Raw genomic sequence first — 55,874 nt, 5'->3', positions numbered from 1 at the left:
GACCGCGTCGATGGAGCGCCCGTCGGCGGCCCGCGACCCGCCGATGTCGCGCAGCCGCTCCACGTCCTCGGGCGGCAGCCGGTCGGCCCCGGCCGCCCACAGATCCAGGGACCGGGTGACCAGCCACGAGACGATCGCCCGCACCTCGGCCAACTGGGATCCGTGCAGGGCGCGGTAGGCGGGCACCTCCGCGTGCACCTCGGCGACGATCCGCTCCACCAGGGCGACCCGGTCGCGCACCAGCTCGGCGCCCACCCGGGCCCGCTGCTCGTGTCCCACGGCCCCTCCTCCCGCACCGGCCCGGGAAGCCTACCGCCGCCCGGTCGGAGGAACCGTAAAAAGCCGCGCCCGACCGGCGCAGCCTGGGCCCGCACACCGGTGCCGCGTGGCAGTATGCGACGTGCGGTCCGGGGGGAGGGCCGTGTGCCCGCGGGGGCGGGCAGGAGCGTTCGGTGCCTACGGGGGATGAGGGCGATGACGGTTCCGTCGGTGACGCTGAACAACGGGATGCGCCTGCCGCAGCTGGGCCTCGGGGTCTGGCAGGTGCCGCCGGAGGAAGTGGCGGAGGCGGTCTCCGCAGCCGTGGACGCGGGCTACCGCAGCATCGACACGGCGGCCTCCTACGGCAACGAGAAGGAGGTCGGCGAGGCGCTGCGCCGCTCCGGGCTGAACCGCGGCGACGTCTTCATCACCACCAAGCTCGCCAACCCCGACCACGGATACGACACGACCCTGCGCGCCTTCGACGCCAGCCTGCGGCGCCTGGGGGTGGAGGCGGTGGACCTGTACCTCATCCACTGGCCGCTGCCGGACCAGGACCGGTACGTGTCCACCTGGAAGGCTCTGGAGCGCATCTACGCCGAGGGCCGGGCCCGAGCCATCGGCGTCTCCAACTTCCACGTCCCGCAGCTGGAGCGGATCATGGAGGAGGGCGGGATCATCCCCATGGTCAACCAGGTGGAGCTGCACCCGATGCTCGCCCAGAAGGAGCTGCGCCGCTTCCACGCCGCGCACGGCATCGTCACCGAGGCCTGGAGCCCGCTGGGACACGGCAGACTCCTGGACCACCCGACCGTCGTCGACATCGCCCAGGAGACCGGCCGCACACCGGCGCAGGTCCTGCTGCGCTGGAACGTCCGGCTCGGCAACATGGTGATTCCCAAGTCGGTGACGCCCGCGCGCATCCGCGCCAACTTCGAGATCTTCGACTTCGAGCTCTCCGACGGCCAGACCGAGCGCCTGGACGCACTCAACTCCGGCACCAGGTTCGGTCCCGATCCCGAGGAGTTCCGGGGCTAGACCGCGTCTTTCGGATGCTCTCGTCGCATCGGCGGAGCCGGTCCCCGGCGGCCGTGCGGACCGAGGCGATCCGGAAGACACGGCCCGGGGCGGATGCCCGACGGACCGCCCCAGAGGTCAGTCGCGCAGCTCCCGGCGCTTGCGGGAGGCGGCCAGGACCGCCTCGGAGCCGTGGCGGCGCAGGCGCAGGACGTACACGGCGCCGCCCACGAACATGGCGACGACCAGCGTGAGCACCGCGACGAGGGCCAGCAGGGACAGCAGGGAAGAGATCGACATGGGCCCATCGTAGCGCCGGGCCCCGGCAAGGGCACTGCGGCGGCACGGTGTGTGCGGGACGGCGGCGGTCGCCCCGCCCCTCAGAGGTAGCCCAGGCGGGACAGCTCCACGCCCGCGGTCTCCAGGACGTCGCTGTGCTGGTTCCGGGCGAGGCGGTCGCGCCACGAACCCACCCGCCACGACCTGGTCGTCATCAGCTCGGACGCCGACACCCTCGCACCCGTGAACTCGCGCAGCCGCGCCGCGGTCTCCACCTCACCGCCGTAGACGTCCTCGTAGCGCAGGGTCAGCAGCTGCTCGCTGCCGATGGAGCGGCGCAGTGCCGCCGACATGCGCACCGCGCCCCGCCAGCGCATCGCGCACCGGGTCGCCTCCGAACCCTTGCGGAAGGCCTCCAGGTCGGTCTCGTCCTCCAGGCCGAAGAAGTGGTTGGGCAGCTCGCCGTCGGCCTTCACCAGGCCCGGTCTGAGCAGGGCCAGCACCCGCTCGTCCTCCAGCATCTCCGCCACGACGTCGCGCCCGTCGCGGATCACCTGGACGAACAGGGCATCGGGGAAGGCCGTGTGCAGTACGGTCGCCGAGTACAGCAGGTCCGGGCTGGCGTCGCCGTAGCGGTGCGCCTGGGCGCTGTGCTCGCACGGCTCGCCCGAGGCCCTCGCCGGCACCCGGGCCCCGGGGCCGGGGCAGCGGGGGCAGGTGAGCGGCGTGAGCTGCCAGGCCTCGGCGAAGGCGTCCCGGAGGAGGTTGGCCGTTCCGGCGGCCCTCTCCTGGGCGAGGGAAGGGCGCCTGGCCACGGCGTACACGGTGTCGAGCACACCTGAGGAACCCGCGGCCAGGTGGAAGCCGGGCGCGCGGGACAGGGCCCGGGCGATCTCGGGGACTCCTGAGTGCGGGGCGCCCAGGAGGAACACCGGGCGCCGGACCTTGGTCCCGTTGACCACGAGAATGTAGGACGGCTGCTTCATGATTGTGTCGATTTTCGCACCCTCTGACCATCTCATGTGCATCGGTCGGGCATGAGCAGCCACTCCGCGCACAGAACCCGGGCCCGGAGGGGGAGCGGAGAAGAACCTTTCGCAGGCGGCCCCACGCGTTCACGGATTCGCTGATGTGCTCGACCCTAAAGGCGGTGGCGCCGCGGAGGCATCTCCCTCGCCGGGAAGCGGGGGCGGGGCCGCCGTACGGGGACACGGCCGACGGCGGACCGGAGCACGCGCCTTCCCGGCCGCTGCAAGAATGGGGGGCATGGCCTCGACGAGCACAGAATCCGCGCCGCTCTCGGACCCGGAAGGGTTCGAACGGGCTGCCGAGCTGCTGGAATCCGCCGAACGCATCACGGTCCTCACGGGAGCGGGCGTCTCCACGGACTCGGGCATCCCCGATTTCCGCGGCCCCCAGGGGCTGTGGACCAGCGACCCCAACGCCCAGGCGCTGTCGGACATCGACACCTACATGGGCGACATCAACGTCCGCCGCGAGGTGTGGCTCCAGCGCCGTGTCCACCAGGTGTGGCGCGCCGAGCCCAACGAGGCCCACCGGGCGCTGGCCCGGCTGGAGGGGACCGGCCGCCTGCGGGCGCTCATCACCCAGAACATCGACGGCCTGCACCAGCTCGGCGGTCTGCCCGCGGACCGCGTCATCGAGGTGCACGGCACGATGCTGCGGGTGATGTGCATGGCGTGCGGACTGCGCACCCCCAGCGCGACCGTCCTGGCCCGGCTGGACGAGGAGTCCGACCCGCGCTGCGTGGAGTGCGGCGGCATCCAGAAATCGGACACCATCTCCTTCGGCCAGCGGCTCGACCCCGAGGTCGTCGAGGAGGCGTCCCGGGCGGCCAGGGAGTGCGACGTGTTCCTGGCCGTGGGGACGTCGCTCACCGTGCACCCGGTGGCCGGGTTGTGCGACGTGGCGATGATGGGCCGAGCGTCCCTGGTGATCGTCAACGCCGAACCCACCCCCTACGACGACTACGCCGGAGCGGTCGTCCACGACTCCATCGGCAGGGTCGTCCCGGCCCTCGTCGAGCGGGTGGTCCGAGCCGCCGCTCCCTGACGGCCGGCCGGGCGCGCCGGCGGACCCTTCCGGTCACCGCTCCGGTCACCGCTCCGGTCACAGGTCGAGCCGGTGGTGGGGGAAGCGGCTCCGGTCCTCCTCCCCCGTGCCGCCGCTGGTCCACTCGCCGATGTCGGGAAGGCCGTCCCAGTGCGTGCCGGCGGTGCCCGCACCGTCCGCTGCCGCCACCAGCTCCCGCACCCGCCGGAGCTCCCGGCCGTCGACGTAGGGCTCCAGCATGCGCAGCACCGGTTCGACCGCATCGGGGGAGAGCCTGGGGCCGTGGACGACCTCGCGCACGCGGGCGAGGTAGCCGTCCACGAGCTCGGCGGTGCGCACCCGCACGTCCTGACCGGTCCGGCCATCGGTGAATTCGAGGGCCGCCCGGCCGAGCGCGTACAGCTCCAGGCGCCCCAGGGCGGAGGTGCCGAGCAGCCTGCGGTAGGCGTCGAGCCTGCGCGGGCCGTCCGCGCCGATCCCGACACCCAGCAGCAGCACCTCGTGCAGCTCGGACCAGGACCCGCCCGTCTCCGGGTCGCCGTACCAGGTGCCCAGGTCGGCGGAGACGTCCCGCAGGTAGGGCAGCAGCCCCAGGCAGAAGCGCGCGGCCGTGCCGTTGACCCGCATCGCCGCCGACCTGAGCAGGCGGGAGGTGGCCAGTTCGAAGGGCACGGTGACCCCGTAGGGGTCGGTCACGTGGGGAACGGCGTCCGTGTTCGCCCGGAGCTCGAACCCCACGCACTCGCCGACGTCCACGGGCGATCCGTCCTCCAGGCCGATGACGGTGACCACCCCCGTGTCCGCCCAGCCGTCCAGGTGGCGCACCCGCAGCGCGGACAGGATGCTGAACCACTCGGGCCCGGTCAGGGTGCGCCACAGCGTGGTCGTCTTCTGGAGGGCCTGGTGGGGCTCCTCCTCGCCGGGGTAGAGCTCGCGCACGTCGATCGGCTCCCGGCGCACGAGAGCCAGCAGGAGCACCAGGTTGCTCGTGTAGTTGGCCTCCCGGTGGACCGTCCGCAGGCGCTCGGGCTCGTACTCGGAGAAGGACCGCCCCGAGGCCGGGAAGGGCGCCGCGCGGAACAGCTCCACGAGGAGCTCCGCGTACTCGTCGCGCAGCCCCGGGTCCTCGGTGCAGCGCCGCTCCAGGATCTGGCCGAGGAACTCGGGGATCTTCTGGCGCCCGGCGAGGCAGGCGAAGGAGGTCAGGGCGTACAGGTACCCGTCGTCGACGCGCCGGGCCGCGCCGCGGCCGCGGCGGGTACGGGGGGCCGCTCTGCGGGCCGCGACCTCCTCCAGCGCCGCGGCCACGGCCCTGGCCACCAGGTACTCCCCGAAGGTGGCGTGCAGGAACTCGAACACGCTGGAACTGCCGCTGCCCGTCCGCGCCCGGGACTCGTGGACGAAGAAGAACCGGCCGAGCACCTGGTGGGCCGGATCGATCCGGCCGTGCAGGTCCGCGCCGTCGGCGCGCACGGCGGCCTCCGGCATGAGAACCGCCAGGTCCTGTTCCAGTTCGGCCGCGCTCACGTGCTGCCTGCGCCGGGTGAACATGGCCAGCGCCGCCGCCTCCAGACGGCGCATCTCCTCCTCCACCGCCTCGTCGAAGTCCTCCCGGGACAGGCCGGAGCGGTGCTTGTTCACCTCCCGCTCGGCGAACATCGCCAGCAGGCGCTCGTACAGCTCCACATGGGTGAGGGACTCCCAGGCGCGGCGCAGCGCGTTGTCGGCCGCGTCGTAGATGAGGAGCATGAGCAGCAGGAGCGGCTGCTCGGCCAGGTCGGGGTAGCGCAGGAGCACGTCGACGGTCAGAGGTGCGGTTCCCGAGGCGGCGAAGGCGGCGGCGTTGGCCTTGTTCCACACCTGGAGCAGCTGCCAGACCTGCCGCTCGTCGAAGGGCTCCAACCGGACCACGGTCGTGCCCTCGGGGAACCGGGTCCGGTCGGCCACCACGGTGCGGCTGGTGACGACCACCGCCACGGGCCGTCCCATCGCCTCCTGCTGGTGCTGGAACTCCTGCACCCGCTCCAGGTAGTCGGACCGGTCCACGCCCGTGGCCTGCAGGAGCTCGTCGAAGCCGTCGAGGATGACGACCGGAAGCGCTCCGTCGGCGGAGTCGGCCAGCTCCCGCCAGGACACCCGGTCGTGCAGGACCGCGGCCAGCCCCTCCTCGATCTGCAGGTGGATGGGCGCGTTGGGGGCGGCCGCGCGCAGCTCCACCCGGATCGGCACGAAATCGGCCGGGGGCAGCTGCGCGGCGAGCATCTCGGTGAGCTTGGACTTGCCGGCCCCGGGGTGGCCGAGGATGACGGTGGGGGCCTCCGTCGTGCGGGGGTGGACCAGGTAGCCGGCGAGGAACGGCTGCAGGTCCTCGACCAGGGGCTGCCTCTCCCACCACTGCTCCACCGAGGGGGCGTCGCCGGAGTGCTCGACGACCGCCACACGTCCGCGCGGAGGGATGTAGGCGTCGGCCAGGGACGGCAGGGACAGCCTGGGCGGGACGTCGGCCGAGCGCAGCACGGGCTGGCGCAGGACCGCCTGGTAGGCGGCGGCGAGCTCCTGGCGGCGCCGTTCCACGGTCCGCCCGGACCCGATCTCCTCCAGGCGGCGGTACAGGCCCGACAGCCCGGTGCCGACGGCCTCGCGCGTGCCCCGGTGCTCCTCGAGGTGCGCCCACATCCCGAACTCGGGCACCTCGGCGGCGAGCCTGAGGTAGTTCTCCTCGTAGCGCCGCCGGGAGAGCGACGGGAACGGGCCCTGGTCCAGCCGCCTGAGGAAGGGGTGGCCCGGATCGGTGATGCCGTGGGCCTCGGCCGCCGCGAGGCCGGGCACCAGGCGGCAGAAGGCCTGGAGCATGCGGAGGAGATCCGCGTCGGGTGCGGACCCGGGGGAGGCGGGCCCGGACGCGGGCGGTACCCCGCGGGATCCGCTGTCCAGCACCCGGCCGAACACGGAGAGCTGCTCCTCGGAGGTGATCTCCAGGTCCTTCAGGGGGAAGGGCGCCCCCGCCTCCTCCCAGCACTCCTCCAGCGCCTCGAAGAAGGAGACCACCACCAGGATCTTGTGCGCCGCCTCGATGCGCTCGGTCCGGGACAGGCGGCTGTGCCCCTTGAGCTTGTCCCGCACCCCCTCGATGGCCTCACGGCCCTTGCTCACCAGCAACCCCCGCAGCCCGAACAGGTCCGGTACCCCCAGGAGGTCCAGGCTGCCCTCCGTCAACCGCTCGGCCAGATTCGCCGACTCGGGGTCGCTGCCGCCGAGGAGCTTCAGGGCGTCCGCGTAGGAGAGCTGCCGTGCCATGGGGGCCTTCCTGGTGGGAGAGTGGGGGGGAGCCCGGACGGACCCGGAGCCGGCAGGCGGCCGGGCCCGCAGGTCAGGGGACGGGGGAGATCAGGGCAGCTGCCAGTTCACCGGATCGGCGCCCTGCTCCTCCAGCAGGGCGTTGGTGCGGCTGAACGGCCTGGACCCGAAGAAGCCGTTGCGCGCCGACAGCGGGCTCGGGTGGGCCGACTCCACGCACGGAACACCCGGCATCATCGGGCGCAGGTTGCGCGCGTCGCGGCCCCACAGGATCGCCACCAGCGGCTTGCCGCGGCCGGCCAGGGCCCGGATGGCCTGCTCGGTGACGGCCTCCCAGCCCTTGCCCCGGTGGGACCCGGCCTTGCCGGGGTGCACCGTCAGCACCCTGTTGAGGAGCAGGACGCCCTGCTCGGTCCACGGGGTCAGGTCGCCGTTGGAGGGCATCGGCGTGCCGATGTCGTCCTGCATCTCCTTGAAGATGTTGCGCAGGCTTCCCGGCAGCCGCATGTCCGGGGCGACGGAGAAGCTCAGGCCCACCGCGTTTCCGGGGGTGGGGTAGGGGTCCTGGCCGACGACGAGCACGCGCACGTCCTCGAACGGCTGCTTGAACGCGCGCAGGACGTTCTCCCCGGCGGGCAGGTAGGGGCGTCCCTCGGCGACCTCCTTGCGGAGGAAGTCGCCCATCGCGGCGATCTGCGGAGCGACGGGTTCCAGGGCCTTGGCCCAGCCGCTCTCCATGATCTCGTTGAGGTCCTTGGTCATGGCCAGAACCCTAGCGTCCGGCAACGACATCCACGTCCTGTTCGGGCTTTCCGCCGTGTTTGCTCCCGGCGGCCCCCGACCCTTTCCGCCTGAGTGCGGACGGGCGTCCGTTACTCGGCGCGCCAGGCGCCCTGGCGCGTGGCGAGGTTGAGGGCGGTGGTCACCAGCGGCACGTGGCTGAAGGCCTGCGGGAAGTTGCCCACCTGCCGCCCCGCCCCGGGGTCCCACTCCTCGGCGAGCAGTCCCAGGTCGTTGCGCAGGGACAGCAGCCGCTCGAACAGCTCGCGCGCCTCCTCCTGGCGGCCGATGGACAGCAGGGCGTTGGCCATCCAGAAGCTGCACGCCAGGAAGGCGCCCTCGTCCCCCGGCAGCTTGTCGGCCGAGCTCTCCATGTCGGTGCGGTAGCGCAGTACGAACCCGTCCACCATCAGGTCCTCGCGCACCGCCTCGATGGTGCCGATGACGCGGGGGTCGTCGTAGGGCAGGAAGCCGACCTCGGGGATGAGCAGCAGGGCCGCGTCCAGTTCCTTGCTGCCGTAGTACTGGGTGAAGGTGTTGCGCTGGGGGTCGTAGCCGTACTCGCACACCTCGGCGTGGATGGTGTCGCGCAGGGCCCGCCAGCGCTCCACGGGACCTTCCTTGCCGAACTCCTCGATGCTGCGCACCGCGCGGTCGGCGGCCACCCACGCCATCACCTTGGAGTGCACGAAGTGCTGCCGCGGGCCGCGCACCTCCCACAGACCCTCGTCCGGCTCGTCCCAGCACCATTCGAGGTAGTTGACCAGGGAGCGCTGCAACCCCCACAGGTGCTCGCCGCCCCGGATGCCCTGTCGGCGGGCCAGGTGCAGCACGTCCATGACCTCGCCGTACACGTCCAGCTGGTACTGGCCCACGGCGGCGTTGCCGATGCGCACCGGCCGCGAGTACTCGTACCCGGGCAGCCAGTCGGCCTCCCACTCGGTCAGCCTCCGCTCCCCGCGGATGCCGTACATGATCTGCATCAGCTGCGGCTCGCCCGCGACCGCGCGCGCCAGCCATTCGCGCCAGGCGAGGGCCTCGTCGGTGTAGCCCGAGCGGATCAGCGCCTCCAGGGTGATCGTGGCGTCGCGCAGCCAGCAGTAGCGGTAGTCCCAGTTGCGGACCCCGCCGATCTCCTCGGGCAGGGACGTGGTGGGCGCGGCGACGATTCCGCCGGTGGGGCGGTAGGTGAGAGCCTTCAGCACGATGAGGGAGCGTACGACGGCCTCCCGGTAGGGGCCCTCGTAGGTGCACCGGCCGGCCCATTCCTCCCAGAAGCGCTCGGTGCGCGAGAGCGCTTTCTCGGCGTCCAGGTGGTCGGACTCCTCCACCTGGGACGGGTGCCAGGTCATCACGAACGGCACCCGCTGGCCGGCCGTGACGGTGAAGTCGGCGTCGTGGGCGAAGTTGTGCCCCCGGAGGTGGATGGGCGTGCTGAGCCAGACCGCGTCGGGTCCGGCGATGCCGACCAGTTCGGCCCCCGTGCGGTGCATCCAGGGGACCACGTGGCCGTAGTCGAAGCGGATGCGCAGGGTGGTGGTCATCCGGACGGTGCCGGTGACCCCCTCGACGATGCGGACGATGTGGGGGGCGCCGCTGCGCGGGGGCATGAAGTCGATGAGGCGGACGGTCCCGGTGGGGGTGTCCCACTCCGACTCCAGGACCAGGGTGTGGCCCCGGTAGCGGCGCCGTGTGGCCCGGTGCTCGCCCTCCGCGGGCCGCAGGCTCCACTGGCCGTTCTGCTCGTCGCCGAGCAGCGCCGCGAAGCAGGCGGAGGAGTCGAAGTCGGGCAGGCAGGCCCAGTCGATGGAACCGTCGCGTCCGACCAGCACGGCGGTCTGCATGTCGCCGATCAACGCGTAGTCTTCAATCCTGCCGGGCACGCGGCTCACCCCGATCTCGTCGCATGAGTTCTTGCGGTCGGTGACTTCTGGATCGTCCGCCGCCTGCCTCCTACCCCCTGTACCTGCTCTACCCGCTAATGTGCCCAAGCGGCGGCAGGCCAAAAGGCGGGTGCGCGGAAGCCCTCCCGGACCGGTCCTCGCCCATACTCCCCTCTCCGGAGAGGGCGTGCCACCCGTATCTGCACGTGCATCGGTAGGTGCATGGGGATATATGCGCAATTGGGGGCCTTTGCCGGGTAGAAGTTGTGGCGCAGTGGCCGAACCCGGACAGCGCCGCTTCCAGGGCCTGTTCTTTGGATGCTCTCGCCGTATCGGCGGAGCCGATTCCTCGGCGAACGGTCGGCCAGGTGTTCCCTTGCGAGGCGGGGAGCGCGGCTCAGTCTGGCGGGCTTTGCAAGCTCTCCGGCGCTGCAAGGGGACGCCTGGCGGCCGTGCAGCCCGAGATGATCCAAAAGAACAGGGCCTAGCCCTCCGGCAGGGCAGAGGTCTCCGGAGTCTGCTCGGGCATCCGCAGCAGGGGGAGGAAGACCTGCGTGAGGGGGCCGATGGAGAGGGCGAACACCAGCGTCCCCACGCCCACGGTGCCGCCCAGGAGGAACCCCGTGGCCACGACCGCCGCCTCCAGGGAGGTCCGCGCCAGGCGCACCGACATGCCCCGGGCGGCCAGGCCGGTCATCAGACCGTCCCGCGGTCCCGGGCCCAGGCCGGCGCCGATGTAGCAGCCGGTGGCCACGGCGCACACCACGGTGCCCAGCACCAGCTGGAGCACCCGCACCGCCAAGGAGTCGCTCCCGGGCAGCAGCCACAGGAACAGGTCCACCGTGGTCCCCACGACCACCACGTTGCTCAGGGTGCCCAGGCCGGGTTTCTGCCGCAGCGGGATCCACAGCAGCATCAGCGCGGCGCCCACGAGAATGCTCCAGGTGCCGATGCTCAGACCGACCCGCAGCGACAGCCCCTGGTGGAGGACGTCCCAGGGCATCGTGCCGAGGTCGGAGTCGACCAGCAGCGCGCCGCTGAGGCCGTACAGGACCAGGCCCGTGTACAGCTGCACGAGCCTGCGCGGCCGGGGCGAAGGCAGGACAGGGGTGATCACCACCCTGCCCACGGCGGAGGAGAGGCGTTGGCCGAGACTGGCGGACACGGAGGCAGTCGCCCTTTCTGACGGTGACGGGAGGGGCCCGGTTGCGGCGGGGGGCTGTCCGCGCGAGGTGCCACCTCGTTATCGTGGACGATGCGGCACTTTCGGTGAAGTGCCAATTCTGGCAAGTGGCCCGGTTCGGTGGCCGGTTCTCCGGGCGCCCGCACGAGAGGGAGCGGTATGGCGGTGAGACGGGGCGGGAACCGGCGGACGGGGGAGAGGCCCGCCGGCGGGGCCCGGCGCATCAACGGGCGCCTCCTGGCCAGACTCATCGGCGAGGCCCCCGTCGAACGCCCCTACTACCTGGCCATCGCCCGGGCCGTCGGCGACCTGGTCCTGGACGGGCGGGTCCCCAGCAACACCCGCCTGCCCGCCGAACGCGACCTCGCCGCCGCCCTGGGGGTCAGCCGCAACACCGTCACCGCCGCCTACGCCTGGCTGCGGGACAACCGCCTCCTCGACAGCCGGCAGGGGGCCGGCAGCTGGACCGTTCTGCCCGACAGGGCCACCAGCGAGCCCTCCCCCTTCGCCCCGGGCGCCGAACGCATCGACCTCGGGGTCGCCGCGCCCCCCGCGGTGGAGGGGCTGCGCGAAGCCGCCCTGCGCGCCGCCGAGCAGCTCTCCGCGCACGTGGGAGGCCTCGGCTACCACCCCTACGGGCTGCCCGAGCTGCGCCACGCCATCGCCCGCCGCTACGTCGAGCGGGGCCTGCCCACCACCCCCGAGCAGATCTTCGTCACCAACGGCGCCCAGCAGGGCGTGTCCCTGGCCCTGGACCTGCTCGTCCAGCCCGGCGACGAGGTGCTGGTGGAGTCGCCCACCTACCCGCACGCCCTGGACGCCGCCCGCCGGACCGGGGCGCGCGTGCGCACCGTCGGAGTGACACCGCAGGGCTGGGACATGGAGTACCTCACCGACGCGTTCCGCCAGTGGAAGCCCGGCCTGGCCTATGTCGTCCCCGACTTCCACAACCCCACCGGCGCCCTCATGGACGACGACGAGCGCCGCGTGCTGGTGCGCGAGGCCCGGAGGGCGGGGACCTACCTGATCGTGGACGAGACGGCCGCCGAGCTGGCCATCGACTCCGGCGACCTGCCCGCCCCGGTGGCCGCCCACGACACCGACGGGCGGGTGCTGACCGTCGGCTCGGTGGCCAAGCTGCTCTGGGGCGGCCTGCGGGTGGGGTGGGTGCGCGCCACCCCGCCGATGGTCGCGCGGCTGATGGCCGTCCGCCAGCGCTTCGACCTGGCCGGGTCGGTGCTGGACCAGCTCACCACCACCCACCTGCTCGCCGACGTGATGCGCATCCGCGCCGAGCGCAGCCGCCAGCTGCGCCGCAACCGCGACGCCCTCCTGGCGGCCCTGCGCGAACGGCTGCCCGACTGGCGGCCCAGCGTTCCCGGCGGAGGCCTGGTCCTGTGGGCCGCCCTGCCGCATCCGGTGGCGAGCGCCCTGTCGGCCGCGGCGGTCCGCCACGGGGTGCACCCGGCCGCCGGGCCGGTCTTCGGCGTAGACGGGACCCTGGAACGCCATCTGCGGCTGGCCTACACCCGGCCGCCCGACGTGCTGGCCGACGCCGTCGACCGGCTCGCCGCCGCCTATGCCGAGACCACGGCCCATCCCGCGCCCCAGCGCGGACAGCTCTACGTCTGATCCCGGCCCGGGACGAAGCGCCGGGCGAAGCGGACCACCTCGGCGAGCACCTCGTCGCGGTCGGTCTCGTTGAAGACCTCGTGGCGGGCGCCGGGGAAGATCCGGGCGGTGAAGTCCTCGCCCTTGAGCGAGGCGATGCCCGTCCAGGTGTCCTCGACCGGCACGAGCCGGTCGTCGGAGCCGTGCACCCACAGCAGCGGGATCGCCCCCAGGCCGCCCGCCGCCAGGCCCCGTTCCATCTCGGTGAGCAGGGCCTCCACGGTGGGGCGCTTGAAGGGTCCGTGCCAGACCAGTTCGTCGGCGGTGTAGGCCTCGCCCACGGCCGGGTCGCGCGAGAGCGTGGACGGGTCGATGGGCTCCTCGGGGATCTCCTCGGCCTGCGCGATCCGCTCCAGCGCCCTCCAGCGGCCCAGGACCGGCCCCGAGAGCACCAGCGCCCGCACCTGCTCGGGGTGGGTCTGGGCGTAGCGGGCGGCGATCAGCCCGCCCATGGAGTGGCCCACGAGCACGAGCGGCAGCGTGCGGTAGGCCGTCCGCGCCTGGGTGACGAGCCGGTGCACGTCCTCCACCACGCCCGCGTAGTCGTCGACGAGCACCCGCTCGCCCGAGGAGCGGCCGTGCCCGCGGTGGTCGGCACCGTAGACCACCGCTCCCGCCGCGACCAGGTCCCGGGCCACCTGTTCGTAGCGGCCGAGGTGCTCGCCGTAGCCGTGGACCAGCACCGCCATCCACTCCGGCTCGCCTCTCTCGGGCGCCCACGCCCGTGCCGCGAGCCGCTCCGACCCGAGGGGGCCGCCCGCCAGGGACCATTCGCGTGCGATCACCGTTCGCCTCCTGTCGACGTCCTCGTCTGCGACGATTCCCGTGAGGCACCCTACGGCTTCGGGAAGCCATGTGTATACGGCGCTGCACGGGGCATCGGGGGCGTAGGGATCAGTGTGTACTGAACCACCCCATAGGGCGACAACGTTTGGTGCTGTGTAAGCAAACACAATTTCCGCCGCGATGTACGTACTTGATGCAAAAGGTGATCTTCTACGCTTAGCTACTGAAATTCCCTGAACGGGGACGTGTCGTGCCCGTTCAGGGACACGGACTGAGAGGGTGGCGCCCGTGCTGGCCGACTCCTATGGGCGAGTGGCAACCGATCTGCGTGTGTCGCTCACCGACCGCTGTAACCTCCGGTGCACCTACTGCATGCCACCCGAGGGGTTGGAGTGGTTGCCCAAGCCGGAACTGCTCACCGACGACGAACTCCTCCGACTGATCCGCATCGGAGTGACCCGCCTCGGCATCACCGAGGTCCGCTTCACCGGCGGCGAGCCCCTGCTCCGCCGCGGCCTGGTCGACATCGTCTCCCGGACCACCGCCCTGTCCCCGCGTCCGCACACCGCCCTCACCACCAACGCCATCGGGCTGGCGCGCACGGCCTCCGCGCTGGCCGAGGCCGGACTGGACCGCGTCAACGTCTCCCTGGACACCCTGCGCCCCGACGTCTTCGAGACCCTGGCCCGGCGCCGCCGCCTGGACGACGTCCTCGCCGGCCTGGCCGCCGCCGCCGACGCCGGACTCACCCCCGTCAAGGTCAACGCCGTGCTCATGCGCGGCGTCAACGACCGCGAGGCACCCGAGCTCCTGCGCCACTGCATCGCCCACGGCTACGAACTGCGCTTCATCGAACAGATGCCGCTGGACGCCCAGCACGGCTGGCGGCGCGACACCATGATCACCGCGGACGAGATCCTCCGGCTGCTGGAGGGCGAGTTCGAGCTGGTCCCCGCCGACGCCGACACGCGCGGCAGCGCACCCGCCGAACTGTTCCACGTGAGGGGGGAGGCCTTCCCCGACGGGAGCCCGGCCACGGTCGGGGTCATCGGCTCGGTCACCCGCCCCTTCTGCGGCGCCTGCGACCGGGTCAGACTCACCGCCGACGGACAGGTGCGCAACTGCCTGTTCGCCCGGGAGGAGTCGGACCTGCGCTCCCTGCTGCGGGGCGGCGCCACCGACGAGGAGATCGCCGCCGGCTGGCGGGCCGCGGTCGCCGGCAAGCGGCCCGGACACGGGATCGACGACCCCAGCTTCCTCCAGCCCGCCCGGCCCATGTCCGCCATCGGAGGCTGACCCGGGAAAAGCGTTTGACCTTCCCCCGCACGTCTGACTGGATGTCCGGGGCGCCCGCGGGCGCCCCGGACGACACAGGCCTTTTCAGAAGGGGAGGTGGCCTGCCATGCCCTACACCGAGGTTCCGGGGGATCGCGTACCCATCCGCATGTGGGCCGACCCGGACGAGGTCGAGAGCGCGGCCATGAAGCAGCTGCGCAACGTCACCCGCATGCCGTGGGTGCACGGACTCGCGGTTATGCCCGACGTCCACTACGGGAAGGGTGCCACCGTGGGCTCGGTCATCGCCATGCGCGACGCCGTGAGCCCCGCCGCCGTCGGCGTGGACATCGGCTGCGGCATGACCGCGGTGCGCACCGGGCTGACCGCCGAGCGGCTGCCCGACGACCTGGGGCGCCTGCGCTCGGCCCTGGAGGCCGCGGTCCCCGTCGGCTTCCACGCCCACGACGAGCCCGTCGACCCCGCCTCCGTCCCCGGTCTGCGCAGCACCGGCTGGGAAGGCTTCTGGGACGGCTTCGCCGACCTGGCCCCGGCCGTGCACTTCCGCCTGGAGCGGGCGCTGCGGCAGATGGGCACCCTCGGCGGCGGCAACCACTTCCTGGAGGTGTGCCTGGACGACGAGGCCGCCGTGTGGCTGGTGCTCCACTCGGGCTCGCGCAACATCGGCAAGGAGCTCGCCGACCACCACATCGAACGGGCCCGGGGGCTGGCGCACAACCAGGACCTGCCCGACCGCGACCTGGCGGTGTTCCTCGCGGGGACCCCGGAGATGGACGCCTACCGGCGCGACCTGTTCTGGGCCCAGGACTACGCCCGGCGCAACCGCGACGTCATGATGGGCCTGGCCTGCCGGGTCCTGGCCGAGCAGGTGCCCGGGACCACCTTCGAGCAGTGGATCTCCTGCCACCACAACTACGTGGCGGAGGAGACCCACGACGGGGTGGACGTGCTCGTCACCCGCAAGGGCGCCATCCGCGCGGGAAAGGGGGACTACGGCATCATCCCCGGCTCGATGGCGACCGGCACCTACATCGTGCGCGGACTGGGCAGCCCGGCCTCGTTCCACTCCGCCTCGCACGGGGCGGGGCGCCGCATGAGCCGCAGCAAGGCGCGCAAGACCTTCACCGCGGCGGACCTGGCCGAGCAGACGCGCGGCGTGGAGTGCCGCAAGGACCTCGGCGTGGTCGACGAGATCCCCGCCGCCTACAAGGACCTGGAATCGGTGATCAGCGCCCAGACCGACCTGGTCGAGGTGGTCGCGCACCTGCGCCAGGTGGTCTGCGTCAAGGGATAGTGGTCCATGCTGGGGGTGTGAGCACTCCACAGACACTGGACGCGGTGGTCCTCGCCGGAGGCGCGGCCCGCCGGATGGGCGGGGCCGACAAGCCGGGGATGGCCGTGGCGGGACGCACCATGCTGGAGAGGGTCGTCGGCGCGGTGCGCGACCACAACGGCGCCGGAAGCGAGGCCCGCGTGGTCGTGGTGGGGCCGCCCCGGCCGAGCCCCGCCGCCCTCTACGTGCGCGAGGACCCGCCGGGTTCGGGCCCGGTCCCCGCCCTGCGCGCCGGCCTGGCGCACGTGGCGGGGCCGCTCTTCGCACTGCTGGCCGCCGACATGCCCCATCTGGCCGCACGCCACCTGGAACTCCTGGCCGGAGCGGTCGGCGGGGACGCGGCCGGGGCGGTGTTCACCGACGCCTCGGGCCGGGAGCAGTGGCTGGCGGGGGTGTGGCGCACCGAAGCGGTCCGGGACGCCCTGGCCCGCTACACGGGCCGGTCCCTGTACGGGCTGCTGGGACCGCTGGGACCGCGCACCGTCGCCGCGGGCGAACGCGCCGTCGAGGACTGCGACACCCCGGGGGACCTGGAGCGGGCCCGCCGCCTGCTGGAGTGAGGTCCTGGAGACACGAAGACGGCGCCGGGTGGTTACGGGGGCAAACCACCCGGCGCCGCATGTGATGTTTCGACGGGGGCCCGAAACATCACCCGCGCCTCGACGGGGGACCGAAGCGCCTAGACCCAATGTACACCGCTGCCCCCTGGGGTACGTCAAGAGTCAATTACGACGTTGTCTCGGGACAGTCCCGTCGGGCAAAGAACCTCTGTCCCAGGTCGGAGGGGTGCGGAGGCGCCGTGAGCAGGGCGGGGAGCGGCTTCCGGGCGCCTGGGCCCGCGCCGGCCGCACCAAAAGAAGGTCAAGCGGGACCAAAGACTTTCTCTGCACAGGGCAAAGGGCGGAACTTTTTCGGCTGGTCACCGAACGGAGTTTCTTCATTTCCCTGTGTGATGCAGGGGGATTCGGGGGAGGCAGGGAACGGGGGTCGCGCCCGGCGCGACAGTGCAACCGACAACGCAGGGGGTCCCACATGTCCCACCACACCTATCGGGTCACGGAGATCGTCGGCACCTCGCCGCAGGGGATCGACCACGCCATCCGCAACGGCATCGACCGGGCCTCGGCCACGCTGCGCCAGCTGGACTGGTTCGAGGTCACGGAGATCCGCGGACACATCGAGGAGGGGGAGGTCGCGCACTTCCAGGTGGGTCTCAAACTCGGTTTCCGCCTGGACAACTGAGCGCGCGGGGCCCGGGCTCGCGCCCGGACCCGCCCGTCAGTCCTCCTGGCCCCGCTGCACGTCCACGTGCACGTGGTCCAGGTGGCGCAGGATCTCGTTGTCGGGGTCGGCCTCGTAGTGGCGCCATCCCAGCGACGGGAAGTAGGTGCTCCAGATGCGGTCGTCGAAGATGACGACGTCGATCTCGTAGTCGGGCGCGTGGGCGATCAGCCAGTGCGCCATGATCCAGCCCGCCCGCCGGTTGTCCTCGTTCACCGGCCGGTAGAAGATGTCGATCGCCCGGCCGTCGTAGTGCGCCGAGCCCTCGCCGTGGCCGGTGTCGTAGCCCCCGGGAACGTAGCCGCCCAGACTCAGGTCGGAGAAGTGCTCCTCCAGCCCGTCCTTGAGGTGCTGACCGCGCGGGGTCAGGCCCGAGGGTTCCAGGTCGGACTCCACCTCCAGATCGGGGTTCTTGACGGAGCGGCAGGTCAGCGAAGGGCCGGCGTCCTCCTCGGGGCCGTGGACCAGGACCTCCATCACCTCGTCGGGGATGTCGCCGGTGTCGGGCGCCTCGATCGGAGCGGCGTCGCCCTGCGCCTGGACCGCCGCGGCGGTGGTGGCCCGCCGGGCCTGGTCGCGCTCCAGCTGCACCTGCCCGTCCCCGGTCCACACGGAGCAGTCGGGCCCCCAGGGCGTGGAGACGGGGAGGATGTCGTTGCGGGCCGCCCAGCGGGCGCCCAGAACCGCGACGACGGCGAGGACGACGAGAATTCCGACGGCGATGATCAACCCGTTCCACCGGCTTCTCGGCAGCACGGTTCTGTGTGCCATACCCTCCGCTTTCACTCGTGCCGGGGTGTTCCGGCAGGGCTCTCACGGGGGTCAACTTCTGGAGGAGTCCGGAGATTTCCGACGTAAGGGATATTTTCGCGGGCGTGGCCGCCGTCACCAGACCGACCACAGCACGTACAGGCCGCCCAGAACCAGGGTCACCGCCCAGATGCGGTCCATGGTGACCCCGCGCCACCGCAGCGCGTGCACGCCGAAGAAGTCATGGGCGATCAGCGCGGCCGCGCCGCAGGCGGCGAGCATCGCCGCGGTGTGCACGCCGGCCGCGGCCAGGCCGGTCAGCGTCGCGTCCCACAGGCTCCAGGTCTCCCCGGCCGGCACGGGGGCCAGCTCGGGGGACGCCCCGGAGGAGACGGCGACCGGGGCCGTGTGCGCGCCGTGCCCCGCACCGTGTGCGGCACCGTGCCCCGCGCCGTGCGCGAGGTCGCCCGCGAACACGGGCATGAGCATCAGCCCGGCGCCGTGCGCCGAGGACATCACGAACGACCAGGCGGTCAGCTGCCACAGGGGCATCCGGATTCCGTCCCGGTGGAGGTGGCGCCGCGACAGCAGCAGCGCCAGCCCCGCCAGCACGACCGCGCCGCCGCCGATCACGGGGAAGAGCACCGACGCGGTGACCGACCCGGTCACGGTCACGGCGACCGCCGCGACAGCGATGCTCGCCGCGTGCCCGGCCGCGATCGCGGGAAGCGACCGTACGACCTCCCTCCGCCCGCCCTCCTGAAGTCCCCTGGCCACGGCCAGGAGCCACCCCATACCCGGGTGTACGCCGTGGAAGACGCCCAACGCGACGAGGGTGAGCAACTGCGCGGAGGTCACCGCGCCAGCGTCACACGGACCTTCGCCGCCCGGCAACGCCTCGCGTCCGTTTGACCGGCACCGGTCACGTCGTGTGCCCGGGGTTTCACGGCACGCTCCGCGGGGCACCGCGCCCCGCAGACGCGAAAGGGGCGCCGCCCGGACGGGCGGCGCCCCTTCAGCACCTCGCGGAGGCCTCGGCAGACCGGTCGGTCAGGGGCAGAGGGTGTCCAGGCTGGTGGCGTCGGAACCCACCTGGCGCCCCGGGTCGGCGGGTTCGGGCTCGGCCAGACCGGTGTACTCCTGCCATTCGGTCAGCTCCTCACCGGTGTCGTCGGTGGGCTCGACGGGCTCGGCGGACGCGCTCGGAGCGGAGTCGGGGGCAGACGGGTCGGCCGAGGGCGCCGGGGGCTCCAGGCCGACCGCCTCGGCGACCAGGGCCTTGACGGCCTCCCAGTCGGGGGCCGCCGTGTTGACCTGGGGCGGGGAGAGCTGGAGCGTGCTCATCTCCCCGCTGTCGGTGACGAGGTCGGCCAGTTCGATGAACGCGGGCACCTTCGACTGCGGGATGTCCGTGGTGAGTGTCCGCTGGGTCGCCCCGGCCAGACTCCGGTAGCTGGTGAGGACGGTGGTCGGCTCCACCTGCTCGGCCACGTACTTGATGAGGCAGCCCTGGCGGCCCATCCGCCCGTAGTCGTCGCTGTTGACGCGCGAGCGCCCGTACCAGAGGGCCTCGTGGCCGTCCAGCACCTGCCGCCCCTCTTCCAGCACCCCGCCGTGCACCCCGTAGGGGATCGGCTCCTCGATGAACACCTCGATACCGCCGATGGCGTCGATCAGGTCGCGGAAGCCCGCCATGTCGACCATCGCGTAGTAGTCGATGGCCAGGCCGATGTTGTGGCCGATGACCGCCTTGAGGGTGTCGGCGGAGGGGTCGGGCACGTGCGGGTTGACCGCCAGCTCGTCCGGCGCCTCGGCGACCGTCTGGTACACGTCGTTGAGCAGCAGGTCGAAGCCCATCGGCGCGGGGTAGAGCTCGGCCAGGGCGGACCCTTCCGGGAACTGGGCGTCCTCCAGGTTGCGGGGCAGCCCGACGAGTACGGCCTTCCCGGTCTCGGGGTCCAGACTCGCCACGATCATGGTGTCGGTACGCACCCCGTAGCGGTTGTCGGCCGAGTCCGAGCCGATCAGCAGGACGTTGACGCGCTCGGCGCCGTTCCAGGGGTCGGCGTCGTCGTGCGGGGGCAGGTCGTCGCGCTCGGGCCCGCCGAACACGCTGCTGAAGGTCTCGTAGGCGGTGTAGCCGCCGTGCAGGGCCAGGGCGGAGGGCACGCCGACCACGGTGCACAGCAGCACGACCACCGCACCGCTCAGCAGGCGCACTCCCCGGGGCGCGGTGTCCGGGCGGGTGATCACCCACGAGTGCACGACGACGGTCAGCCACAGCACCGTCACGGCGAACACCACGCCCATGGCGGTGAGCAGCCACCGGCTGCTCACCGCCATGCCGGCCACGGAGGCCAGGGCGTGGGAGCCGCCGCTGCCCAGACGCAGCATCCAGAAGGCCAGGGCGGCCACCCCCGCCAGGTACACGCCCAGGATCAGGGCCCCGGGCACCCAGCGGCGCATCCTCAGGTGGGCGATACCCGGGAGGGGGACCGAGGCCGCCGTCCACAGCAACGCCCGTCCCGCGCTCGGACGGGCGGGTCGTCCTGCCTGTCCCTCATCCTCGGCTGACACCAGTGTTTCCTCTCCAGGGGACGGTGATCCGGCCCCGAGTCCTGTGCCGTCCTCCGCCGCGGCCGTTCGGCCCGCGCCCGCTGCCGTCCGGCACCGCGGCCGCGGCAGGGCGGATGCGCGGCAGAAGCGGGACGGCAGGCTCTCGGAATCCTGTCATGTTTCGGACACCGCGCACTGCACCGTTCTCGTCCCCCACCGGGGTCCGCGTCTCCCTGGGGCATCCTGACGTCCCGTGCCATCAGTGTGGCGCTTTGCCGGGGTTGTGTGCACGGCTACTCCCTTATTAGGGATGTTCTATACGAGTCTGTTATGTGCTTTGGAATCCCCGGATGGGGGGTTGCGGAAGGCTTTCGGGCCGGTCAAAGGGGGGAATCGGCCGATTTCTTTGGCGATCTGTAGTGATACAGCTGCCGCAGCTGCGATGATCGGGCCGCAGGAGGGGGCATCGCCCGGGGGAGGGCGGTGTCATGGGAAGGAAAGGCACCACAGTGCTCGATGCGGTTGACGCGGCACTCATGCGCGCGTTGCAGGGAGACGGCAGGGCGACGTTCCAGGCCCTGGCCGACGGGGTCGGCCTCTCCCGTACGGCGGTGCGCGCCAGGGTGCGCCATCTCGTCCAGTCGGGGGCGATCCGGATCGTCGGCGTGCTGCACGCCGGGGTGGTGGGCATGGAGGTCCTCGGGTGTGTCTCGTTCCGTGTCACGGGTGCGGTGGGGCCGCTGATGGAGGCGCTGGGGGAGCGCGAGGCCGTGACCTTCGCCGCGCAGACGGCGGGCCGCTTCCCGGCGGTGGCCCAGGTCCGGGTGGCCGACGACGCCGCCCTCACCAAGGAGCTCGCCGAGCTGCGCGCGCTGCCGGGGGTGGACGGCGCGGAGGTCTTCCGGGCCAACTCCGTGTTCAAGGACGCCCACAGCAGTGTGCGCGAACTCCGTGACGTCGAGTTGGACGCGCTGGACTGGCGTCTGGTTCGCCACCTCCTGCGGGACGGCCGGGCCTCCTACGCCGACCTCGCGCGCCAGGTGGGTCTGTCGCAGGCGGCCGCGCGCTCGCGGGTGGTCCGCCTGATCGACTCGGGGGTGGTGCACGTGACGGCGGTCGTGGAGCCCTCGGCCGTGGGCGCCAACGAGCAGCTCGGCTTCGGCCTGCGCAGCCGGGGCGATGCCGAGGCGCTGGGGACGGTGCTGGCGAACATGCCCAGGGTCTCCTTCCTGGCGAGCGGGTTCGGCCGCTACGACGTGGTGGGGACCCTCACCGCGCCCGACCGCCGCCGGCTGGTGGAGGCCCTGGACACGGTGCGCTCCGTCCCGGAGGTGGGCCACGTGGAGACATGGGACCACCTGTGGGTGCGCAAGGAGCGGCGGGGAGGGGAGAAGCCGGCCGAGTGGCTGCGGGGATGAGTGCCGGGCCGGGGCCTCCGTCACCGGGGGTGCCCGGGAGAGCGCTCTCGGCTCCAAAGTGTAACCACCGGTAGCATTTTTACGTGTTTCCTCGGCGCACGCCTTGCATCGCGCTTAAGTTACCCATGAGTATGGAAGCGGCCGGCCCGAGTCGGCCGCACCGGGCGCGGGTGTGAGTGGGAGGCTGACGTGGCGCTTGCGGATACCTTGACGGCTGTGGGCACTGTGGCGCTGGCGCGGTGCGGCGCACGTCCCTTCGGCACCCACCTGTTCCCCTTGTGGCCCGGGGCCTCGTTCGCGGCCTCCGCCCTTCCCGTGCAGTGCACCCCCGGCGACAACCTCGCCCTCCACGTCGCCGTCGCCCAGGCCCCCCGGGACTGCGCCCTGGTGGTCGATGTCGCGGGCGAGTCCGAGTACGGCTACGTCGACGGGGTCCTCGCCGCCGCGGCCCGTGCCCGCGGCGTGCGCGGCATCGTCCTGGAGGGCTGTGTCCGGGACATCGGCGCCGTCGCCCGCCACCGCCTGCCCGTGTTCGGCACGGGCGTCTCGGTCAGAGAGGCCCGCCACGAGGCGGGCGGATCGGTGGGGCGCCAGATCAGCATGGCGGGGTCCGGGCCCGTCCCGCTCGCGGTGCGCAGGGGCGACTGGATCGTCGCCGACGACGACGGCGTCGTCTGCCTGCCCCGGGGCCAGGTCGGCACGATCATCTCGGAGACCGTGAGCAGCGTCTCCCGGGAACAGGAGATCATCGACGCGGTCTGCGCGGGGGAGAGCACGCTCGACCTGCTCGGCCTGGACCCGTCGCGGGTCGCCGGCTGGGAGGGCTCGGCGGAGCAGCGTGCCGGGCACGGGCGCCCCCGCTCCCTCGGCGGGTCGCGGCGCGACACCCCCGCGCGCACCGCCGAGGGGTGAGCGGAGCGCGGGTCAGACGCCGTCCTCGGTGAGGGAGAGCAGCTCGTCGATGTAGCAGGCCGCCTCGCGGACGGCGGCGGCCGGGTCCGCGGAGCGGATCGCCTCCACCAACTTCGAGTGGTCGACGCCGTCGGCGGTGAGGGAGGGGCGCTCGGCCCCCTCGCCCTGCCCGTAGGCGGTGTGTGCGATGCTCTCGTAGACGACCTGTGCGATGTCGTCGTACAGGTCGGTGAGCAGCGGGTTGTGGGTGGCGTGGACGACCGTTCGGTGGAGGGTGAAGTCCGCCTCGACGAAGGCGGCCATGTCGTTCTCGCGCCAGGCCTTCTCGCGCAGGCCCATGGCGCGGTCGATGCCGGCCATGTCCTCCTCGGTGCGCCGCATCGCGGCGAGGCGGGCGGCCTCCACCTCCAGGGCGCGGCGGACCTCCAGGTTCTCGCGCATGCGGGAGCGCTCCAGGCGGCGGCGCAGGGCGCCGCCGAGCTCGCTGGTGGCGCGGACGAAGGTGCCGGCGCCCTGGCGGATCTCCAGCAGGCCGGCGTGGGCGAGGGCGCGAACGGCCTCGCGGACCGTGTTGCGGCCCACTTCGAGCTGGTCGGAGAGCTCCGACTCGGTGGGGATGCGGTCACCGATGCCCCACTCGCCCGAATCGATCTGGGCCCTTAGCTGACTGATGACCTGGTCGACGAGACCGGTCCGGCGTGTCGAGGCGAGGGGCACGCGTAAACCTCCTGGGGGTGGGTCGCCGGATGACAGGACCAGCGCAGGTACGGAGTGTTAGGGCGGAGCTTAGACCAGTACCGAGAGGGAAGAGCCGCGGAGTGTCAATGCGTTATCCTCATGAAGTACATCGGGTCATCCTACGAATATGTGAGCGATCCTTCATGAGTACCCGATCCGCCTCCCGGACGGCCGGGGCGACGTCCCGCCCCGAGACCTCTGACCGCCTGCCGACCGCGGCCCTGCTCCTCCTCGCCGCGGGCATCGCGCTGGCGGCCCTCAACCTGCGCACCGCCATCACCAGTGTCGGCCCCGTCCTCGGCGAGGTCACCGCGGACCTGGGCATGAGCGCCGTGGGGGCGGGTGTGCTCACCACCCTTCCCGTCCTGTGCTTCGCCCTCTTCGGCGGCCTCACCCCCGTCCTGGCCCGGCGCCTGGGCCAGCACCGCCTCGTCGTGGTCGCCCTGGCGGCCCTCACCGTCGGCCTGGCGGCCCGCGCGGTGGTCTCCGAGCCCCTCGCCTTCCTCGCCCTGAGCGCACTGGCGCTCGCGGGCGGCGCGATCGGCAACGTCATCCTCCCCGGACTGGTCAAGCAGCACTTCCCCGACCGCGTCGGCCTGATGACCACCGTCTACACCACCGGCCTGGCCCTCGGCACCACGATCGCCGCCGCGGCCACGGTCCCCGTGCAGCAGGCGACGGGCGAGTGGCGGATCGCCCTGGGGGCCTACGCCCTCCTCGGCGTCGCGGCCGCCGTGCCCTGGCTCCTCGTGCTGCGCCACGAACCGGCGCCGGGCGACCCGGCGCAGGCGCTCGGCTTCCGGCAGGTGCTGCGCACCGGCATCGGCCTCCAGAGCGTCCTGTACTTCGGCACCCAGTCCTCGGTCGCCTACATCCTGTTCGGCTGGTACGCCGAGATGCTGCGCGACCAGGGGATGGGCGCCCAGGGCGCGGGCCTGGCCCTGTCCTACCTCTCCCTCCTGGGCGTGCCCGCGTCCCTGATGCTGCCCACCCTGCTCACCCGCACGCGCGACCAGCGGCCGTTCGTGGCCTTCTTCGCCCTGGCCTACCTCGGCGGCCTGGCCGGGCTGTGGTTCGCGCCCGTGGCAGGGGTGTGGCTGTGGACCACGCTCCTGGGGACCGGCATGGGCAGCTTCGTCTTCGCGCTGACCAGCTTCGCGCTGCGTACCCGCACCGCCGCGGGGACCGCGGCGCTGTCGGCCTCCAGCCAGAGTCTGGGCTATCTCGCCGGCGGTGCGGGACCGTTCCTGTTCGGGTTGCTGTACGAGCTCACCGGCGGCTGGCACGCGCCGCTGCTCCTGGTGCTGTTCCTGGTCCTGGTCAACGCCGGGGCCGGCGCGCTGCTGGGGCGGCCCCGCTACCTCGAGGACGCCGTCGCGGCGGGGCGGGGTCAGCCCGGCAGCCAGTCCAGGCGCCCGATCAGGTAGACCGAGCCGACGAAGGCCACCACGTCGATCAGGGTGTGTGCCACGACCAGCGGCACCACGCGGCCGAAGCGGTGGTAGAACCAGCCGAACACCAGGCCCATCACCAGGTTGCCGAAGAACATGCCCACACCCTGGTACAGGTGGTAGAAGGCGCGCAGGACCGAGCTCGCCAGCACCGCCTTCCACGGGGACCAGCCCAGCTGACCCAGCCGGTGCAGCAGGTACCCGATGACGACGACCTCCTCCAGGATGCCGTTCTTCGCGGCCTGGAGGACGAGCACGGGCACGTCCCACCAGTGGCCCTCCAAGGCGCTGGGCGCGATGGTGACGGTCAGGCCCAGGTGCCAGGAGACCACGTACACGGCCAGTCCGCCGGCACCGATCAGGGCGGCCAGCAGTGCTCCGGTGGCCGCGTCGAAGCGGGGGCGGCGCACGTCGAGGCCGATCGTGCGTGCCGACTCCCCCGAACGGTGCAGCAGGTACACCACGAGCAGGACGGGGGCCAGCCCGGCCGCGACCAGGTAGAGCTGGCGGGTCAGGTCGAGCCAGGGCCGCTGGTCGGCCTGCGGACGCACCAGCGAGGCGGTGTGCTCGGCCAGGGACTCGGGCGCGGTGAGCACGCCCAGGAACGAGATGAGGGCCGAGACCGCGGCGGCGCCGAGGGAGAGCGCCAGCACGCACACGATCTCCCAGGCCAGGAGGCGCCGGTCGGGCAGGGAGGCCGGTCGGGGCGCCGCTGCGGGGACGCCGCCTGTGTCGGTAGGGGTCTTGTCGCTCACCCGTCGAATCTACGCGCCGGCGCCCTCGGGCCGCATCCGGGCTCAGTCGTCCCCGTCGTCCCCGTCGTCCCCGTCCCCGATGTCGTCCCCGTCCGTGCCGGGGTCGTCGTCCGTGTCGTCCGTGTCCTCCTGCTCGGTACCGGGGCCGCCGCCGCCCTCGCCCTCGTTCTCCTGCTGCTGGGTGCCGTCACCGGCCGGGTCCTCGCAGGCCGCGGCGCCCAGGGCGAACGCGGAGGCCAGGGCCAGCGCGGCGAGCGGGCGGCCGAGCGCGGCCAGGAACGTGTTCTCGGTGTCGGGAAGTGCCACGGATACCTCCGGAGACTCGTCGGTCGGGCACGAGGGACGTGCCCGCCGCAAGCCTAGGCACCGGGCCAGGCGCCGTCGGGGGGACGCGCCGGGAGAACGCCCGCGGCCGCTCGCCGGGAGGGGGAGCGGCCATGGAAAAGCCGTCGGCCATGCGCGTGTGACACGGAGCGCGCATGGCCGACGGCTAGGGGGGTGGCGGTCGTCCCGCCCCGCCCCAGCCACGAAAGCGGGGAGGGACGACCGCCGGGGAACGAAGACCAGTGTCAGTGAGCCGCTGAGAACTGGTCTTCCTCGGTGGAGCCGGTGAGAGCCGTGGTGCTGGCCTCGGGCGAGATGGTCGTGCTGATGGTGTCGAAGTAGCCGGTGCCGACCTCGCGCTGGTGGCGGGTGGCGGTGTAGCCCTGGGCCTCGGCCGCGAACTCCGCCTCCTGGAGCTCGACGTAGGAGGTCATGCCGTTCTGGGCGTAGCCCTTGGCCAGGTTGAACATCGAGTAGTTCAGCGAGTGGAAGCCGGCCAGGGTGATGAACTGGAACTTGTAGCCCATGTGGCCCAGCTCGCGCTGGAACTTGGCGATGGTCGCGTCGTCCAGGTGGCGCTTCCAGTTGAAGGACGGCGAGCAGTTGTAGGCCAGCATCTGGTCGGGGTACTCGGCCTTGATGCGCTCGGCGAAGTCGCGGGCGACCTCCAGGTCCGGGGTGCCGGTCTCCATCCAGAGCAGGTCGGAGTGCGGCGCGTAGGCCAGACCGCGGGCGACGCAGGCGTCGACGCCGTTGCGGAAGCGGTAGAAGCCCTCGGCGGTGCGCTCACCGGTGACGAACGGCTGGTCGCGCTCGTCGATGTCGCTGGTGATCAGCGTGGCGGCCTGGGCGTCGGTACGGGCGATGACCAGGGAGGGGACACCCGCCACGTCCGCGGCGAGGCGGGCGGCGTTCAGGGTCTTGACGTGCTGGCCGGTGGGGATGAGCACCTTGCCGCCCAGGTGGCCGCACTTCTTCTCGGAGGCCAGCTGGTCCTCCCAGTGCACACCCGCCGCACCCGAGGCGATCATGCCCTTCATGAGCTCGTAGGCGTTGAGGACACCGCCGAAGCCGGCCTCGGCGTCCGCCACGATCGGGGCGAGCCAGTGCGGGGCGTTCTCGTCGCCCTCGGCCCAGCTGATCTGGTCGGCGCGCAGCAGGGCGTTGTTGATGCGGCGCACGACGGCCGGGACGGAGTTGGCCGGGTAGAGGCTCTGGTCCGGGTAGGTGTTGCCCGACAGGTTGGCGTCGGCGGCGACCTGCCAGCCGGACAGGTAGATCGCCTTCAGGCCGGCCCGGACCTGCTGGACGGCCTGGTTGCCGGTGAGGGCACCGAGGCTGTTGACGTAGTCCTCGTTGTGCAGGAGGTCCCACAGCCGCTCGGCGCCGAGCCGGGCCAGGGTGTGCTCCTCGGTGACGGAGCCGCGCAGCTTGATCACGTCGTCGGCGGAGTAGGTGCGCTCGATACCGGCCCACCGGGGGTTGGTCTCCCACTCTCGCTGCAGTGCCGCGCTGGCTTCCTGACGTCGAGCGCTGGTGCTCATGTGCGTTCCCGCCTTACGTGTAGTCCCCAAGGTGTTCGCACCGGTCGAGGGATGTCCGAACCCGGGCCAGGGGCTGAGCCCCAGGCGGTAAGTTCCCCGCCGGTAACTAGAATTCTTGGCGAAGAACCAAGGCTTTTCCACTCAAAATCGGGTGAAGATCGTCGATTCTTTCCGTACTATGAACGCATGGCGTACTTTGGTGCTGAAGAAATACCGTCTTTGACAGGTGACCTGGATCTCGTCACCTTTGGCCAGAGACTCCGTCATCTCCGCAGGGCGCGGGGCATGACCCTCTCCGACCTGGGAGAACGCGTCGGCAGGGCGCCCTCCCAGCTCTCCCTGCTGGAGAACGGCAAACGTGAGCCCAAGCTCTCCCTTCTCACTTCCCTCTCCAGCGCCCTCGGCGTCTCCATCGAGGAACTCCTGTCCAAGCAGCCCCCCAGCAGGCGCGCGCAGCTGGAGATCGCGGTGGAGGAGGCCCAGCGCGACCCCCTCTACCAGACGCTCAACCTCCCCCACCTGAAGGTCGGCAAGCGGGTCCCCAACGACGTGCTCGAACACATCGTGGGGCTCTACGACGAGCTCAAGCGGCGCAGCGCCAAGCCCACCGCGACCCCCGAGGAGGCGCGCCGGGCCAACGCCGACCTGCGCCGCCAGATGCGCGAGCGCGGCAACTACTTCGAGCACATCGAGAAGGCCGCGGCCGAGACCCTGGCCGCCGTCAACTACTCCGCCGGCGCCCTCTCCCAGGGCCAGATCCTGGCCATCGCCACCCACCACGGCTTCGGCCTCCGCTACGTCCAGGACCTGCCCCGCTCGGTCCGCTCCCTCACCGACCACGTCAACCGGCGCATCTACCTCAAGCGCGAGACCACGCTGGGCATGCACAGCCCGCGCACGATCCTCCTCCAGACCCTCGGACACGTGGTGCTGGGCCACACGCAGCCCGAGGACTTCGCCGACTTCCTGCGCCAGCGGGTGGAGGCCAACTACTTCGCGGCGGCCGTGCTCATCCCCGAGAAGACTGCGGTGGACTACCTGCAGGAGGCCAAGCACGCCCGGGACCTGTCGGTGGAGGACCTGCGCGACGTCTACTCCGTCTCCTACGAGATGGCCGCGCACCGGTTCACCAACCTGGCCTACCGCCACCTGGACCTGGTGTGCCACTTCATCCGCAACGACGAGACGGGCATCATCTACAAGGCCTACGAGAACGACGGGCTCATCTTCCCCACCGACGAGTCCGGTGCCATCGAGGGGCAGCGGATGTGCCGCCAGTGGTCGGGGCGCCAGGTCTTCGCCTCCCCGGACCGGTACTCGATCTACTACCAGTACACGGACAAGCCCAACGGCACCCACTGGTGCGTGGCCCACGTGGACCCCAGCCGCGAGCGCAACTTCGCCATCACCCTGGGCGTGCCCTACAAGGAGTCGCGCTGGTTCCGCGGGCGGGAGACGACCAACCGGACCAAGTCCAACTGCCCGACCGGCGAGTGCTGCGTGCGCCCGCCGGCGGACCTCGCTGCCCGCTGGGAGGGCAACGTGTGGCCCTCGGCCCGGGCGCACTCGCACGTGCTGTCGGCGCTGCCCACGGGACCGTTCCCGGGTGTGGACGACCACGACGTCTACACCTTCCTGGAGAAGCACAGCGAGGAGGTCTGAGGCCTCCCGCCGCCTTCGACCCGCGGCCTCCGCCCGCAGTGCCGTTCGACCCCGGGGACCGGTGTCCGAGGACACCGGTCCCCTTCGCGGGCCGGGAGGCATTGTCCGCCGGCACGTTTGACTGTTACCGTTGGTAACACGTGCTGGCCACCCTCCCCCGAGGGTCCGACAAAGGATGTAAGCGCATGAGTGAGGCCCCCGCGCCCGGCTTCAGCCTGGAGATGAGCGAGGACGTCCGCGAGATCAAGGAGTGGGCCCACGGGTTCGCCGCCGACGTCATCCGCCCCGCCGCCGCCGAGTGGGACGAGCGGGAGGAGACGCCGTGGCCCGTCATCCAGGAAGCCGCCAAGATCGGCCTGTACTCCCTCGACTTCTTCGCCAACCAGTGGCTGGAGCCCACGGGCCTCGGCATCCCCGTGGCCTTCGAGGAGCTGTACTGGGGTGACTCGGGCATCGCCCTGTCCATCACCGGCACCGCGCTGGCCGCGGTGGCCGTGGCCGGCAACGGCACCCAGGAGCAGGTGCTGGAGTGGACGCCGCAGATGTTCGGCACCCCCGAGGACGTCAAGCTCGCCGCCTTCTGCTCCTCCGAGCCCAACGCCGGCAGCGACGTCTCCGCCATCCGCACCCGCGCCGTCTACGACGAGGCCAAGGACGAATGGGTGCTCAACGGCACCAAGACCTGGGCCACCAACGGCGGCATCGCCGACGTCCACGTCGTCGTCGCCTCCGTCGAGCCCGAGCTCGGCTCGCGCGGCCAGGCCAGCTTCGTCGTGCCGCCGGGCACCCCCGGCCTGAGCCAGGGCCAGAAGTTCTCCAAGCACGGCATCCGCGCCTCCCACACCGCCGAGGTCGTCCTCGACGACGTGCGCGTTCCGGGCTCGTGCCTGCTGGGCGGCAAGGAGAAGCTCGACGAGCGCCTCGCCCGCGCCCGCGAGGGCAAGCGCTCCAAGGGCCAGGCCGCGATGAAGACCTTCGAGGCCTCCCGGCCCTCGGTCGGCGCCATGGCCGTGGGCTGCGCCCGCGCCGCCTACGAGTACGCCCTGGACTACACCCGCCAGCGCGAGCAGTTCGGCAGGCCGCTCGGCGACAACCAGGGGGTGGCCTTCCAGCTGGCCGACATGGCCACGCGCATCGACGCCGCGCGCCTGCTGGTCTGGCGCGCCGCCTGGATGGCCCGCAACGGCAAGGACTTCGACAACGCGCAGGGCTCCATGAGCAAGCTCTACGCGGCCGAGACGGCCACCTACGTCACCCAGAACGCCATGCGCCTGCTCGGCGGCAACGGCTACACCCGCGAGTACCCGGTGGAGCGCTGGCACCGCGACGCCACGATCTTCACGATCTTCGAGGGCGCCAGCGAGATCCAGAAGCTCATCATCGGCCGCGCCGTCACCGGCCTCCCGATCCGGTAGCGGGGCGCTCCGACGGGGACCTGTCCCCGGCCCCGCTTCCGCACGGGTGCGGCGGCCCTGCCGCCGCACCCGCCCTCGGCGTCACAGCACGGAGCGCAGCGCCTCCTCGCTGCGTCCGACCACCGCCGTCCCGTCGTCGGCGGTGACGATGGGGCGCTGGATCAGCACGGGGTGCTCGACCAGGGCGCCGATCCACCGCTCCCTCGAACCGGCGTCCCGCGGCCAGTCGGCCATGCCCAGCCGCCGCGCCTGCTCCTCTCCCGTGCGGGTGATGTCCCACGGCTCCAGCTCGAGCCTGCGCAGGACATCCTCCAGCTCGTCGGCGCTCGGAGGCTCCTTCAGGTACTCGCGCACGGTGTACTCCACACCCTCGCCGTCCAGCAGCGACAGCGCCGACGCGCACTTGGAACAGGCGGGGTTGATCCAGATCTCCATGGCGCCCATTGTGCCCAACCGGGCCACCGCCTCACGGGGCGGACGGCGAGCCGCAGCACTCCCCGTACGTGCGTCCCGACGCGCACCAGCACGCCTGGCCGCGCTCCGGAGGCCAGGCGAGCGCGCGGGGATCGCCTCCGACGGTCCACGCCCGCGCCAGCGTCAGGTACGTCTCGGGCTCGGCAGGGTCCAGGTCCTGCTCCGGCGCGGCCCCCAGGACCTCCTCGACACCGGTCAGGAGCACGCCCCTGCGCGCCTCCGGATGCCGGTGCCCGTGCTCGCGCAGGAGGTTCTCGGCGGTGCGGTAGTAGGAGTCGGGGCCCTCCCCGGCCGGCAGGACCTGCTTCCCGGCGCGGCCGAACTCCTCCCGGGACAGCAGCAGCTGCACGTTCTCCCCCGGCAGGCCCGCCGACAGCCCCTGGCGCAGGGCCTGCACGTGCAGGGAGAAACCCCAGAGCCGCCGCATGGCGGCCCGCGCGGCCCCGGCCGCCGCCTCGTCGTGCGCATCGGCCTCCATACCGAGCGCGGCGCGCGTGCGCGCCCGGCGGACGAGGACGTCCAGCAGGAGCGGGTCGGCCCCGGCGATGTCCTCCACGTTCCCCTCCAGCAGCGTGCGGCAGGCGATGTCGAAGCACCGCAGGGCCTCGGGCAGGCGCCCGATCTCCTGGAACCCCTCGCCGAGGTGGGCGGCGGGCTCCTCCAGCAGGTCGCCGGACCGCAGGAGCTCGTCGCCGATCCGGTCGGCCTCCGCCTCGTCCCCGCTCTCGCGCAGGCTCTGCGCCAGCTCGACCGAGGCGATCTGGCCCAGCTCGGGCGTCGGCGGATGCTCGCGCAGCGCCCGGAACAGTTGCCGAGCCGTCTCGGAGCACTCCTGGAACTCGCTCTCCAGAGCGAACCCCAGGAGGACGTGTCCCCTCTCCCTCGGGGACTTCTCCTCCGCGACCTCCTCCAGGAGGTCCGGCGGAAGGTCCAGGCCGCGGAGCGCCGTGATCAGGGGGTCGCCCCCGACGGGCGAACCGGAAGGCCAGGCCAGGGTGTGTTCAGTCATGGATCCGACGCTATTGCGCAAGGCCGGGGTGCGCGGGCTGTTCCCGGAAAAAGCGCTCTGCCACCGCCGGCGGCTCCGCCGCGTTCCACCCGGGGTGCCGGGCCCGGAGCGCGCGGGCCTCCCCCTGCTGCCGGGCGTATGCTGCACTGGTCCTTGAAGAGAACCCCCCTGGAGATCGGGAGCCCCCTGTGCCGGTCCGCAACGCGCACGAACGCCTCCTGCCCGCGCCCCCGGAGAGGGTGGGGGAGCTGCTGGACGGCCTGGCCTCCGACGGCGACCGGCTCTGGCCCCGCGACGACTGGCCCGCCATGCGCCTGGACAAACCCCTGGGCGCCGGGGCGCGCGGCGGACACGGACCGGTCCGCTACACCGTGGAGGAGTACGAGCCCGGGCGCAGGGTGCGCTTCCGCTTCCGGTCCCCGCGCGGCTTCGACGGCCACCACGAATTCGCCGTCCGCCCCGGCCCGGGCGGCGCCGTCCTGTCCCACCTCATCACCATGCGCCTGCGCGGATCCGCGATGCTGCTCTGGTCGCTGTTCTTCCGGCCCCTGCACGACGCGCTCCTGGAGGAGTGCCTGGACCGTGCCGAGCGCGCACTCACCGGAACCGTGCGGACGCCCGCACGCCGGAGCCCTCACGTGCGGTTCCTGCGCCGCCTCGCCGCGGCGGCCGGTGCGGGAGCCGCGCGCAGGAGGCGCCGCCCCTAGATCCTGTTGTGTGGATGCTCTCGCCGTATCGGCGGAGCCGATCCTCCGGCCGTGCAGCCCGAGACGATCCACACCACAGGGCCTAGGGTGGCGTCATGGATGTCGTACCGAGCCACAGCGCCTCCTCCCTCACGATCCCCCCGACGCACAACGGACCCGACGGTTCGGGCAACGGCGGCTACAGCGCCGGACTCCTGGCCGCGCTGCTCACCTCGGTCGGAGGGCCGGCCGTCCAGGTCACCCTGCGCGTCCCGCCGCCGCTGGGGCGGCCGCTCGCGGTGGAGGAGGGCCGGGACGGAGCGAGTCTGACCGACCCCGAGAGCGGGCAGCTGGTCGCCGAGGCCGCCGTCGTGCCCGTGCCCGAGGGATCGGCGGTGCCCACCGGGCCGGTCGGCGCCGAGGAGGCGGCCGAGGCCGAGAAACGCTACCCCGGCCTCACCCGGCACCCCTTCCCCCGGTGCTACAGCTGCGGCACCGAACGCGCCGAGGGCGAGGGCCTGCGCCTGTTCCCCGGCACCGTGCGCCCGGGGCAGGAGCCCGAGGGCGTCGGCCGCACCGTCGCCTGCACCTGGACGCCGCACCCGGGCCTGGACGACGGCACCGGACACGTCGGCCTGCCCGACACCTGGGCCGCCCTGGACTGCCCCGGCGGCTGGTCCAGCGGCATCGACGGGCGCCCCGCCGTCCTGGGGCGCATCACCGTCCAGGTCGTCGGGGCACCCCGCATCGGCCACCCCCACGTGGTCACCGGCCACCTGGAATCGGTCGACGGACGCAAGCTCCGCACCGGCAGCGCCCTCCACGGCGCCGACGGCCGCCTGCTCGCCCAGGCCTGGGCCACCTGGATCGCTCTGCGCCGCTGACGGCCGCACAGGCGCTACGGTGATCTGTCGTGGCCCTCGAACACGCGCGGCAGACCGCGCCGACCGACCAGAAGGCCCCCGGCCCCCGGCGGGGCAGGGGCGGGCGCGGACGCGACCCCGAGCGGCGCCGCGCCATCCTCGACGCGGCCGACGCCGTGATCCAGCGCGACGGCCCCGACGCCTCGATGCTGGCGATCGCGGCCGAGGCCGGGATCAGCAAGCCGATCCTGTACCGCCACTTCGGCGACAAGGGCGGCCTGTACCGCGCGCTCGCCGAGCGCCACGTCGACCCCCTCGTCGAGCGCATCCGCGAGGAGCTGCACCGCCAGGAGGAGTTCGAGAAGCGGGCCCGTGCCACGGTCGGCGCCTACCTGTCGATGATCTCCCAGAACCTCAACCTCTACCGGTTCCTCATGGACCGGGCCACCTCCGAGGACCCGCGCACCCGCAGCGACGTGGGCATGATGGTCCGCCGCCTGGGGGAGGAGCTCGCCGACCGGCTGCTGGCCGAAGGGCTGGTCGGCGGCCGGGTGCGCGCCCAGATCACCGCGCACGCCGTCGTCGGCATGGTCCAGGCGGCGGGGGAGTGGTGGCTGGACCACCCCGAGGTGGACGGGGAGAGGATCATCGACGACCTCACCGCCTCCGTCGTCGGCGCCATCCGGGGCAGCGGCTGACCGCCGGGGCTTGACCTGGAGCGCGCTCCAGGTCCCATGCTTGCCCCATGAGCGAGTACCACACGCCGGGCGAGGTCGCCGAGCGCTTCGGCCTCACCCTGGACACCCTGCGCTACTACGAGAAGGCGGGCCTGCTGCGGCAGGTGGAGCGCGCCCCCAGCGGCCACCGCCGCTACCGCGCCGACGACGTGGAGCTCCTCCACCTCGTCCGCTGCCTGCGCGACACCGACATGCCCATCGCCCGGCTGCGCTCGTTCGCCGAGCTCGTCCGCGCCGGGGAGCACACGGTCCCCGAGCGCGTGGAGGTCCTCCAGGAGCACCAGAGGCGGCTCGACGCGCGGATCGCCGAGCTGAACGACCGCAGGATCGCCATCCAGCACAAGATCGACCACTACCTCGGCGTCCTCGCCGTCCACACCCTCGAGGAGACCCCCTGATGCGCCGTACCACCGTCGGCGACCGCACCGTCAGCGCCCTGTGCCTGGGCGCCATGAAGTTCGGCAGCGAGACCGACGACGCCACCTCCGCCGCATTGCTCGACCGCTTCGTCGAGGCCGGCGGCACCTTCGTCGACACCGCCAACTGCTACCAGTTCTGGGTCGAGGGGTTCGAGGGCCACGAGAGCGAAACCTTCCTCGGCCGCTGGCGCCGCGAACGCGGCATCACCGACGAGGTCGTAATCGCCACCAAGCTCGGCGCCCGCCCCACCGTCCCCGGCACCGGCCTGGAGACCAAGGAGGGCCTGTCGGCCACCGCCGTGGCCGAGGCCGCCGAACGCAGCCGCGAAAGACTCGGTGTGGAGCGGCTGGACGTGCTCTACGCCCACCACGAGGACGCCCGGACACCGATCGAGGAGACCGTCGGCGCCTTCGCCGACCTCGTCGCCGAGGGCGCCGTCGCCCTGACCGGGCTGAGCAACCACCGCACCTGGCGGATCGAGCGCGCCCGCGCCGCCGCCGAGGCCGGCGGCCTGCCGCGCCCCCGCGTGCTGCAGTACCGCCACAGCTACCTCCAGCCGCGCCTGGACATGCCCCTGCAGTCGTCGGGCCACATGCACGTCACCCCCGAACTGCTGGACTTCGTACGGGCGGAGGCCGCAGCCGGGCGCGACCACACCCTGGTGGCCTACACGCCCCTGCTGTGGGGGGCCTACACCCGCCCGGACAAGGCACTGGACCCGGCCTACGACCACCCGGGGACGGCGCGCCGCCTGGCCGTTCTGGACGAGGTGGCCCAGGAGACGGGGGCGACCCGCAACCAAGTGGTGCTGGCCTGGCTGATGGACAGCGACCCGCCCGTCGTCCCGCTCGTGGGGGTGAGCAGCATCGCCCAGCTCGACGAGGCGATCGAGGCCACCGACCTGTCCCTGAGCCCGGAGCAGTGGCAGCGGCTGGCCGACGCCCGGTGAGATCGGCGGTCGGACCCGCAACCACAGTGGGACAAAATGCGCATAAATCCCCATAGATCGCGAGAGGAAGGCCTTTTTCGGCCTTGACCGGATACCGTGCCTAGGGCGTGTTCCCCGGAACACGCCCCGGGGCGGCGGCCGCCGCCGACGGCAGACCGACCCGTGGGGAGGGGCGCTTGCCCGAGAGCACGTACCACCAGATCCACTTCGCCTGGGCGGAACCCACCCTCCTGGGCCGCACCGGCCCCGGACCCTCGGCCTCCTCCCTCCCCGAGCCCGAACAGCCCGCCCTGCGCTCCTGGCGCGACCGGTTGCTCCCCGCGCTCACCGCCGACTACCGGGCCCTGCTGCCCGGCGGCGACCCCGCCACCCGCCCCGAGACCCTCTGGTCGCGCGCCTACCCCGACGGACAGGCCGCCCTCGTCTACCGCTGGCCCGGCGAGGTCCGCTCCGCGCATGCCTGGGCGATCGTCGGCCCGGCCCGCGGCCTGACCCTGCCGCGCATCCTGGCCCTGCACGAGAACCCCCACACCCGCCCCGACCCGCGGCGCCCGCCCGCCCCCGGCTGGTCGGCCATGCCCGTTCTGAGCATGCCCGGCCCCTGGGAGCGGACGGCCGCACCCGGGGCGGTCCGCACCCGCGACCGCCGCGCCGCCGAGACCTCCGTCGAGGGCGAACCCATCCTGGTCGGCGCGGTCGCCTCGGCCCTGCACCGGCCCGACCTGCCCGTGCACCTCACCCTCGCCCCCGAGCGGGCCGACCTCTGGCAGGCCGTCCAGCTGCGCTTCCTGTGGGGGATGCACCGCGTCCTGCACGACGTGCTCACCCCGCCGGACGCGGTCCCCGCCGCGGGATGGAGCTGGTCCTTCTCCACCTACGAACCCGCCCTCGGCGGCGAGGACAGCCCCCACCTGGCCTTCGCACCGCCGACCTCGGGCCGGGTCAGCCCCTTCCGGACCCCGCCCGCCGCCGACCACCGCAAGGTCGCCGAACGGCTCGTGGAGATCCTGCGCGACGAGGGCGGTGACGCGCTCGCCGCCCACCTCGCCGAGCGCGGCGTTCCCGACGCCCCCACCTTCGCCGACCGGCGCGCCCTGCTGTCCGACTGGCTCGACCCCGCGCCGCGCCCCGCCCGTGACCTGCCGCCCGTCGGAGACATGTCGACCGCCGAGGACCTGCCGCCCGTCGAACCGCTCCCCGACGAGCACGAGACCCTGCCCGACTCCCTGGACGGTCCCCCCGAGACCCTCGAGGACCTCCCCGAGGCCGAGCCCCCCGGAGAGGAGGAGACCGGCCCCCGCCAACCCCCGGGGACGGACGTCCCGGTCGGCCGCATCGCGGTGGAACCCGCCGGTACCGGCCCCGGGGAGCAGGGCCCGGGCGGCGACCGGGAACAGGGGGAGCTTCCGCAGGAGGACGACGTCCTCTGGCCGGAGCAGCCCAGGCCCCTCCACGACGAGCCCGCCCCCGGCCCCGACACCGAGCACCCGGTGCTCGCGCCCCGCCCCGACGAGCCGGCCGAGGACCGGACCCGCAGGCCGCGCCTCGCCCCGGCCGAAGGCGAGGAGCACCCGCTTCCCGAGCCGGACCGCTCCGACGCCGAGCCCTCGGTGCCCGAGGAGCCCGCGGTGCCGGAGGCTGCTGTTCCGGAACCGGCCGTGCCGGAAGCCGCTGTACCCGCTCCGGTCGGGGAAGCGCCGGCGGGTGGAGGCGGAGACGCCGACACGGACGCCGAGCTGTGGCGCATCCGGGAGGAGCGCGACCGCTACCACGCCGAACTCCAGGGCCTGCGCCGCGAACTCGCCCGCCTGGACCGCCCCTGGCCCGACCTCGACGGCGAGGAGCCCGGAACGGAACCCGCCCCCCGCCGTTGGCCCAGCCGCCTCGCGGCCGCCCTCCTCGCCCTCGTCCTCCTCGGTGCCGGCCTGGAGATCGGCGCCCGCTCCGGCACGGGCGCCCTGGACCTCCTCGGCATGCTCGGCGACCGCTTCGTCCAGTCCCTCTGACCCCGGCCGGGCGGACGAGACCCCCTCCCGCGGCCACGAAAGCGGCCGACGGTGACCGCGGGAGGGGGTCTCGCGGACAGGCCTCACCAGGGCCCGCCAAGGGCGAAACCTGGTGAAGGCGGACGAACGCGGACGTTTGCGAGCATCACCTCATCGCCGCGGGAGAGGATCTGCTCATGACGTCACCGAGAATCCCCCGCCCCGCATGGGCGACGACCCTGCGCCGAGCACGCACGGAAGCAGGATGGGACGTGCACCGCCTGGCCGTGGAGATGGTGCGCGCCGCCGGAACCGAGGCCACGGCCACCACCGCGTCCCTGGCCCGGCGCATCCGCGAGTGGGAGTCCGGCCGGAGCACCATCCGCGAGCGCTACCGGCTCCTGCTGGCCCGCGTCCTCCCCGTCGACCCCAAGGCGCTCGCCGAACAGCCCATGGGCGGCACCGAGGCGGACCGGGTACGGTCCGTCACCAAGGGGCTGATCGCGCTCGACGAGCTGACCGGCGGCGCCGACCTGCTGCCGGCCGCGGTGCGCAACGCGCGCACGTCCCACCGGGCGGCACTGGCCACCCAGGACAAGGGGATGGCCTCGGCCGCCGCCGAGGCACTGCAGGTCGCGGGGTGGCTGGCGTTCGACGCCGAGGAACTCCCCCTGGCCAGGCGGCTGACCAACGACTCGGTTCTCGTCTCCCGCGCGGGCGGCGACCACTTCGCGAAACTGTTCGCCCTGTCCCAACTGGCCATGCTGGACGCCCACGAGCGCCGTCCCGACCAGGCGCGCCCCGTGTGCGAACACGTTCTGTCCCAAGACCTGTCTCCCCGGGTCCGAGGATTGTTCGAGCTGAGACTGGCCCGCGCACAAGGCCAGGAGGGGACGCCCGTCCGGGCCGTGGAGACCTTGAACCGGGCACGGGCGCGGTTGCGGGAAGGCGTCCAGGACCGGGACCCGGCGTGGACGTGGTGGATCACCGACGCGGAACTTTCCTGGCACGAGGCCATGATCCACGCCGACAACGGGGACTGGGCCAGGGCCGTGGACCTGTTCGAACTCGCGCTCGGAGGCCGTCCGCCCGGTTACCAGCGGGGCGCGCTCTACGACGCCGCACACCTGGTGCACGCCCAGAGCCGGGTACGGGCCTGGCCCGAGGCGGAGCGGGTGCTGCGGGCCAGGATCGTGCCCGCGGTGGGCCGGGTGCACTCGGGAAGGGCGCACGCGCTGCTGCTTCGGACGGGAGCCGAGGTGAGCGCCGGCTCGGGGCCTCGCACACTGCGGGAACTCCTCGCCCAGGCGACGGAGTAGGGGGGTGCCGGTGGAAGGGAGGGGAGGACGGGCGCGTGGCTGGTGTCAGGTCCCGCCGGTCCCACGGAACCTGTCGGTGATCTCCTCGCGCAGGCGCACGGCCCTGGGATCGGAGAAGCCCTCCAGGGCCTCCAATGCCTCACGCCGGTGCTGCTGGGCTGCCGACCTCCCGGACGAAATAGCCTTCCAGGACCTCGGCGCTCGCGTGGAGGGCCGCGATCTCGGACCGGCACCGGGCGGTGACGGCATGGTCGGTGAACCGGACAGCCCCTTCGATCACGCCTTGTGTTTGACCGCTTCCGGACATCCGATGGTACTGACTTCCACCCGGACCGGCCGCTAAGGTTCCTGCTCGGTTTCCATGCCCCTACCGAGGTGAGGAGAGCGGTGCCCACCGAACGGATCTGGCTCGACGTCCCGTACGCGGAGAAGGACCTGGCGAAGGCGGAAGGAGCGCGCTGGGACCCCGGTGCGCGCCGATGGTACGCGCCCCGGCCGGGCATCGCAGGACTGGAGCGCTGGGCGGCCCGCCCCGACATCCCCGACCTGCTGCCGGGGGAGGACCGCTCGCTGGGTTCGGGGCTGTTCGTCGACCTGGTCCCCGCCACCTGCTGGTTCACGAATGTGCGCTCGTGCGTGTCGCAGCAGGACTGGGAACGGCTGCGCCGCATGGTCGTCGACCGGGCGGGGCGGGTGTGCGAGATCTGCGGAGCGCCGGCCGACCGCGAAACGCAGCGCTGGTTGGAGGTCCACGAGAGGTGGACTTTCGACGAGAGGTCCAGGACGCAGACCCTGCGGCGCCTGATCTGTGTCTGCACGCCCTGCCACACCGTGACTCACTTCGGCTTCGCGCAGGTGAGGGGGATCGCTGATCAGGCGATGGACCATTTGATCGAGGTGACCGGTGCCTCCGCGCAGGCAGCCCAGCGCCATGTCGAGGAGGCGTTCGCATTGTGGGAACGCCGCTCGCAGGTGGCGTGGGAGCTGGACCTGAGCATGCTGACGGGGGCGGGGGTCACCGTCCAACCGCCGCCCGACGCGCTGCGCCGTGCCGAAGAGGCCCGAGCCGAGCTCCGCCGCCAGCGGTCCGCGTGGTGACGCCGTCGGCCGGGTCCGGGCTCGGGTAAGTGCCGGATACGGATGTGGGCGGGAAGACAGGCAGCGCTTGGAAGGACGTGTGTCTGCGGGTGTACACGCAGGGGTTCCCGGCTCTGGGAGGGCTGGGGACCCCTGCGTATGCGCCCCCTGCCGGTCGGGCCGGGAAGAGCGGTGACCCCGTCGAAGCCTGTTCTCGGGTCTGCCGTGGCGGGGGGACTGGGGTCAGCGGTCGGGCTCTATGCGGTGCAGCCGCACGTCGAGTCGACCGTCCTCGACCTCGGCCGTCATGTAGGTGTGGTGGGGCTGCCTGCGGCGGTCGGTGGGCGAGCCGGGGTTGAGCAGGCGCAGGCCGGTGTCGGCACGGGTGTCCCAAGGGATGTGCGAGTGCCCGAAGACGAGTACGTCCACGTCGGGGAAGCGCTTCGCGCACCGGTTCTCGCGCCCCTTGGCCGGCCCTGTCTCGTGGACGACCGCGAAGCGTACGCCGCCCAGGTCCGCGCGGGCCACCTCGGGTAGCCGCTCGCGCAGCTCGGGGCCGTCGTTGTTGCCGTACACGCCGATGATCCGCTCGGCCCGCTCCTGGAGGGAGAGCAGTGAGTCGAGGTCGCACCAGTCTCCCGAGTGGATGACGGCGTCCGCGCGGTCGACCTCCTCCCACACCTGGGCGGGAAGATCGCGGGCGCGTCGCGGCAGGTGGGTGTCGGAGATGATCAGCAGGCGCATGGCCCGCAGAGTACCCAGCGCTACTTCTGGTGATGCCTGTCTGAGACAGGTGTTCCCAGGGCGCGCCCTGGAGGAGTGCGGGCCGGCCTCAGAGCTCCTCGGACGGACCCCCCTCCCACGGCCACGATCGACCGCTTTCTTGACCGCGGGAGGGGGCCCCGTCGGGGAACACCCGCCTGAGTAGCACAGCGGATCCCGCCCGGTGGTGTGAGAGCTGAAGCGCACCCCACCGAAGGTCAATGCTCCGAGGGTGTTATGTCCGCTTTGGCGGCCGCCCCCGGTGGGCTGAGGCTGCCCGTTCGGGTCACAGGGGTGGAGGAGGGGTGGAGAAGGGCGGCTTGTCCACAGGCGCCGGACCGGCCGTGGCGCAAGGGGCGGGGCGTGCGGATAGTGGAGGGATGAGCTCCGCCCAGTACCCCGCTCTCCCGAGCCCCGGCCCGCAGTGTGCCTCCGCTCCGGATTCCATGGAGGCGGCCGTCGCGGTCGCGGCTGGCCAGTACGGGGTCCTCTCCTGGCCGCAGGCACGGGAGTGCGGGCTGAACAGGTACGACATCCGGCGGATGGTCCGGCGGGGAGAGTGGCTGCACCCCCACCACCAGGTCTACGTGGTGCGCCGCCTTATGCCCGGGACCGGCACCCCCGAGCGGCTGCGCTGCCTGGTCATGGCCGCTCAGCTCGCCCTGGGACCGAGGGCGTGCGCGGCCGGACCGACCGCGGCGAGACTGTGGGGTATACGGGGTTTGGACCGGTGGAACGGTCACGGGATCCACATGGTCGTCCCTGCCCTGAAGAGGCCACGAGAGCTGGCCGGGGTCGACCTGCACGGCTGGAACGTGCGTCCCGAGGAGGTCGCCGTGCTCGGCGACGGGTTGAGGGTCACCGATCCGGGACGGACTCTGCGCGACACCGTCCCGGGCCTGGACCGCGAGAGCGCCGTGTGCCTGATGGACTCGGCCCTCAATCAGGGGTTGCTCGGGCAGGAGGACATTCCAAGGCTCAACGACCGGATGCGGGGGCGGGCGGGGTGCGTGGACATGCGTCGGTGGTGGGGGCTGACCGACGGGCGGGCGCAGAGCCCGCTGGAGACACGTATCCGGCTGATCTGTCAGGACGGCGGGATGCCCCCGGACGAACTCCAGCGTCGCTTCACCGACCGGGAGGGTAGGACCGTGGCGGTGGTGGACTTCTGGTGGGAGGGGTCCCGGCTCATCGGGGAGGCGGACGGGCTCGGTCCGCACAGCACCCCGCGTGCCCTGGCCAGGGACCGGGAGCGGCAGAACGCCCTGCAGATGCTGTACCCGGACGTGCGCATCGTCCGGTTCACCTGGGCGGACCTGAAGCGGCCGGGGTACATCCTGGCACTGGTGGCGGGGGAAGGGCGTGGGGGAAGGGCGGCAACGCTCCCCCCACCCGGGGCCACTGGAGACGGGTAAAGGTGGCCCCGGGTGGGGGTGCGGGCAGGATGGGGGAGGGCGCTGGAGGGGCAGGGCCGGGAAGCGGCGTCTCACTTCCTGTCGGGTGAGGCCTGGGCGCCACCACCCAGGTCGCGGCGCACCGCCTCCACCAGGCGGATGGCGGCCGGGCCCCGTAGCGCGGAACGGGACAGCTCTTCGAACATCCGCACGTAGGGCGCGATGGCGACGTCCTCGGTCAGGCAGAGCTCGGCCCCGATCGTCTCCACCAGCACCCGGTCGTCGTCGAAGACCCAAAAACCGTGTGAGGGCACCACGTCCATGCTCACGCCCATGGGGATCACACCGATCTCCGCCCTTGCCCGGGCGATCTCCGTGACGACACGGGACAGCTGCTCGACCATGACAGTGTCCGGGCCCAAGCGGATCCGTAGCGCGGGCTCCCAGAGCAGGATGTGGAAGGTCTTGCCCGGTAGGTCGAGAATTCCTTGCCGTTCCATTCGGGCGCGTACCGCTTCGTTTCCGTCGTCAGGCGTGCGATGCCGGCGAACTCCCCGGCGGAACATGTACGTGGCGTAATCACGGGTCTGGAGGAGCCCGGGGACGCACGCCGCCTCGAAGATCCGGAAGTGCCGAGTGCGCGCGTCCAGGGGCGAGTACGAGCGCTGACGTGGTCCGTGGCCACCGGCAAGCTGCCGGCGCCAGCTCGCGTAGTGGGTCTCCAAGGAACGGAGCTGGGCCAGCAGCCCTTCCGCCGCCTGCGGGCGCCCGCAGACCCGTGCCCACGAACGCAGGTCCTCCACACTCGCGGTCTGCCTGCCGTGCTCCAATTTCGACACCTTGGAAGGCTGCCAGTCCAGGCGCGCCGCGAGTTCCCTGCCGGACAACCCGGCCTCGCCCCGGAGTTCGCGCAAGCGGACACCGAGCGAGACCCGAGCTGTCTGGTAGTCGGTCATCGTGCCCTTGTCGCCATGTACTCCGTGAACGTCAGAGCATGATGCCACGCGGCGTCGCGTGCCTGGAGGGCGGCCAGTACGTGCTCGGCCTCCTCGCTGAGGGTCGCCCCCAGGAACCGGTCCCCGTCGAACTCCAGGCGGGCCACCGTACGGCTGTCGAAGACCCAGAAGTCGTGGTCGGGGAGTTCGGCGACGATCGGGTGGTCGCGGGGCAGGTAGCGGATGTCCTCGCCCACACCGAGGTTGTAGGGAGTTCCCCACAGCTCCCAACGCAGGTAGTCCGAGGGCGGATCGTCGATGAGGCGTACCCGTTCCATCCGTTTTCCGGTGGCGAGCTCCTCGCGCACCATGCGCAGCCAAGGCTTGAACCACTCCAGGCCGGGGTCCTTGCCAGCCAACCAGTCCTGAAAGGGTTGGTCCTCGTTGAGCTTTCCGTAGTGGGAGCGGGTTTCGAGCCGCCAGGCCGTGTGGCGGTAGCGGCGGAAGAGGTCGGTGAAGTCCTCTCCGCTGAGGATCGGGGGCATCTCACTCCTTGGGGGCGAAGCGCGTCAGCAGGGTGCGGGGGACAACGACGAACTCTTCACCCGCAAGGACGTCGCTCAGCTGGGCCAACGCTTCGGGAACGGTCAGCCGGTCGCCCTGGACCACGATGTCACCGGTGTCGGTCTCGTACAGCGTCGGGCATCCGCCGTCCTGCGAGGTGGTTCCTATCTTGCGCAGCTTCATGGGCAGGTTTCCTCTTCCAGGGAGTCGAGAAGACCAGTCTTGCCGACCGCCACCGCACGTTTCCAGGCTTCGACAGGGCCTGCGGGAGCAATTCCGAGCAACTTCCCGGAGCGGGACACCGCTCCGGTTCTACGGTCGGCGGTGACCTGGTTCCGGCCTTCGCGGCCCGACCGAAAGGCGGTTTCCCCCGGTGCATCCTCCCGGCATCGAACCCCCGCGAATACTCGCCCCCTATGTCCGTATCGGGGTGCAGGACGGCACACTCTTCCTCGGATTCGGCTCCATTCGGCAGAGCATCCGGGACCGACAGCTGTGGCGCCCGCTGATCCACCTCGCCGATCACTTCCGCGAGCCCCGGACCCGGGCTGAGGCCTTGGACTTCCTGCTCGGTCCTTGCCGGGTGGAAGCCGCCCGCGCAGAGGCGGCGATGTCGACCCTGGAACGTGGGAACTGCTTGCTCTCCGTCTCCGCCTACGACCCGCAGGACCGCTACAGCAGGCACGCCCTGTTCTACGAGTTGTCCGGCGCGGACGCAGAGCGCGTGCAGCGACGGCTGGCCTCTGCCCACGTGCTCCTGCTGGGCTGCGGGGGGATCGGCAACCTGGTCGCGGTCACCCTGGCCACTGCGGGGGTCGGCGCGTTGACTCTGGTGGATGCCGATCATGTGGAGCTGAGCAACCTGACCCGCCAGTTCCTGTTCACCGAGGCCGACGCCGGTTCGCCCAAGAGCCAGGTCCTGGCTCGGGAACTGCGCCGCCGCAACCCCGGATGCCGTATCCGCTCCGTCGTCGGCGCGCCGGCCGACACCGAAGACCTGAGAGCCCTTCCGGAGGCGGACCTGCTGCTGGTCTCCGCCGACTCACCGGGACTGACCGGTCTGGTGAATGCTCACTGCGTCGACTCCGGCCGGGCGTGGTTGAACGCCTGCTATGTCAACGACATCGCGGTGTGGGGGCCGTTGGTGCTCCCCGGGATCACCGGATGCTGGGACTGCCGGCCGCTCACGGCAAGCGCCCCCGCCGACGAACCCGAGCTGGCGGTGCTCATCGGACGGATCAACGCCCGCTACCAGGCGCCGTCCAACGGCCCGGTCAACATGCTCGCCTCCTCCCTGGCCGCCCTGGACGTCCTGCGCCATCTGGGAGGGTTCGGAGTGCCGGCGTCCTTGAACCGGCGTATGGGCGTGTGGTCGCACGACATGTCGATCCAGGCACAGCCCGCCGACCGCGACCCGTACTGTTCCACCTGAGCCGACGTCCGTCCCGCGACACCACGACACCGAGGAGTCCTGTGAGTACCGAGTCCCAAGCCCCCGAGTGCATCTTCTGCCGGATCGCAGCCGGTGACGCGCCCGCCCATCGGATCTGGGAGGACGCCGACCACCTGGCGTTCCTGTCGATCTTCCCCAACACCGAAGGCTTCTCGGTCGTGATCCCCAAGGCCCACCGACCCAGCTACGTCGTGGAGATGGAGCCCGAGGAGTACACCGCGCTGCATCTGGCCGCCCGACAGGTGGCCCGTCTGCTGGACCGGGCGTTCGAGGACGTGGCCCGCACCGGGATCATGTACGAGGGCTACGGGGTCGACCACGCCCACGCCAAGCTCTTTCCCATGCACCACACCGCGGGTAACCAGGGCGAGAACTGGCGTGAGGTGTCCTCGCCCATCACCGGCTACTTCGACCGCTATCAGGGTTACCTGTCCTCCCACGACCACGTCCGCGCGGACGACGCCTGGCTCGCGCGCGTCGCCGAGCGAGTGCGGGCCGAAGCAGCGACCTGACGCGACGCGCGTCGGGGGAGCGACCACGCTGAAGGGGCGGGGTGGACCTGGTCCGCCCCGCCCCGAAGGCGTTGGTGGATGTCAGTTGTTGCCGTCGTCGTTCATGGCCGCCTCCTCACAACAGGGGTGGGGGTCGTGTGGAACAGGGCGGTCCGAGGTAGCGGGTGATTGCCCTACATCCATCAAAGCCCGCGTCCGGTGACCGACCAACGCCCTTGCTCGAAGTTGCTTGCGAAGCGGAGGAACGTTGAAGGGGGCGGAGGGCCCCTCCGGCAGGGGCCATGGGGAGCGGGTGAGAGTGGCCCGGGGAGAGAGTTGAAGAGCGGGGTGGGGTGGGTGCCTGGGGCACGGAGGTGACATGACGCGGGGTGGCCGGCAGGGGCGTCCCTGTCGGCCACCCCGGGGTGTCGGTGTCAGAGCCGGTCAGGGCTGGGGGAGGCGGGCGGTGGTGAGCGCGCTGGCGAGGAAGGCACCCCACTCGGCGGAGGGGAAGGGCAGGTGGCCGTGGTCTGGGTGCTTGGAGTCCCGGACGGCCGCACCACAGGGAAGATCGGCGATCTCGACGCAGTTGTTGTTGACACCGCTGTGGCTGCTCTTGCGGAACATGGTGGGGATGTGGGCTACTTCTACACAGTTCTGGCTTTGAGCACTGCTGTAGCTGCTCTTCTTGAAAAGAAGCTCGTCGTTCATGATTTGCTTTCCAGGGTTTTTAGGACTTCTGTGATGAGCCTGGCGGACTGTGACGCGCTCATCGCAGAGCCTTGGACGTCACCAAAAGTGACGATGTGCGACTCCACTTCGTCCGATTCTTCCAGAAAGAGACCGCCTGAGGCAGTGTCCACAAACACGATCGGCGCATCAAGAGGGTCCGGGAAGTCCAGGATGCTGAATGGGGCGACAAAAGCGGCATGCGCGCCTGCGGCGAAGGGCACTACCTGAAGGTCGATGTTGGGAAGTTTGGCCATGTGGAGCAGATGACGCAACTGCTCAGCCATGACCGGAGGGCTACCAATCACCCGGTGCAGCACTGCTTCATCAAGGATCACGCGCAGGCTTGCCGGCTTGAAGCGTGTCAGGATGTCGCGTCGCTCCATGCGGGCCTTGACGCGTCGCTCGACCTCCTCCGCGCTGGTGTAACGACCGCCTTGGATGACGGCCTGGGCGTAGTCGGGTGTTTGGAGAAGCCCTGGGACCACCAGCCCCTCGAAGGTGCGGATCGCGGATGCTTCTGCCTCGAAGTCCGGCAAGGACTGAGGGCCGAACACCTCCTTGTACTTCGACCACCAGCCACGGACCTTGGCATCTCTGGCCAGAGCGTGTAGTGCCTCGCGTTTCGCTGGATCCTTGATCTCATACAGGTCAAGCATTTTGTCGAGATCGTCCGGTTTGACCTTCTGTGTCTCCGCGTTCTCGATTTGGCTGAGCTTGCCAGCGGCCCAGCCGAGGCTCTTGATTGCTTGAGTCGTAGTGAGCTTTGCCCTGGCGCGGGCGCGCTTCAGCTCGGCGGATAGGCGCCGACGTCGGAGTGTTGGACTGTGAGGGCGTTGCATGGCTCCAGTGTAAACCAGGAAAGGAGAGATTCGCTTAGTTGCGTTGACTTTCCTGAATCTCGGTTTTAAAGTCGGAGCGTAGCCGGTGACCAGGGCCTCACGCAGAGTCCTTGCTGGTCAGGCTACGCCGTGCCCCTTCCCGCTGGGCGGGAAACGCGAAGGTCCTTCACCTGCGGGCACACCGAACCCCCGTTCAACTCCCATGTGCAAAGGAGCCTGTTCGTCATGCCCGCAACCGCATCCTTGGCAGCCCTGCCCGAGGTGACCGTCCCGCTCGGGGAGCTGGTTCCGCCCCGAGCCCGCCACTACTTCACCGGCCGGGCCGAGCGTGCCCCCTACCGCACCCGCCGCTACGACTTCGGCGGCTCCACCCAGTACATGCCGCTGGTGCGCGCCTTCCTGGACACCTGCGCCGCCGACCGCGACAGCGACTACCGCTATCTGTTCACCCTGCTCGGCTCCGAGCTCGCCAACAACGCCCTGAAGCACTCGCGCTCGGGGGAGCCCTTCGGGGTCTACACGCTCACCTGCCGGCGTCACCGCGACGGGTTGCGCCTGACCTGCCGTGACCAGGGCGCCAAGCAGGAAGGAGATGCGCTGCCTCTCGGTCGACGCTCGCCCTTGAGGGTCGACCCGGGCAGGTTGGGTCTGGACGCCGAGTCCGGGCGCGGTCTGGCGCTGGTCGACGCCCTGGCCACCTCCTGGGGCGACAACGGCATCCCCGACCACCGCCAGGTGTGGTTCTTCCTGGCCTACGACCTGACCGGCAGCCGCTGGAACGCCGACTTGGAGAACGTCGTCCACCTCGTGTCGTAGACGCGAAACGGGCCCAGGAGAGCGCTGCAACGCTCCTCCCGGGCCCTTCAATCCCGAAATCCGCACACTTCCACATGTTCAGAAAGCAGGATCGATGACGCATCCTATCCCCGCTCCCCGAACTGCACGCGGCCCGCTGCACTACCCTGTGCTGCCCCTGCGCATGCGCCCCCTGCCGGCCGGGCCGGTCTGCTCTCGCTGTGCGCACCCCTCCTGCCGCAGGATTCGCGCAGAGAAGCTGCCCATCCTGGGAGGTCACAAGGCCGAGTACCGCGACGAGCACGCCTTCGCCGCCGCTCTCCAGGCCCGCAACCGGCACCTGGTGATCTGGTACGGGGAGAAGACCGGGTCGTTCTGGGTGGCCTCCTCCACGGGATTGGCTGAGGTTCCTGACGCTCGGACCCTCGCCCAACTCCTGGCGTCCTGATCAAGTGTCCGCCCATGTCCGAACAGGGCGGACGGCATTCTGGTGGTGACCGTTTTCAGGACGAAGCGGTCACCATCGCATTTCCACAGGATGCTCGGCTGTACGGTCATACCGGGACTGCTCGACCGAGCTGCTCCGCTTCTAAGCGCGCAATGCGCAGACCACACGGAAAAGGACACGATGCAACGCGAACTCGCCGCTGAGCTAGGGACTCAGGAGACCTGCACCCTGGAGTTCAAGCGAGTGGTCAAGGACCTGAATGTCATCCGCAAGGCGGTCTGCGCGATGGCGAACGACCTTACCTGCAAGGGCAGCGGTGACATCGTCATCGGGGTCCGGGAGGACGGAACCGTCGAGCCCGCTCTCGACACCTCCGACAAGGCTCTTCTGAACCTCGCCAACCTTCGCGATGACGGCAAAATCCTGGACCGCCCTTCCTTCACGGTCGAGAGAGCCCGGTTCAACGGGGAACCCGTCATCCACATCCATGTCGAAGCCTCGCCGGCGCCGCCTGTACGGCTCGATGGTGTCGCCTGGGTGCGTCCTGGTCCGACGACCCGTAGGGCCACAGCGGATGACGAACGAGTCCTTGCCGAGCGCAGGCGTTGCAAGTCCCTGCCCTTCGACAGCCATCCCTGGCCCGGAAGTACCACCGCAGACCTGGATCTACGGCTTTTTCGTAACACTTACCTGCCCAATGCGGTCTCGGAGGAGGTCCTGGAGGAGAACCACCGACCAGAGGAGCAGCAGCTTGCCTCGCTGCGTCTTCTCGATCCTGATTCAGGGCAAGCGACCGTACTGGGCCTGCTCCTGATCGGATTGGACCCCTCAGCCTCACTGCCTGGTGCCTACACCCAGTTCGTCCGCTACGAAGGGGATCACATGGACAGTGTCGTAGTGGACGACCAGGAGCTGCGTGCCAATGTGGTCGGCACGGCGCAGCAGTTGAACGCGCTGCTACGCGGGCACATCCATACCCGGCTCATGGAAGTAGGCGGATTCCGGGAGGAAACACGCCCGGATTATCCGCTCGCCGCGCTCCGTGAGGCCATCATGAACGCGATCATGCACCGCAACTACGAGTCATCCAACGCGCCCATCCGCATTCTGTGGTTCGCCGACCGTGTGGAGATCAGCAACCCGGGCGGCCCCTATGGCGCCGTACGCCAAGACAACTACGACAGGATGAACGACTACCGCAACCCCTCCCTGGCTGGCGCCCTCAAGAACCTCGGTTACGTGAACCGGTTCGGCAGGGGCATCAGCAGGATCAGGGAGGCGCTGGCACGCAACGGGAATCCGCCACCCGAGTTCGAGGTCGAAGATTCACACTGGGCCGTCGTGCTAAGGAGAGGCTGATGACGTCCATCGCGCTGTTCAACAACAAGGGCGGTGTCGGTAAGACCACGCTGGTCTACCACCTGGCCCACATGTACCAGCGGCAGGGCAAGCGCATCCTGGTGGTCGATCTGGACCCCCAGTCCAACCTCACCTCGTCCTTCCTCGACGAGGAGGACCTGTCCTTCCTCTGGGACGAGTCCGAACCGACGTTTCCGGATCGTCAGGAGCCGCTCTTCTCCCGCTTCGACCTCGGCGGAGTGTGGACCATAGCTCAGGCGGTCGAACCGATCGTCAAGGGAACGGGCGATATTCGGGCCGTCGACCCCATCGAAACGGCGGATAACCTCTGGCTGATTCCGGGAGACTTGGAATTGAGCCGGTTCGAGGATGAGCTGTCCACCAACTGGGCCAAAGGCTTCAGCGGTGACGAAAAGGCATTGCGTACCACCTCGGCCTTCCACCGCATCATCCAGGATGTCCGCCGGCGCATAGACCCCGACATCACCCTGATCGATGTGGGGCCCAATCTGGGCGCGATCAACCGTGCGGCTCTGCTGTCCTCCGACACCGTCCTCATGCCCTTGGCCGCAGATCTCTTCTCCCTGCGCGGTCTGCGCAACCTGGGGCCCACCCTCCGGGAATGGCGCCAGAAGTGGCAGCAGGTGGTTCTTCCCTGGGCACCGAAGGAACTCGATCTTCCCGCTGGACACATGACTCCTCTCGGCTACGTCATCATGCAGCCGGGCATGCGTCTGGACAGACCGGTGCAGGCCTACCAACGTTGGCTGAACCGGATTCCGGTGGTCTATGACCGCTTCGTCTTGGACAGTCCCACTCGCTCAGGGAGCACCGAGCACGAGATCGCCACCATCCGCAACTACCGCAGCCTCATGCCGTTGGCTCACGATGCCCGCAAGCCCATGTTCGACCTCAAGGCCGCAGACGGCGCGCTCGGCAGTACCCAGGCCTTCGTTCAGGTCTGCTATCGGGATTTCAAGGATCTGGTCGATAAGGTCGACGCCCGTTTGGCTCAGGTCCCGCGGGAGGAACCGGCGAGTGGTCCGGCGCTTGAGAAATGAGGTCCTGAACAGCGCGGTTCGTGTTCTGTTGACGCACTCGCACTCTCGTTGAGAGGTGGAAGCCCTGACCATGGGAGACATGCCCACCGAACCTGAGAACGGCCCGGATGTCGGACGTGACCTCACCGGGTACGTGTTGGTCCCCGCGAGATGGGTCGAACACTACGAACAGCTCCTCGAAGAGCACGACGACGCCGAGGCAGCGCGGATCCTGGAAGCCGTCAAATCGGGCCGGGAACAGGTCTTCACACATGATGAGGTGTGGGGAGACGAGAATTGAGCCGTAGGTACGAGCTTAAGTACGACGCGAGAAATCCTCGGCGAGGTGGACGCGGTGCAGTTCGCGCTGAACAAGGCGGGGGTGCGCGGGCGTCCCTGAGCAAGGAGGGGTCGCCCAGCGGGTTCGAGCAGGCGGTGCACGTGGGCACGCTGCACAGGTTCAAGGGGTTGGAGTACCAGCACATGGCCATCGCAGCGGTGAGCGAAGGTCTGGTGCCCCGCGCCGAGCTGGAGGGCCTGCGCGAGGGCGACCCCGACCGGTACCGGCACGAGCTGCAGAAGGCCAGGTCCACGCTGTTCGTGGCGGCGACTCGGGCCCGGGACTCCTTGGTGGTGTCCTGGCATGGGGATCCGAGCCCGCTGCTGCCCTCCAAGGCCGTGGCGGACTCGGCCGAGGGCGCCGACCAGGACACGAAGGAGACCGAGGTGGAGGATGGCGGCTTCGAGGACGGTGGTTTGTTCAAGCCCCCGGGTGCGCTGATCTAGGGGCAGGAGACGAACCTGGCACGGCCCCGATCTCCGTCCGAAGACGGGGCCGCGCCGTCCGATTCCGGGAAGCGGCCGGTCTGTGGAATCCTGGTGCGGACATGAGCCAGGACATGCAGACCGACCCCGCCACCTACCTGCTGGTCCTCAGCGAACGCCAGGCCGTTGCCTGGGTCCTGGGGAAGGAGCGCATGGCCTTCCCGGCCCGGCGGCGCGCCGAAGTGGACCGGCTCGCGGTGGGGGACCGGCTGCTCCTGCTCACCACCCGGGGATGCTGGCAGAACCCGACCCGGGGACCGGACCCGGATCATCGGCACGGCCGAGGTGACCTCACCCGTGCGCATGCTGGACGACCCGGTGACCATCGCCGGGCGCACCTTCACCCAGGGCTGCGACCTGAGAGTGGAGCAGGTAACGCCCTACCGCACCGGGGTGGAGATGGCGCCGCTCGTGCCGGAGCTGGAAATCTTCCCCGACACTCGGCCGGGAGCCTGGGCGATGCGCATTCGCCGGCCCCTGGTGAGGTTGGGCAGTGCCGACACCGACCTGCTCACCCATCGGCTGGAAGCGGTGGCCGGTGATCCGGCCGAACTGGTACCGGAGTACGTGGAGAAGATCCGCAAGGCCACCGCCCGCCGGAGCTGAGCGCGTAGAGATCACGGCCCCCCAAGGGCACGGCGACCGAAAGCGCTCCCGGACAGCCGGACAGCCGTGGCGCGGCCGCCCGGACTCACTGCGCTTTGAAGACCTCGTCCATGTGCCACTCCAGGGCGTCCGGTGACGGGCGGTCCCCCTTCTCCTTGGGAACGCGCACCTCTCGGCCGTCCAGCGCGCGATACTCCTCGGTGTCGGGGAAATCCATCCGCAGACGGGGGCTGACCCGGACCCTCAGCTGCGGGGACACCGACAGGTACCCCAGGTCGAAGAGTCTGTGCACGTCAGACCGGAGAAGCAGACCGTTGTCGAGGCGGTGCAGGCCGCCCGAGGACACCGGGTGGATGTGCGCGGCCTCCAGCACCGGGCGGACGCCCCGGTGGGTGATGGCGCACCGGCCGTCGTAGGCGTGCAGGAGAGCCAGTTTGAACGCATCCTGCCCCAACCGGCGGCGGGTGGGGACGGCCTCGGCGAACATCGGCCCCCGGTGTTCCCAGGTCGCCACCACGGCGTTCTCCTCCTCGGCGAGGATCTCCGCGGGCGGGCGGTGCAGGACACGTTCGACGATGGGCGCGAAGTAGTCGGCGAGCTCGTGCTCGACGATGTTTTCGTAGCGTTTGCCCTGGACAGCGCTGTAGGGCCAGTTCGGGGGCGGAGGAAAGGTCTCCTCCTCGGGGAAGAAGACCGGGTCGCGCAGCATGATGCAACCGATGAGCGGGTCCTCCCCCGGAGAGATGAGGGGCATCTTGTTCTTGGCGCGGTACCCGTTGATCGCCTCGCGCAGGTCCTCCGGGTCCTCCCTGCCGTTCCCCTCGCCGAGGTTCTCCCAGGCCTCGGACAGGGGGACGAGCGCGAAACCGCTGAAGACGGCGCCGCCCACGACCCGGTCGTGCGGCTTGTGGGTCTTGAACAGGAAGGGCTCTCCGGCCGAGAGCGCGGAGAAGGCCTTTCCCGAAGGGCGCCAGAAGTTGACCTCGTTCACGTGGGGGCGCTGAGCGAGAAAGTCGGCCCAGGCCTTGTCAGTGACGCCGACAAATGCCTTCATGTCCGACATTATGGGTTACGTGTTTGATCGGGATCGCCAAGATCGCGGGCATGTCAAGCCCCTGGACACGAAGGACCTGGCAGGGGAGGTGCACCCGCACGTGTCCACATCCGGCCAAGGGGCCGTCGGCTGCTCGCCGCCGCTTCGCGCTGAGCGAGCGGGAGACACCTGAAGCCCTAATTCCTGAAGGCGGACCACCAGGCCGATTCGCCTGAACGCCGGGCCGGACCTGTACGCCTGGAAGGCAGCCATGGAGCGGGTTGTTCCACCCGAGGTGTCCGTGCGCGCGCTGGACGGGCTCAAGCTCTATGAACCTCACCCATCCCGGTACCTACGACCAAAGGACCCCCTATGGCGGTAGACACCTTCAACAGCACCAAGGAATTCCTCACCGAGTTGCTGCGCAGAGTCCATGACGGGCGCATCCAACTCCCTGACTTCCAACGGGGATGGGTGTGGTCGAAGGACGGCATCGCCAGCCTGCTCGCCTCAATCTCTCAGGGTTATCCGGTGGGCACCCTCATGTTTCTGGGAACCGGTGGAGAGACCCAGTTCAGGGAACGCACGATCGAGGGAGTGGGTGAGGCGAGGAAGAACGCGGAGACGCTCATCCTCGACGGGCAGCAGCGTATGACTTCGCTGTACCAGGCGATCTGCCTGGACGCACCGGTGCGCACCCATGACGAGCGGGGCCGGAAGGTGTCCGGATGGTTCTACCTGGACATCGAGGCTGCGGTGCATCCCGATATGGACCGTGAACAGGCGATCAGGTTCCTGCCCGAGAACCGGATCGTCCGCAACCTCCGCAGGGAAGTGGAGCTGGACTGCTCCACGCCGGAGAAGGAGTACGAGGCCGGTTTTTTCCCGCTCGCACAGGTCATGGACTCCAGGGACTGGGCGGACGGCTTCCGTGAGCACCACGACTACGCCCGGCCGAAGCTCGAGCTGTGGAAGCGCTTCGACAAGGAGGTCCTGGACCGCTTCGAGAAGTACCAGTTCCCCATCATCGAACTGGACAAGGCCACCCCGCGCGAGGCTGTGTGCCAGGTCTTTGAGAAGGTCAACACCGGAGGCGAGCCGCTCACCGTCTTCGAACTGCTCACCGCCACCTTCGCCGCGGACGAGTTCGAACTGCGTCAGGACTGGGCCGAGCGTCAGAAGGCATGGCATGGCAATTCCCTGTACCGCGTGCTGTGGGAGGTGCGCGACACCGACTTCCTGCAGATCGTCACTCTGTTGGCGACCCAGGCCCGGTATCACCGATGGCTCGCGCAGGGGGGTGAGGCCGACAGGGCTCCCCGGATCGGCTGTCGGCGCGCCGAGATGCTCCGGCTTTCGTTGGAGGACTATCTGGAGTGGGCCGACAAGGCGGTCGAAGCGCTGCTGACCACGGCCAAGTTCCTGTACGGGCAATGCGTGTACGACACGAGATTCCTGCCCTACGGCACCCAGATCATCCCCTTGGCAGCCATCTTCGCGACTCTCGGAGAGGAAGCGGAGAGCCACGTCGCACGCACAGCGATCTCACGGTGGTTCTGGTGCGGCATTCTCGGCGAGATGTACGGCGGCAGCACCGAGTCGCGCTTCGCCAGGGACCTGCCCGATGTCGTCGCTTGGGCCCGGGGAGGGCATACACAGCCGCGCACTGTGGAGGAGGCCCAGTTCTCCGCCGGACGCCTGGACACCCTGCGCACTCGCAACAGCGCCGCGTACAAGGGCATCTATGCCCTTCTGCTTCGACGCGACGTCACCGACCTGCGGACCGGGGAGAATATCAAGGAGAACACCTACTTCGACCACGCCGTCGACATCCACCACATCTTCCCCCAGAAGTGGTGCGAGCAGCAGGGGATCGCCAAAGCGAGGTACGACAGCATCGTCAACAAGACGCCCCTGTCGGCCAAGACCAACCGAAGTATCGGTGGACAGGCCCCCAGCGTCTACCTGGAGAAGTTGGAATCAGTCACCAAGGTCGCCGGCACCGAGATGGACACCTACCTGGAGCGGCACCTGATCGATCCCGCATACCTGCGCGCGGACGACTTCGAGGCGTTCTACGAGGCCAGGGCTGCGCTCCTGCTCGACCTGGTGTCGGAGGCGATGGGTAAACCGGTCACACCCGCCGAGGAGTGAACAAGGACGGGTCCGGCCCTGTGCCCCGCCATGGTCTCAGACGATGCTTTCTGCCTCGCCGCAGAGGCTCATCCGGTTGCACATGGCCTCGGAACCCCACCCCAGGGCCACAAAAGCGGGCGAGAGTGTCCCCACGGTAGGGGTTCGCCGGGGCAACGGCCCAGAGCTCCCCACCCCAAGGACACTTCCCCCGCTTTCCCGTCCCCGGGGCGGGAGCCCGCCCTGCCTCCTCCCTCACCTGCGCGGGACCAGGCCGAACA

General features: G+C 70.9%; 56 protein-coding genes (1 of these 56 only partly in view). 31 read left to right on the top strand and 25 right to left on the bottom strand.

The features are described 5' to 3' along the window. Nucleotides 1–279, bottom strand: the 5' portion of a protein-coding gene (locus FHS13_RS16080; protein WP_184292730.1) for an RsbRD N-terminal domain-containing protein. Its footprint begins 903 nt before the window's first position; the window shows 279 of its 1,182 coding nt (coding positions 1–279); its start codon is at nt 277–279; its stop codon lies off the left edge, out of view. A gap of 195 nt (nt 280–474) precedes the next feature. On the opposite strand from FHS13_RS16080, the gene FHS13_RS16075 reads away from it, so the two are divergent. Beyond that, nucleotides 475–1,299, top strand: coding sequence for an aldo/keto reductase (locus tag FHS13_RS16075; protein WP_184292729.1), 825 nt, complete (start codon nt 475–477; stop codon nt 1,297–1,299). Nucleotides 1,300–1,416: 117 nt separating this feature from the next. Here the strand turns inward: FHS13_RS16075 and FHS13_RS16070 are convergent, their stop codons facing one another. Both FHS13_RS16070 and FHS13_RS16065 read right to left on the bottom strand, forming a co-directional pair. Then, nucleotides 1,417–1,578, bottom strand: coding sequence for a hypothetical protein (locus tag FHS13_RS16070; RefSeq protein ID WP_184292728.1), 162 nt, complete (start codon nt 1,576–1,578; stop codon nt 1,417–1,419). 80 nt (nt 1,579–1,658) lie between these two features. Continuing rightward, a complete protein-coding gene (locus FHS13_RS16065) occupies nt 1,659–2,543 on the bottom strand; it encodes a sulfotransferase family protein (RefSeq protein WP_184292727.1) in 885 nt (294 codons plus the stop codon). Nucleotides 2,544–2,823: 280 nt separating this feature from the next. Between FHS13_RS16065 and FHS13_RS16060 the strand changes: the two genes are divergently transcribed. Continuing rightward, complete coding sequence (locus FHS13_RS16060; protein WP_184292726.1) at nt 2,824–3,630, top strand: SIR2 family NAD-dependent protein deacylase; 807 nt, start codon at nt 2,824–2,826, stop codon at nt 3,628–3,630. A gap of 57 nt (nt 3,631–3,687) precedes the next feature. On the opposite strand, the gene FHS13_RS16055 is transcribed toward FHS13_RS16060, so the two are convergent. The 4 genes from FHS13_RS16055 to yczE form a co-directional block, all read right to left on the bottom strand. Then, on the bottom strand, nt 3,688–6,927 hold the full coding sequence (locus FHS13_RS16055) for an NACHT domain-containing protein (RefSeq protein ID WP_184292725.1): 3,240 nt from the start codon (nt 6,925–6,927) through the stop codon (nt 3,688–3,690). Nucleotides 6,928–7,017: 90 nt separating this feature from the next. Beyond that, nucleotides 7,018–7,689, bottom strand: coding sequence for a uracil-DNA glycosylase (locus FHS13_RS16050; protein WP_184292724.1), 672 nt, complete (start codon nt 7,687–7,689; stop codon nt 7,018–7,020). Between the two features lie 110 nt (nt 7,690–7,799). Further along, nucleotides 7,800–9,605 (bottom strand): glycoside hydrolase family 15 protein, encoded by a 1,806-nt coding sequence (locus tag FHS13_RS16045; protein WP_343065058.1) that lies wholly within the window; start codon nt 9,603–9,605, stop codon nt 7,800–7,802. A gap of 469 nt (nt 9,606–10,074) precedes the next feature. Further along, nucleotides 10,075–10,755, bottom strand: a complete 681-nt coding sequence (gene yczE, locus FHS13_RS16040; RefSeq protein ID WP_184292723.1) for a membrane protein YczE — start codon at nt 10,753–10,755, stop codon at nt 10,075–10,077. Between the two features lie 177 nt (nt 10,756–10,932). On the opposite strand from yczE, the gene yczR reads away from it, so the two are divergent. Beyond that, nucleotides 10,933–12,405 (top strand): MocR-like transcription factor YczR, encoded by a 1,473-nt coding sequence (gene yczR / locus FHS13_RS16035; RefSeq protein ID WP_184292722.1) that lies wholly within the window; start codon nt 10,933–10,935, stop codon nt 12,403–12,405. Here yczR and FHS13_RS16030 read toward each other — a convergent pair. Beyond that, on the bottom strand, nt 12,396–13,229 hold the full coding sequence (locus FHS13_RS16030; protein ID WP_184292721.1) for an alpha/beta fold hydrolase: 834 nt from the start codon (nt 13,227–13,229) through the stop codon (nt 12,396–12,398). The genes yczR and FHS13_RS16030 overlap by 10 nt on opposite strands. A 289-nt stretch (nt 13,230–13,518) precedes the next feature. Here FHS13_RS16030 and moaA point away from each other — a divergent pair, with 289 nt between their 5' ends. The 4 genes from moaA (at nt 13,519) to FHS13_RS16010 (ending at nt 17,101) form a co-directional block, all read left to right on the top strand. Next, entirely contained in the window at nt 13,519–14,526 is a 1,008-nt protein-coding gene (moaA, locus tag FHS13_RS16025; protein WP_343065053.1) for a GTP 3',8-cyclase MoaA, read from the top strand. A gap of 106 nt (nt 14,527–14,632) precedes the next feature. Continuing rightward, nucleotides 14,633–15,820 carry an RtcB family protein gene (locus tag FHS13_RS16020; protein WP_184292719.1) on the top strand — a complete coding sequence of 396 codons (1,188 nt, stop codon included), beginning with the start codon at nt 14,633–14,635 and terminating at the stop codon, nt 15,818–15,820. A 17-nt stretch (nt 15,821–15,837) separates the two neighbouring features. Continuing rightward, nucleotides 15,838–16,419, top strand: a complete 582-nt coding sequence (mobA, locus tag FHS13_RS16015) for a molybdenum cofactor guanylyltransferase (protein WP_343065052.1) — start codon at nt 15,838–15,840, stop codon at nt 16,417–16,419. A 472-nt stretch (nt 16,420–16,891) separates the two neighbouring features. Next, nucleotides 16,892–17,101 (top strand): dodecin, encoded by a 210-nt coding sequence (locus tag FHS13_RS16010; protein ID WP_184292718.1) that lies wholly within the window; start codon nt 16,892–16,894, stop codon nt 17,099–17,101. A 36-nt stretch (nt 17,102–17,137) separates the two neighbouring features. Here the strand turns inward: FHS13_RS16010 and FHS13_RS16005 are convergent, their stop codons facing one another. The 3 genes from FHS13_RS16005 to FHS13_RS15995 all read right to left on the bottom strand — a co-directional run bounded on the left by FHS13_RS16005 (nt 17,138) and on the right by FHS13_RS15995 (nt 20,467). After that, nucleotides 17,138–17,911, bottom strand: a complete 774-nt coding sequence (locus tag FHS13_RS16005; RefSeq protein ID WP_184292717.1) for a VldE C-terminal domain-containing protein — start codon at nt 17,909–17,911, stop codon at nt 17,138–17,140. Nucleotides 17,912–18,025: 114 nt separating this feature from the next. Next, nucleotides 18,026–18,748, bottom strand: a complete 723-nt coding sequence (locus tag FHS13_RS16000) for a cell wall anchor protein (protein ID WP_184292716.1) — start codon at nt 18,746–18,748, stop codon at nt 18,026–18,028. Between the two features lie 192 nt (nt 18,749–18,940). Beyond that, nucleotides 18,941–20,467, bottom strand: coding sequence for an LCP family glycopolymer transferase (locus FHS13_RS15995; protein ID WP_184292715.1), 1,527 nt, complete (start codon nt 20,465–20,467; stop codon nt 18,941–18,943). 488 nt (nt 20,468–20,955) lie between these two features. Here FHS13_RS15995 and FHS13_RS15990 point away from each other — a divergent pair, with 488 nt between their 5' ends. Together FHS13_RS15990 and FHS13_RS15985 are read left to right on the top strand one after the other, a co-directional pair. Continuing rightward, nucleotides 20,956–21,864, top strand: a complete 909-nt coding sequence (locus FHS13_RS15990) for an AsnC family transcriptional regulator (RefSeq protein ID WP_184292714.1) — start codon at nt 20,956–20,958, stop codon at nt 21,862–21,864. A 216-nt stretch (nt 21,865–22,080) separates the two neighbouring features. Further along, nucleotides 22,081–22,776 (top strand): RraA family protein, encoded by a 696-nt coding sequence (locus FHS13_RS15985; RefSeq protein WP_184292713.1) that lies wholly within the window; start codon nt 22,081–22,083, stop codon nt 22,774–22,776. A gap of 12 nt (nt 22,777–22,788) precedes the next feature. On the opposite strand, the gene FHS13_RS15980 is transcribed toward FHS13_RS15985, so the two are convergent. Further along, entirely contained in the window at nt 22,789–23,493 is a 705-nt protein-coding gene (locus tag FHS13_RS15980; protein WP_184292712.1) for an FCD domain-containing protein, read from the bottom strand. A 164-nt stretch (nt 23,494–23,657) separates the two neighbouring features. Here FHS13_RS15980 and FHS13_RS15975 point away from each other — a divergent pair, with 164 nt between their 5' ends. After that, nucleotides 23,658–24,941 carry an MFS transporter gene (locus tag FHS13_RS15975; protein WP_184292711.1) on the top strand — a complete coding sequence of 428 codons (1,284 nt, stop codon included), beginning with the start codon at nt 23,658–23,660 and terminating at the stop codon, nt 24,939–24,941. Here the strand turns inward: FHS13_RS15975 and FHS13_RS15970 are convergent. The 3 genes from FHS13_RS15970 to aceA form a co-directional block, all read right to left on the bottom strand. After that, on the bottom strand, nt 24,905–25,720 hold the full coding sequence (locus tag FHS13_RS15970; protein WP_184292710.1) for a CPBP family glutamic-type intramembrane protease: 816 nt from the start codon (nt 25,718–25,720) through the stop codon (nt 24,905–24,907). The two genes, FHS13_RS15975 and FHS13_RS15970, sit on opposite strands and share 37 nt — an antisense overlap. 42 nt (nt 25,721–25,762) lie before the next feature. Next, on the bottom strand, nt 25,763–26,026 hold the full coding sequence (locus FHS13_RS15965; protein WP_184292709.1) for a hypothetical protein: 264 nt from the start codon (nt 26,024–26,026) through the stop codon (nt 25,763–25,765). Nucleotides 26,027–26,289: 263 nt separating this feature from the next. Then, nucleotides 26,290–27,588 carry an isocitrate lyase gene (gene aceA, locus FHS13_RS15960; protein WP_184292708.1) on the bottom strand — a complete coding sequence of 433 codons (1,299 nt, stop codon included), beginning with the start codon at nt 27,586–27,588 and terminating at the stop codon, nt 26,290–26,292. Between the two features lie 219 nt (nt 27,589–27,807). Between aceA and FHS13_RS15955 the strand changes: the two genes are divergently transcribed. Beyond that, nucleotides 27,808–29,250, top strand: coding sequence for an XRE family transcriptional regulator (locus FHS13_RS15955; RefSeq protein WP_184292707.1), 1,443 nt, complete (start codon nt 27,808–27,810; stop codon nt 29,248–29,250). A 185-nt stretch (nt 29,251–29,435) separates the two neighbouring features. Beyond that, nucleotides 29,436–30,665, top strand: a complete 1,230-nt coding sequence (locus FHS13_RS15950) for an acyl-CoA dehydrogenase family protein (RefSeq protein WP_184292706.1) — start codon at nt 29,436–29,438, stop codon at nt 30,663–30,665. A gap of 81 nt (nt 30,666–30,746) precedes the next feature. Here the strand turns inward: FHS13_RS15950 and FHS13_RS15945 are convergent, their stop codons facing one another. Together FHS13_RS15945 and FHS13_RS15940 are read right to left on the bottom strand one after the other, a co-directional pair. Then, the gene (locus FHS13_RS15945; RefSeq protein ID WP_184292705.1) at nt 30,747–31,100 is read right to left on the bottom strand and encodes an arsenate reductase family protein; all 354 of its coding nucleotides are present in this window, start codon (nt 31,098–31,100) and stop codon (nt 30,747–30,749) included. 31 nt (nt 31,101–31,131) lie between these two features. Continuing rightward, a complete protein-coding gene (locus tag FHS13_RS15940) occupies nt 31,132–32,148 on the bottom strand; it encodes an SEC-C domain-containing protein (protein ID WP_184292704.1) in 1,017 nt (338 codons plus the stop codon). A 188-nt stretch (nt 32,149–32,336) separates the two neighbouring features. Here FHS13_RS15940 and FHS13_RS15935 point away from each other — a divergent pair, with 188 nt between their 5' ends. From FHS13_RS15935 to FHS13_RS15905, 7 genes are all read left to right on the top strand, one after another. Next, complete coding sequence (locus FHS13_RS15935) at nt 32,337–32,855, top strand: SRPBCC family protein (protein WP_184292703.1); 519 nt, start codon at nt 32,337–32,339, stop codon at nt 32,853–32,855. A 95-nt stretch (nt 32,856–32,950) separates the two neighbouring features. Further along, nucleotides 32,951–33,718, top strand: coding sequence for a hypothetical protein (locus FHS13_RS15930; RefSeq protein ID WP_184292702.1), 768 nt, complete (start codon nt 32,951–32,953; stop codon nt 33,716–33,718). A 29-nt stretch (nt 33,719–33,747) separates the two neighbouring features. Then, nucleotides 33,748–34,395, top strand: a complete 648-nt coding sequence (locus FHS13_RS15925; RefSeq protein WP_184292701.1) for a TetR family transcriptional regulator — start codon at nt 33,748–33,750, stop codon at nt 34,393–34,395. A gap of 47 nt (nt 34,396–34,442) precedes the next feature. Beyond that, complete coding sequence (locus tag FHS13_RS15920) at nt 34,443–34,832, top strand: MerR family transcriptional regulator (RefSeq protein ID WP_184292700.1); 390 nt, start codon at nt 34,443–34,445, stop codon at nt 34,830–34,832. After that, complete coding sequence (locus tag FHS13_RS15915) at nt 34,832–35,803, top strand: aldo/keto reductase (protein ID WP_184292699.1); 972 nt, start codon at nt 34,832–34,834, stop codon at nt 35,801–35,803. The genes FHS13_RS15920 and FHS13_RS15915 overlap by 1 nt, the downstream gene beginning before the upstream one ends. Before the next feature lie 176 nt (nt 35,804–35,979). Further along, the gene (locus FHS13_RS15910; protein WP_184292698.1) at nt 35,980–37,809 is read left to right on the top strand and encodes a hypothetical protein; all 1,830 of its coding nucleotides are present in this window, start codon (nt 35,980–35,982) and stop codon (nt 37,807–37,809) included. A 176-nt stretch (nt 37,810–37,985) separates the two neighbouring features. Beyond that, on the top strand, nt 37,986–39,107 hold the full coding sequence (locus FHS13_RS15905) for an NsdA family TPR-like regulatory protein (RefSeq protein WP_184292697.1): 1,122 nt from the start codon (nt 37,986–37,988) through the stop codon (nt 39,105–39,107). Nucleotides 39,108–39,246: 139 nt separating this feature from the next. Here the strand turns inward: FHS13_RS15905 and FHS13_RS15900 are convergent, their stop codons facing one another. Further along, complete coding sequence (locus FHS13_RS15900; RefSeq protein ID WP_184292696.1) at nt 39,247–39,387, bottom strand: hypothetical protein; 141 nt, start codon at nt 39,385–39,387, stop codon at nt 39,247–39,249. 107 nt (nt 39,388–39,494) lie between these two features. Between FHS13_RS15900 and FHS13_RS15895 the strand changes: the two genes are divergently transcribed. Then, a complete protein-coding gene (locus FHS13_RS15895) occupies nt 39,495–40,205 on the top strand; it encodes a DUF5710 domain-containing protein (protein WP_184292695.1) in 711 nt (236 codons plus the stop codon). Nucleotides 40,206–40,427: 222 nt separating this feature from the next. On the opposite strand, the gene FHS13_RS15890 is transcribed toward FHS13_RS15895, so the two are convergent. Continuing rightward, entirely contained in the window at nt 40,428–40,928 is a 501-nt protein-coding gene (locus tag FHS13_RS15890; protein WP_184292694.1) for a metallophosphoesterase family protein, read from the bottom strand. A 398-nt stretch (nt 40,929–41,326) separates the two neighbouring features. Between FHS13_RS15890 and FHS13_RS15885 the strand changes: the two genes are divergently transcribed. After that, nucleotides 41,327–42,361 (top strand): type IV toxin-antitoxin system AbiEi family antitoxin domain-containing protein, encoded by a 1,035-nt coding sequence (locus FHS13_RS15885; RefSeq protein ID WP_246405335.1) that lies wholly within the window; start codon nt 41,327–41,329, stop codon nt 42,359–42,361. A 71-nt stretch (nt 42,362–42,432) separates the two neighbouring features. On the opposite strand, the gene FHS13_RS15880 is transcribed toward FHS13_RS15885, so the two are convergent. From FHS13_RS15880 to FHS13_RS15870, 3 genes are read right to left on the bottom strand one after another with little or no spacing between them, the layout of a single operon-like run. Continuing rightward, nucleotides 42,433–43,296, bottom strand: a complete 864-nt coding sequence (locus FHS13_RS15880) for a helix-turn-helix domain-containing protein (protein ID WP_184292693.1) — start codon at nt 43,294–43,296, stop codon at nt 42,433–42,435. Further along, the gene (locus FHS13_RS15875; RefSeq protein ID WP_184292692.1) at nt 43,293–43,820 is read right to left on the bottom strand and encodes a DUF6879 family protein; all 528 of its coding nucleotides are present in this window, start codon (nt 43,818–43,820) and stop codon (nt 43,293–43,295) included. The genes FHS13_RS15880 and FHS13_RS15875 overlap by 4 nt, the downstream gene beginning before the upstream one ends. A gap of 1 nt (nt 43,821) precedes the next feature. Next, nucleotides 43,822–44,022, bottom strand: coding sequence for a hypothetical protein (locus FHS13_RS15870; RefSeq protein WP_184292691.1), 201 nt, complete (start codon nt 44,020–44,022; stop codon nt 43,822–43,824). A 454-nt stretch (nt 44,023–44,476) separates the two neighbouring features. Here FHS13_RS15870 and FHS13_RS15865 point away from each other — a divergent pair, with 454 nt between their 5' ends. Further along, nucleotides 44,477–45,271: a HesA/MoeB/ThiF family protein gene (locus FHS13_RS15865; RefSeq protein WP_246405334.1), complete on the top strand. Its 795-nt coding sequence runs from the start codon at nt 44,477–44,479 to the stop codon at nt 45,269–45,271. Nucleotides 45,272–45,312: 41 nt separating this feature from the next. Next, nucleotides 45,313–45,804: an HIT domain-containing protein gene (locus FHS13_RS15860; protein WP_184292689.1), complete on the top strand. Its 492-nt coding sequence runs from the start codon at nt 45,313–45,315 to the stop codon at nt 45,802–45,804. 423 nt (nt 45,805–46,227) lie between these two features. Here FHS13_RS15860 and FHS13_RS15855 read toward each other — a convergent pair whose 3' ends face one another. Beyond that, complete coding sequence (locus FHS13_RS15855) at nt 46,228–46,494, bottom strand: DUF397 domain-containing protein (protein WP_184292688.1); 267 nt, start codon at nt 46,492–46,494, stop codon at nt 46,228–46,230. Then, a complete protein-coding gene (locus tag FHS13_RS15850) occupies nt 46,491–47,354 on the bottom strand; it encodes a helix-turn-helix domain-containing protein (protein ID WP_184292687.1) in 864 nt (287 codons plus the stop codon). Before FHS13_RS15850 ends, FHS13_RS15855 begins: the two co-directional genes overlap by 4 nt. Nucleotides 47,355–47,579: 225 nt before the next feature. Between FHS13_RS15850 and FHS13_RS15845 the strand changes: the two genes are divergently transcribed. The 7 genes from FHS13_RS15845 to FHS13_RS21545 all read left to right on the top strand — a co-directional run bounded on the left by FHS13_RS15845 (nt 47,580) and on the right by FHS13_RS21545 (nt 52,427). Then, a complete protein-coding gene (locus tag FHS13_RS15845; protein WP_184292686.1) occupies nt 47,580–48,170 on the top strand; it encodes an ATP-binding protein in 591 nt (196 codons plus the stop codon). Between the two features lie 94 nt (nt 48,171–48,264). Beyond that, on the top strand, nt 48,265–48,597 hold the full coding sequence (locus FHS13_RS15840) for a hypothetical protein (protein WP_184292685.1): 333 nt from the start codon (nt 48,265–48,267) through the stop codon (nt 48,595–48,597). A 180-nt stretch (nt 48,598–48,777) separates the two neighbouring features. Beyond that, on the top strand, nt 48,778–49,956 hold the full coding sequence (locus FHS13_RS15835; protein ID WP_184292684.1) for an ATP-binding protein: 1,179 nt from the start codon (nt 48,778–48,780) through the stop codon (nt 49,954–49,956). Continuing rightward, nucleotides 49,956–51,017: a ParA family protein gene (locus FHS13_RS15830; RefSeq protein WP_184292683.1), complete on the top strand. Its 1,062-nt coding sequence runs from the start codon at nt 49,956–49,958 to the stop codon at nt 51,015–51,017. The genes FHS13_RS15835 and FHS13_RS15830 overlap by 1 nt, the downstream gene beginning before the upstream one ends. 79 nt (nt 51,018–51,096) lie before the next feature. After that, entirely contained in the window at nt 51,097–51,297 is a 201-nt protein-coding gene (locus FHS13_RS15825) for a hypothetical protein (RefSeq protein ID WP_246405333.1), read from the top strand. Nucleotides 51,298–51,437: 140 nt separating this feature from the next. Then, entirely contained in the window at nt 51,438–51,782 is a 345-nt protein-coding gene (locus tag FHS13_RS15820) for a 3'-5' exonuclease (RefSeq protein WP_343065051.1), read from the top strand. Nucleotides 51,783–52,106: 324 nt separating this feature from the next. After that, the gene (locus FHS13_RS21545) at nt 52,107–52,427 is read left to right on the top strand and encodes a hypothetical protein (protein WP_246405332.1); all 321 of its coding nucleotides are present in this window, start codon (nt 52,107–52,109) and stop codon (nt 52,425–52,427) included. A gap of 85 nt (nt 52,428–52,512) precedes the next feature. Here FHS13_RS21545 and FHS13_RS15810 read toward each other — a convergent pair whose 3' ends face one another. Continuing rightward, nucleotides 52,513–53,481, bottom strand: coding sequence for an HNH endonuclease (locus FHS13_RS15810; RefSeq protein ID WP_246405331.1), 969 nt, complete (start codon nt 53,479–53,481; stop codon nt 52,513–52,515). 351 nt (nt 53,482–53,832) lie between these two features. Between FHS13_RS15810 and FHS13_RS15805 the strand changes: the two genes are divergently transcribed. Further along, nucleotides 53,833–55,614 (top strand): GmrSD restriction endonuclease domain-containing protein, encoded by a 1,782-nt coding sequence (locus FHS13_RS15805; protein ID WP_184292681.1) that lies wholly within the window; start codon nt 53,833–53,835, stop codon nt 55,612–55,614. Nucleotides 55,615–55,874 lie beyond the last annotated feature (260 nt).

The sequence above is a fragment of the Nocardiopsis algeriensis genome (genome assembly GCF_014203695.1).
Classification (GTDB): Bacteria; Actinomycetota; Actinomycetes; order Streptosporangiales; family Streptosporangiaceae; genus Nocardiopsis; species Nocardiopsis algeriensis.
This window is presented reverse-complemented; position numbering and strand designations above follow the sequence as displayed.

Coding starts and splice junctions, on each gene's coding strand:
- FHS13_RS16075 (WP_184292729.1), top strand. CDS start 475: ATGACGGTTCCGTCGGTGACGCTGAACAACGGGATGCGCCTGCCGCAG.
- FHS13_RS16070 (WP_184292728.1), bottom strand. CDS start 1,578: ATGTCGATCTCTTCCCTGCTGTCCCTGCTGGCCCTCGTCGCGGTGCTC.
- FHS13_RS16065 (WP_184292727.1), bottom strand. CDS start 2,543: ATGAAGCAGCCGTCCTACATTCTCGTGGTCAACGGGACCAAGGTCCGG.
- FHS13_RS16060 (WP_184292726.1), top strand. CDS start 2,824: ATGGCCTCGACGAGCACAGAATCCGCGCCGCTCTCGGACCCGGAAGGG.
- FHS13_RS16055 (WP_184292725.1), bottom strand. CDS start 6,927: ATGGCACGGCAGCTCTCCTACGCGGACGCCCTGAAGCTCCTCGGCGGC.
- FHS13_RS16050 (WP_184292724.1), bottom strand. CDS start 7,689: ATGACCAAGGACCTCAACGAGATCATGGAGAGCGGCTGGGCCAAGGCC.
- yczR (WP_184292722.1), top strand. CDS start 10,933: ATGGCGGTGAGACGGGGCGGGAACCGGCGGACGGGGGAGAGGCCCGCC.
- FHS13_RS16020 (WP_184292719.1), top strand. CDS start 14,633: ATGCCCTACACCGAGGTTCCGGGGGATCGCGTACCCATCCGCATGTGG.
- FHS13_RS16010 (WP_184292718.1), top strand. CDS start 16,892: ATGTCCCACCACACCTATCGGGTCACGGAGATCGTCGGCACCTCGCCG.
- FHS13_RS16005 (WP_184292717.1), bottom strand. CDS start 17,911: ATGGCACACAGAACCGTGCTGCCGAGAAGCCGGTGGAACGGGTTGATC.
- FHS13_RS15975 (WP_184292711.1), top strand. CDS start 23,658: ATGAGTACCCGATCCGCCTCCCGGACGGCCGGGGCGACGTCCCGCCCC.
- aceA (WP_184292708.1), bottom strand. CDS start 27,588: ATGAGCACCAGCGCTCGACGTCAGGAAGCCAGCGCGGCACTGCAGCGA.
- FHS13_RS15950 (WP_184292706.1), top strand. CDS start 29,436: ATGAGTGAGGCCCCCGCGCCCGGCTTCAGCCTGGAGATGAGCGAGGAC.
- FHS13_RS15945 (WP_184292705.1), bottom strand. CDS start 31,100: ATGGAGATCTGGATCAACCCCGCCTGTTCCAAGTGCGCGTCGGCGCTG.
- FHS13_RS15940 (WP_184292704.1), bottom strand. CDS start 32,148: ATGACTGAACACACCCTGGCCTGGCCTTCCGGTTCGCCCGTCGGGGGC.
- FHS13_RS15930 (WP_184292702.1), top strand. CDS start 32,951: ATGGATGTCGTACCGAGCCACAGCGCCTCCTCCCTCACGATCCCCCCG.
- FHS13_RS15920 (WP_184292700.1), top strand. CDS start 34,443: ATGAGCGAGTACCACACGCCGGGCGAGGTCGCCGAGCGCTTCGGCCTC.
- FHS13_RS15915 (WP_184292699.1), top strand. CDS start 34,832: ATGCGCCGTACCACCGTCGGCGACCGCACCGTCAGCGCCCTGTGCCTG.
- FHS13_RS15905 (WP_184292697.1), top strand. CDS start 37,986: ATGACGTCACCGAGAATCCCCCGCCCCGCATGGGCGACGACCCTGCGC.
- FHS13_RS15890 (WP_184292694.1), bottom strand. CDS start 40,928: ATGCGCCTGCTGATCATCTCCGACACCCACCTGCCGCGACGCGCCCGC.
- FHS13_RS15885 (WP_246405335.1), top strand. CDS start 41,327: ATGAGCTCCGCCCAGTACCCCGCTCTCCCGAGCCCCGGCCCGCAGTGT.
- FHS13_RS15880 (WP_184292693.1), bottom strand. CDS start 43,296: ATGACCGACTACCAGACAGCTCGGGTCTCGCTCGGTGTCCGCTTGCGC.
- FHS13_RS15875 (WP_184292692.1), bottom strand. CDS start 43,820: ATGCCCCCGATCCTCAGCGGAGAGGACTTCACCGACCTCTTCCGCCGC.
- FHS13_RS15870 (WP_184292691.1), bottom strand. CDS start 44,022: ATGAAGCTGCGCAAGATAGGAACCACCTCGCAGGACGGCGGATGCCCG.
- FHS13_RS15855 (WP_184292688.1), bottom strand. CDS start 46,494: ATGAACGACGAGCTTCTTTTCAAGAAGAGCAGCTACAGCAGTGCTCAA.
- FHS13_RS15850 (WP_184292687.1), bottom strand. CDS start 47,354: ATGCAACGCCCTCACAGTCCAACACTCCGACGTCGGCGCCTATCCGCC.
- FHS13_RS15845 (WP_184292686.1), top strand. CDS start 47,580: ATGCCCGCAACCGCATCCTTGGCAGCCCTGCCCGAGGTGACCGTCCCG.
- FHS13_RS15840 (WP_184292685.1), top strand. CDS start 48,265: ATGACGCATCCTATCCCCGCTCCCCGAACTGCACGCGGCCCGCTGCAC.
- FHS13_RS15835 (WP_184292684.1), top strand. CDS start 48,778: ATGCAACGCGAACTCGCCGCTGAGCTAGGGACTCAGGAGACCTGCACC.
- FHS13_RS15830 (WP_184292683.1), top strand. CDS start 49,956: ATGACGTCCATCGCGCTGTTCAACAACAAGGGCGGTGTCGGTAAGACC.
- FHS13_RS15825 (WP_246405333.1), top strand. CDS start 51,097: ATGCCCACCGAACCTGAGAACGGCCCGGATGTCGGACGTGACCTCACC.
- FHS13_RS15810 (WP_246405331.1), bottom strand. CDS start 53,481: ATGAAGGCATTTGTCGGCGTCACTGACAAGGCCTGGGCCGACTTTCTC.
- FHS13_RS15805 (WP_184292681.1), top strand. CDS start 53,833: ATGGCGGTAGACACCTTCAACAGCACCAAGGAATTCCTCACCGAGTTG.